We start from the raw sequence: 57,671 nt of genomic DNA, 5'->3' as shown, positions 1-57,671 counted from the left end.
TGCGAAATCGGGATGGCAGGGCGGAATCCTGACCTCGGGCGCTTCCAGCCGCGACGCCCAGTCCGGCTGCGGTTCGCTCCATGTTCCCTGTGAGAACCGTTTCGAATTCTGTTGCGCCCGTCGCGTCCAGTAGCGCTGCAGACTCTCCAACGCCTCCGCGGGATCCGGCGCGATATCGCCGTGGCTCAGGGGGTGCCGGCCGCGGACAAGCAGCGGATGAGGATCATCGGGGTGGACCAGCCTCATCGAGAACCTGTTCCGGTGCTCGATCCGGAATCCAAGCTCTGCCACGATCTCCGGAAACGGCTTGCCGTAAGGATTCGGTGCATCCACAGCATGGTGTGCCGCGATGAGCCTCGCGGCCTGCAGCAAGAAAGGCTTTGGGTCCTTCGCGGGATCGAAGGTCGTTCCATGCCGCTCAGCGGCGGCCAGACGCTTCTCAACCCAGTCAGGCCCCCGGAGCTTTTGGGCGGAAGTACCGTCATTCGGGCTGCGCCAGCCGAAATTGAAATTCAGCACATCGCGCAGTGCATCCCACAGAAACCAGCTGCCCCGCTTCGGGGGGTGCGGATTGAAACTGCGGACTGAACCGCCAGAATTCCTGACAAATCTCGGGGTGGCGATGTTGATTTCCAGCCGGTCAAGATGCGTATGAGTTCCGACGAGTACCGGCGGCCGGGATGGTTCCGGAATTCCTGCAAAGGCGACCTCGAGGAACAGATTGATCGCGGCGGACACCTGTCTCCTGGCGGCTTCATTACCTTCATTGAAAGCGTGGACGTCGATGTCTTCGCAATGAAACGAAAGCGTCGTCACCCGGTATTTCCTCTTGAATCGAAGCGCAAAGACAGCGCTCTGAAACACCGCGGGATGGCCGACCAGAAGTTCCGGCACGGGTACGCGCCTTTCAACGACTTCCGCTGACCCGACAGGCTTTCGAACTTCCGGATCCAGCAGATATGAGGCTGGCTGGCGCAGACTTTCGCTGGACTGGTGTTTCGACCAACCGATCAACATCAGCCGTCCTCCCCGGTGAAACCAACGGGCGCAAACATCAGGATCATACTTTCAATCCGATGCAGCTCCAGAAGGATCAAAGCGTAGTCGGGCGCGTCCGAAGGCGGCAATTCAGCAATGGATTGGATATGGCCCAAGACAAGGTTCAAGACCCAGATGCCGTCGAGTATTTTCTCGGGTGAGACTGCCGCGCGGCGTCCAAGGGCGGCTTCACGCATGAAGTCTGAACGGGTCTGCCCCGAGGCTTTTGCCTTTGCATCAAGCATGTCCCTTTCTTTTGGCGTTACATTCACCTTCAACCGCACGCTGCGTTTGCCCGACTTCTTGCCCATGCTGCTTCCTCTGCTCAATATCTGGGCCCACTCAAGGAGCCTTGATCCTCCGTTCAATTCTGGAACTATGCGAAAGAAAACCGGTCAACAGAGGCAGCCAAAGGGCAGTTGTGGATAACCTATCTTCGGAGGTGCGATCGACCGGTCGCTGGGTGCACTGAACAGGCCGAGGCTTCCTCGCCTGCACCCGCCAGTTTGTCGGCCTGAACCTCCGTCAAAGAAAATGGCGCCAGATCGAAAGGAAATGGCAAACGTTCAAACCTCAGGCAGTTGGTTTCACATACTGTGCTTCACCACTTTCGCTGTTGAAGGCAACTGAACGTGCGGCCGTCGGGCGAGTTCTGCGAATGCGACGACCCGATCCGAAGTTGGGAGAGAAACCGAAATGACCTCTTCACCTTCCGCGAGAACTGGTGTCAATTCGGGACACGAAAAAACTGCAGATTTCAAAACAAAAAGACAGACAGCGAGAAGAAGCCGTGCAATCAGTCCAAGGCAACCTGCAAATCAAGGGGAAAAGGCAGGCGGATGCCACGCCCCATGCCGCATCGCTGATCGAAGGCATGCGGGATTTCGGATATACCCTGGAAACGGCCATGGCCGACATCATCGACAATTCAATCACGGCCGGTGCCGGGCGCGTCGAAATTCTGGCCGAAACGACGACTGACGAGCCTTGGATCGCGGTCATCGATGATGGGTCCGGCATGACCGAGGCGGAACTCATCGAAGCCATGCGACCGGGCTCAAAAAACCCGTTGGCCGAGCGCGAAGGTCACGATCTTGGTCGCTTTGGCCTAGGGTTGAAGAGCGCGAGCTTTTCGCAGTGCCGCCAGCTTACCGTGATTTCCCGCAGGAACGGACAAACATCAGGGGCCACTTGGGATCTGGACAAGGTCGCGAAAACGAATGTCTGGAACGTGGATCTGGAGGATGACCTCCATGGCCTTCCTGCAGTGGACAAGCTGCCCGAGACCGGAACCATAGTCCTCTGGCGCAAGCTGGACCGACTCTCGACCAATTTCCGGCACGACACGGCCAAACGGTCCGCCGAAATCAACAAGGCGCTGTCAGGCGCGGAACGGCATCTTCGCCTTTGCTTCCACCGCTACATGGAGGGAAGCCGACCCAAGTTGAAGCTCCTGCTGAACGGTCGGCTTCTTGCGCCGATCGACCCCTTCGCCACGACCCACAAGGCGACGCAGGTCGATCCGGAAGAAGTTCTGCCCTTGGTCTCAGGCGAGGTCGTTACCCAGTGCTACACACTGCCCCATCACAAGATGATGTCGAGAGCCGAATGGGAGGAGTTGGGCGGGCCCGAGGGGCATCTGCGGTCGCAGGGGTTCTATATCTACCGGGAAAAGCGCCTGATCATCGCAGGCAGCTGGTTGGGCTTGGCCCGGCAGACGGAATTGACAAAACTGTCGCGTGTCAGGGTCGACATTCCCAACACGATGGACGCGGACTGGAAGATCGACGTGCGCAAGGCGTCGGCCCAGATGCCGCCCATCGTCAGGGAGCGCCTTCGCAGGATTGTCGAACGGCTCCAGGGAACTTCCAAGCGCACGTATCAGCGTCGCGGCCGCAAGCTGGTGTCCGAAGAAAACCTGCCGCTCTGGAACCGCATCCAAAAGGACGGCGGGATCGTGTACCGGCCAAACGTCGAACACCCGTCGATCCAAGGCTTTGCGGATCTTTTGCCCGAAGAGTTCCGACACGGTTTCCGGGCCTGCATCACGCTTCTGGGGTCAGGCCTGCCCGTCGCCGCGCTGCATGCCGACATGCTTGGCGGTGCCGAAAGCGTCGAGTCGGACAGGTCGGATTTCGCCGAACTGGCCGAAATGGCCGAGACCGCCATTCGGGAACTCCTGAAGATCGGCATGACAGGTTCTGACATCCTCAAGACCCTATGTTCGACCGAGCCTTTCGTGAATCACAAGGATTCCGTCCGGCAACTGGTTGAAGAAATCGAGCAAGGAGAACATTCGTGAGCGCGCAACTCAAGCATCTGGATGACGTCGTTTCCCAGTCTCTGGCGCACGAGCGCAAGAGCGGCGACGATCTTCGAAGCTTCATCAAGACCATGAACGCTGCTCTCAACGTGAACGCCGCCCCCGAGGTGTTGGAACAGCTTGCCCGCGACATCGAAGAACGGTTCGGCATCACCATGGGACTTGGCGCGACCGTCGACGACGAGAGTTTCCGCCCTTGGTTGGACGAGGCCAAGGCCAGCATCGATCCCTACTACTGGGACCGCTACAAGAAGCTGTTGCACAAGAACGGTCTTCCGCAGGACGTCATCACCGGTCTGGACCAGATCACCGACCGGATCCTCGGTCGGTTGGGCAACCCGGGACTGGCCGAAAAGTGGGATCGCCGGGGCATGGTGGTTGGTCACGTCCAGAGCGGCAAGACGGCGAACTACACCGGGCTCATCTGCAAGGCTGCCGACGCAGGGTATCGACTTGTCGTCGTCATCGCCGGGATCCACAACAACCTGCGCAACCAGACCCAGGAGCGGATCGACGAGGGCTTCATCGGCCGCGACACAGGGCGCCTTGCCACGCAGGGCAAGAAGGGAAACCGGGCCATAGGGGTCGGGCTCTTCGATGACCGCAAGGTTCCGGTGAGCCTCACCAACACCTTGTTCGACTTCAAGAAGGACACCGCATCCACCAACACCAGCCAGATCGACTCCTACAAGGTACCAGTGGTGCTGGTGATCAAAAAGAACCACAACACGTTGAGGAATCTTCTGGACTGGCTACGTGAGAACAGCGCCCGAGGCGACGACCAGATGATCGACCAGCCCATGCTGCTGATCGACGACGAGGCCGACAACGCTTCGATCAACACCAAGTATTCCAAAGAAGAGATCACGAAGATCAACGGTCAGATCCGCGATCTTCTGAACATGTTCCACCGCAGCTGCTACGTCGGGTACACTGCGACGCCCTTCGCCAACATTTTCGTCGACCCCGATCAGTACGACGACGTGCTGAAGGAAGACCTGTTCCCCAAGCACTTCATCGTCGGGCTGGACGCGCCATCGAACTACTTCGGAGCGAAGAAGATCTTCATCGACGGCATCCCGGACGAAGGCGATCCTGTCTGGCTGCGCACCATCCGCGACAACGAAGACATCCTGCCGATCAAGCACAAGATCGACCAGACGGTTGATGAACTGCCTGAAAGCCTCAAGGAGGCCGTCCGGGCATTTCTGATCGCACGCACCATCAGGAACCTGCGCGGTCAAGCAGCTTCTCATTGTTCGATGCTCGTCAACGCCAGCCGGTTCACCGACGTTCAGGGCAGGTTGCGGAATCGTCTGCACGAGTACTTGGGTGCGATTCTCGACTCCCTACGGATCAACGGATCGCGTGGCATGGACGGGCTACGCGACCCTCAGATCGCCGCCCTTCAGAAAACCTGGCAAAGGGAATACGCGGAAGCAGAACCAGATTGGAGCCGGATCCAGGGCGCCATGCTGGACGCCGTGGCATCGGCCAAAGTCGTCGAGGTCAACAGCCGATCCAATGGGCTGGACTATTCGGGTGAATCTTCCGTTGGTCAGACCGTGATCGCAGTCGGGGGGTTCTCTCTGTCTCGGGGGCTTACGCTCGAAGGTCTGACTGTCACCTGGTTCCTTCGCAACACCATGATGTACGACACCCTGATGCAGATGGGCCGTTGGTTCGGCTATCGCGGCGGGTACGAGGACCTGTGTCGGATATGGATGCCGTCAGAGGCGATCGACTGGTACGCCCACATCGCCGAGGCCAGCGAAGAGCTGCATCTGGAACTCAAGAAGATGGAAAAGGCCAAGGCCTCGCCCGCCGATTTCGGCCTCGCCGTACGCAGCCATCCTGCATCACTGCTGGTGACGGCGCGCAACAAGTTGGGATCGGGCCAGAAGCATGTCCTTATCGGGTTGTCCAACGCCTGGGTGGAGACGGCCAAGATCAGCGCCAAACCAGCAGATATTTCAGCCAACGAAGACGCCGCCCGGAAACTCCTGGAGGGTCTTGCCAGCGCAGGCTTCCGCCAGTCGTCCGCCGAAAAGGTGACCGGTGGTTTCTTTCTTCGAGGAGTCTCGGTGAATCTGATCGATGACTTCCTGCTGGGGTGGCGCAACCACGAACAGGCGTTCCTGACGCAGACCGCGCCTATCCGGTCCTACATCGGCGAACGAAAGCATGATGAACTGCTGGAGTGGGACGTGCTGGTCACCAGCGTTTCCAACAACGCAGACCCGTTCGAGTTTGCCGGTTGGACGGTGGGGCCACAGGAGCGCAGCGTCGGCTACAAGGATCTGGCCGATCACCTACTTTCCATGAGCGGCAAACGTGCTCGTATCGCGTCAAGGGGCGTGGAAAAGATTGGTGTCGACCCGGTGAAGGCGAAACAGGCGGAAGAGGAATATCTCCAGAGCTTGAAGGAGCACGGAAAGCCTGAATCCCGCCGGCCCTCATTCCCGGATAGAATATACAGACAGGTTCGCGACAAGCCGCTGTTCGTGCTCCATGTCGTCAAGGTCCGGCCACCGGAGGAAAGCGATCTCCCGCACCTGGACCGTATCCCGGATCGGCCCGTCATCGGCTGGAGCATCAGCTTCCCCCAATCCGCCAAGCCGAGTGATCGAGTGGAGTACATCATCAACACCCAGAAGTTCCGCGAGATCTATGGGTCGGACGAAGAAGATGACGGAGCCTTCGAAGATGACTGAGACGCCGTGGGACGGGCTGCCCCCCAGCGGGGCGCAGCGTGTGAACAGCAAGGGCCGCCATGATTTCTTCTGGGTGCGCATGCCCGACAACGCGCCCGCCCTGCTTCTGCGGATGTCGGATGACATGTCCGAGGTACGCCCTCTGCCCAGGCTGAAGCATATCGGGGTATTCTATCGGGTCGTCGATGGCCGGAACTCATATTGCATCACCTTGCAGGAAAAGGCGCACATCGACCTGTTCGAGACGTTGTGCCGGGACGTCGTGGCCGCGGCCGAACAGGCGAGCGAGCCGCAGCACGCCCTGTCACGCACCGTCAGTCGAACGCTGCGCTGGCATCATCTGCTGCGCAGCGGCGGTAGGCGCGGCCTGTCCCTTGAAGAACAGCGTGGTCTGGTGGCCGAGCTTGCCTTCCTCAGAGAACTGGTTCGGCACATCGGGCCGCTCCAAGCCGTAGATGCCTGGAAGGGTCCCGAGGACAGTGCCAAGGATTTCGAGCTGCCGGGACTGTATTTCGAGATCAAGGCACGGCGCAGCGCCGCCCACCCCAAGGTGCGCATTTCATCGGAAGCGCAATTGTCGGACATCGACAGTGCGAGGTTCTGCCTGCGGGTGCAGGAGGTCGACACCCTGCTGGGAGACGAAGGAAAAAACCTCGCCGATCACGTCCGCTGCACGGCCGAGTTGCTCGATGCGGACATTGAAGCACTGGATCTTTGGGAGCAGAGGCTCGCGGCGACGGGATACCAAGACGAAGCAGTCGAGGAAAACCGCCGCTGGCATCTGGGTGCGGTGCGGACATTCGAAGTCGGAGAAGGTTTCCCCAGGTTGGTGCCACCTCTGCCGCCGGGCGTCGAAGAGGTCAGCTATGCTATCCGCTTGGATGCCTGCGCAGCCTTTGAGCAGTCAGAAGACCTGAACGAGATACTGCGGAGTTGTTGACGAATGTCGGATCTTGAAGAGTTTCACCAGAGTTTCATCGCGGACATCCAAGGCGACGCGGATGCTTTGGGTGTGTACACCCAGGAAGCCTTTTTCGAGAAGGCTGGAGAAATACTGACCGAGGCAGGCGAAATCGATCAGTGCGACTATTCCTATTTTCAGGGGCGTGGTCGACGCGGAGTTTCTCTGCAGGTCAGCGGCTACGGAGGCGATCCGGCCGACGGTGACGGTGTTCTATCACTGATCCTGTGCGATTTTCAGATTACGCAGGAAATTCGTGTGACGCGCGGATCCGACTTGAAAGCCCAGTTCAACAAACTGGTCGAATTCTTACGCAACGCGCGCCGTGAGGAATTCAGGAACGAACTGGAAGAAACCAGCCTCGGTGCGGGTCTGGCCGATCTTATCAGCACCCGCTGGAACGGCATCGAGAAGATCAAGCTGATTTTCGTCACGAACTCGGACAACAGAGCCAAGGTTGACGCTATGCCGGCCGGCACCATCGACGACAAGCCGGTCACCTACAACGTCTGGGATCTCAAGCGCTTGCAGGCTTTTGTCGAGCAGGGCAAGGCGCGGGCCGACCTGACCATCGACTTCGCCCAGGATTTCGGCGGCGGAATACCGGTTCTGAAAGCGTCAGGTTCCGATGCCGCTCTGGAAAGCTACATCGCGGTCATACCGGGCACCCAGCTGGCCGCCATCTATGACAAGTGGGGTGCGCGCCTGCTGGAATCCAACGTCCGCAGCTTTCTGCAGGCCCGGGGCAACGTGAACAAGGGAATCCGAAAGACCATCCTGGAAGAGCCCCACATGTTTTTGGCCTACAACAACGGCCTGGCCGCAACTGCCGAAGCCGTGGAGTTGACCCGGACCGAAGATGGACTGGTCATCACCAAGGCCGACAACCTTCAGATCGTGAATGGCGGCCAGACGACAGCCTCAATACATGCCGCCCGCAAGTTGGCTGGCGAGGGATTGAAGGACATCTTCATCCAGATGAAATTGAGCGTCGTTCCACCGATCCTTTCGGATACGGTCGTTCCGCGCATCTCGGAATTCGCCAACAGTCAGAACAAGGTGAACGCCGCCGATTTCTTCGCCAACCACCCCTTCCACATCAAGATCGAGGAGCTGTCGCGGAAAATCCTGGCTCCCGCTGGCGTCAACGGATACCGCGAAACCAAATGGTTCTACGAACGGGCCCGGGGGCAGTACGCGGACGAACGCAGCAAGAAAACCCCGGCGGAGCGGAAGAAGTGGGACGCCGAGTTTCCCCGGCGCCAGTTCTTCACCAAGACTGACCTTGCCAAATTCGAAAACTCCTGGAGCGGCAGACCGCACATCGTATCGATGGGGGCGCAGAAGAACTTTGCGGACTTTGCCAAGACTATCGAAAAGGCGTGGGGCAAGAACGGCGCGCGCATAAACGAGGCCTGGTATCGGCATCTGATTTCCAAGGCAATCATCTTCCGCAAGCTGGAAAAGCTGGTTTCCGCCCAAGACTGGTACGAAGGCGGCTACCGCGCCAACATCGTGACCTATGCCATCGCCAAGGTCGCACATGACGCGGACGAGCGGGATCTGGTTGTCGACCTGAGCCGGGTCTGGCGGGCGCAGGACGTTCCTGCGGCTCTGGAAGGCGCGCTGCTTGTGGCAGCCGCCGAGGCGCAGGAAGCGATCACCAACCCGCCCGAGGGCATTCGGAACATGAGCGAGTGGGCGAAGAAGCAGGCCTGCTGGGAGGCCCTCCGCAAGCGGGAACTGTCCTACCCGGTCGAGTTTGAGGACATTCTAATCGAGCCGGAAGAGGCCAGGTCCGAAGATGACGACGTGTCGGATGACGAGAACCTGACAAAAAGCGTCGAGGCACAGACCCGTGTCTTTGAACTCGGTGCGCAGTTCTGGGAAGAGGCCAAAACTTGGGGGCGCTCCAACAAGCTACTGTCGCCATCGGAATACGGCGTACTGGACGTCTGTTCGAAGATGCCGACGAGAATACCGACGGAAAAACAGTCTCAATTTGCGATCGAGGTTCTGAACAAACTGGAGGAAAACGGGTTCGGAAAGTCCAAGGCTGCTGCGGCGCAATAGCTTGCCGTCATCCAAGCAGCCGCCGCACCGCCTTTGCGATCTGAAACGCCAAGTAGGGAGGAACTGCATTGCCGACCTGGTGGTACTGCTTGGTGCGTGGACCGCAGAACAGGTAGTTGTCCGGGAAAGTCTGCAGACGCGCGGCTTCGCGGACGGTCAGCGATCGGCACTGCATGGTATCGGGGTGGATGAAATAGTGGCCATCCTTGGAAATGTGGCTTGTGACGGTTGTCGAAGGCCGATCCGCGCATTGTGTCCGGAAGCGGTCGGCAAAATCGCCGGACCCCCGATTTCGGTGCGCCGGCTGCAAAAACTCGGGAAACTCCGCAAGCTTCGGTGACCTGCCGAACGCACGGGTAAAAGCCGACGAAAAAAGATAGCGCCCCAGATCGTCCGGAATGTGCCCCCTGGTCTCGTGCTGGAGAACGACCTCAAGCCGGTCGTCCAACAGCCAATCCGCAAGCTGCGCGGGCAATTCACCGGAGCGTTTTCTCAGGGTGCTGGAGCGGACGCGGGGCAATCTGTTGGCCCCGGCCACGGCGCGAGCGATTTCGCGAACCTCTCGCGGCGCCGCGTCCGAAGCCGCAATAGCGGAAGCCTGGTCCTGCACGGCCGCCAGCCAGGCGTCAGCATCGTCGCCGCGGCTCAGCCCACTTCTCACTCGGGGCAGATCGCGCAGAACTTCAGCCACCGTCACGGGGGTCTGCCGATTCCCGAGGATGGGTCCGTCGAATTCAATGTCCTTGGCGTGGTCGCTTCGGATTCCGAGAATGATTACCCGATGCCGCGCCTGCGGAACGCCGTGGTACTCGGCCTTGATGAGGAAATCCCGGGCTGCGGCTCGGGACCCGTCCGAAGGGGCGGGTTTGGACAAAGGCAGCAGGAGGTAGCCGTCTCCGGCCGCCTCGAGGTCGTCGAGAACCCTGCTGAAGATGCCGCCTCCGTCCACTTGGCTCGACAGCATTCCCTTGACGTTTTCCATGACGAACGCCGCCGGGCGAAGCCTGTCCAGAATGCGCACATATTCCCGGTATAGGAAATGCCTGTGGTCGTCCTCGGGCACGTATCCAGCCTTGCCCTTGTTTCGCGCCCGACCGACCAGTGAATAGGCTTGGCAAGGCGGTCCGCCGATCAGGATCGTGTTGCCGTTGTAGTCTTCGCGGGTGCGGTCAAGCTCGACCGCAAGTTCTTCGAATACCCCGGGCTCCCCCAAAACACGTTGCCTTGCTTCGTCCTTCGCGAGCTTCCAGTTGATCGGGTAGAGGTCGGCCCAGTCGGGCAGCGGCAAACCGCTATTCAGGGCATCACGGTATTCTTGCGGGAACTCGTCGAACGAACGGAGAAAAGCCCGCAGCTGAAGCGTCTGGATCGCGTGGTCGTCCATCTCGATCGACAGCTTGATCTTCATCGGCGCGCCCGGGTCGTGCCCAGCCTGAGAAAATCCCTCGCCCAGCCCTCCAGGACCGGCAAAAAGGTCGATGATGGCAAATTCTTCTGGCATGCTCTTCCTCTGCTTCGGAGGTTCTACCAGGTTTGAGCAGATGTTCCAGGTCGAAAACAGGACCGTGGACATTATGTTGATCACATGACCGATACAGTTGACCGGAAGACTCGCTCACGGATGATGTCACGCATCCGCGGCAACAATACGAAGCCCGAAATTCTGTTGCGCAAGGCCTTGCATGCTCAGGGTTTCCGGTTCCGCTTGAATGTCCGGAGGCTTCCTGGTTCCCCTGACATCGTGCTGCCGAAGTGGCGCACTGCCATTTTCGTTCACGGTTGTTTCTGGCATCGGCATGCCGGATGCCCGAAAGCCGCCACCCCCAAGTCAAATGTTTTGTTCTGGCAAGAAAAGTTTGCAGCCAACGTACGGCGGGACGCCGAGGCCATTCAGCGATTGCATGATCTGGGTTGGCGGACCCTCGTCGTATGGGAGTGTACCGTGGGATCGGGCATCGACGACCAGCTCACACACAGTCTGGCAAATTTCATTCGATGGAGCGGCGAAATTCACGGCGAGTTTTGATCAGACCAACAACTTGCCTTCACGCCAATGTTGTTCATGTAAGACCGGCCCAGAGCTGCCATTTGCTATGCTTTCGCATGCTGCATTTCAGCATCGCCCAAGCGGCCATTCATTCCATGAACGAGCACTCTTCATCTGGTCGTTATCGTTTAGTATCATTGTTCCAACCGACCTGCTGCCATTCAGCGCCGTCGAACCAGGCAGCTCCCTCAGACCTTCTCCAACAGGACTCATCGTTTGCACCCTTAGGCCATGTGTTGCGCTCTGCGATCATTATCCAAACTGGCTCAATTTGGCTCTCATCTGCATACCGACGAAGCGCAGCCTCATCTATGACCACCGCTGTCTGATGACTCACTGGCCGTTGTGATTGCACAACCGTGTTTCCGGCATTGTCAATCCAGTACTGAGGTCCCTCCGAAGACATAGACAGGCCTAGTTCTTCAGCAAACCATTTTTGCGGCATGTAGTTTGTGAAACCTTCAGGCAGGGTTTTGTCGAGGTGGCTTTCCCAATGGTAGTGAGCGACCGGGATGGCAAAATCACAGTCGGGTGGTGCCCTCCAAATGTGCTGGTCGAATTTCGCTGATTTCCAGGTGTCGCGCCAGAATGCTTCGCGCAAGAACGGGCCATCAGTGAATTCTCGGGGTTGAAAGTCGTTAACACTCAGGTTCGCTTCAGCAGCAAGATATTTTGTGAAATCAGTGGCTTTCCCTTTCCTTACAAATACACAGTAAAAGAACCTGAACTCTTCATATCGTTTGCCGTGGTCTCCAGGCCTCGGTTTTGCGTAGTACGCTTCCGCCAGATTAAATTCGTAGAGGACCAACCATCGTCTTTTGTTCTCATCCACTCGAACCAGTTTGTCCGAGATTGCTTGAGTGGGATCTTCTGTGAACGGCCACTCTTTCAACTTTTCTTCGGCTACTTCCGGTAGCACGATCTGAGGTTCGGACATCCAGTCAGTGTCAGCGTCCGGTGCGGAAGGGTAAAGGCTTGCAGTGGGCAGGATGGTGGGCTCGATGTTTCGGCGGTATTCATGATGGCTATACCGATACTGGTGAGGTCGCTCCGGCCAGCCTTCGAGGACCCAAAAGTTGTCTGCTAGTCTGGCTTGCAATTCATCAAGAGCGATGCGTTGGTACTTTTTTCCTATGCGCTCAAGGTCGTTTTCGTGGCGTGAGTAGCTTCTACCTTGCCCATCCTCTGGGAACAATTCTTCTGTCCACCCCAGTTCGTAGGCTCGCTTAGTAATCCAGAGACGGCACTGTTGAACGCTGATTGTCTCGTAGTCACCGTGGCCCGCAGCATCGTTGAAATATTCATCAACTAATCGCTTCTGTTCTTCCGTACCTAACAGTTTATTCAGCTCAGCCAAGGCGTCTTCCTTGCTGATTTCAATGTCTTTTCCCTCTACCTCTAATTCGATGGCTTCCTCTTCCGCCTCATTGCCATCCACATCGATAATCGTCCGCAGGATGATTTCGATTGGAACGATTGATGCCTGTTCGTATACCTCAAGCGCCGCCACTCTTTCTGCATAGGGATCAATGACTTCAGCTTTGAAACGGTCTTTCACTTCTGAAGCTGCGACGGGTTTGGGTTCCGAAAGTCTTGTGGTTAAGAAGCCTCGCACTCGCCCCGGGATACTATACTTGCCGTAGTCGCCCCACTCACTCGACGCCGACCTGAAGATTGACTTGCCGCCACGACTATCTGCGATTTTCTCAACTTGCTCTTTTGTCAGACCAAATTTCGGCTCTTCTGAGCGGAAGGGGTGGTAACATTTTTCGAGATTTGTTCCCACCTCCAGGGCGTTTTTGTGCGATGCGAGTTCGACGATCCCCAGAGCGTAATCCCTGGTCATCAGTGACACTGGCGGCGTACCTTCAGCAAAAGCCTTTGCGAAGACGAGGCTCGAGTACGCCCTGAGTCGCTCCACACTGGGATCGATACAACAGGCTCCAAATGCCGCAGCATAGAGTCTCTCAACCACGTAGGGATCATTGCACGAGTGCATTTCCTCAAAAACAAAGTCGAAAACATCCGACTTGGTTAAGAATAGTGAGGTCAGTGCCTTAGTCGATTGATCTCGCAAAGTTATGTGGGACGATGACAAAGACCATGCGAGGATCAGAGAGGCCAACTCCATGTGCCTAGCGTCGGTTTTCCGGTCTTTTGTCGACATTGCCCAGGAGATGATGCGATCGATCTGACTGAAATCTTCTCTGGACGCCCAGTTGATCCAGCGGGTCCAGTGACTGTCTCGTTCTGCCATCCCAAAGCTTTGCAGGTGCGTGTTCAGAAACTTCGCATTGTACGGATGATCGATTGTGATGGACACTTCCAGCAGCAAGCCTTGAGGGTCAACAGAGTAACCGTCCAGAGCATTCAGGAGTTCTTTGGCGTTATTTGTGAATGCTTCCAGCTTTCTCCATTTGAAGCTATCGGCAAAACCCTGTTGAAGCGTGCCGTCTTCCCAGTGTCTTTCCCAGTCAGGCACCGCGGTGGCGAACTCGGTGCCGAGTTTTTCTGGGTAGATCGTCGACAATGCGCCCACAAGTCCAGCGTACTCGTAGCGAATCTGGCTCGAAAGTTCGCCGTCATAAAAAAGGAAGTTCAGCGGCCCTCCTGGCTGAAATTCCGCCCCCGATTGCGAACGAGCCCTCTGAATGCCGATCCGCTCTAGGAGCTTCCGCCCCAGTTTAGTGATCGACCACGAATTGGCGCTAGCGGATGCCCTAGCCGCAACTATCTTGTCGACCAACGCGTCGGCCATAAGGTAGTCCTGAAAACGTTGAAAGGAGAACCTGATCAGTTCGGAAGGGGGGTTAAGCGGATCGATGTTCTTCGAGTAAGGAGGCGGATCGCGACGGAGCAAGCTCGATTGAACGAAAACATCCAGCCATGATTTACCTTCAGGCGCTTGGCGGCTTCCGAACTGTTGGTGGGCAAGGTCACTGGCGACTTCAATTTCAACGAAATCTCGCCCATCGGCTGCCATGGTAGCCGCTATGCGTTGCACGAACTTCTTTAATGGCGATGACAAATCTTCTGGTCGAACAGAGCGCACACCAGTTCTGGAGGCGATCCCATCGAGGTAAAATGCCATTAATTCTGAAACGCCCTGCAAACCTCTTGGAAATTCTGACTCACCTCGTTCAAGCAGTGCTTCGCTTGTGCTTTTCAAGAAGAGTGGGTTGGTGAACTCCGGGGAGAGCCAGGGCGTGTTTGGGCGAGATATGCCCTTGTTGTCTAGGTATTGGATTGCGGCGCGTTCTCGTTCTTCAAGGCTGAAGAAGCCTTGCATGTTGAAGACGGGCACGGTTTTTAGTAGGTTTTCAGGAATTGCATACCTTGAGTAGACATCTCGGCAAGAAAAGACGGCAGCGATGTACGGATATGGTCGTAACGCATCGATGACTTGAGGTATCCAGTGCATCCAGTAGGTTGCGCCCGCTCCTTCGTTGATTGCGTCAAAAAAGAGAAGAGTTCTTTGCCCTTTTCTCGAACCTGCTGCGTCCAAGACACCTAGAATTTCATCTGGGGTTTTTGCTTCAAGCCCCAAGAGGCCACCAAGTTGCGGCCAAAATGGAGCATCAGACAAGTCTTGACCCAGAACTACAACGGTCGGCAAACCGTCTTGAACACGTTGTGTTGCAGCTTCTCCAAGCGAATGCGATTTGCCTGAACCGGCTTCGCCAAGCACTATCGCAGACTTAGCGGCTTCTGCAGACCAGTCACGTTGCCTGATCGCTTCGTCGAGCGTGGCAAGAGCCGCTTGAAGGTCTCTCAGGCTATCTTTGATAACCGTGAACTTCTGTTTTTCGGCCTCCTCTAGGCTCTTACTATCGGTAGTCGAAAATGGTCGTTCTAACTTCCACGCAAGATTGCGCAGCTCATCCAGCGTTTCTTTGGCCTTTGCCAAGTTCCACTTTATCGTTGGTTCCTGATCGATGAGCGCCTGCATCTCAACAAGCTCAGACCAGAGTGAACGCGCTTCTGCCAAAACCTTGGGATCTGGTTTCAGCGAAGTTGTGGTAAACTCGATTGACGGCACTCTGTTGCTAGCCAAAGCCGCAAAGGCATCACGAAGACGAGCACGCGATTTTGGCCCTCTGACGATAGCGTCGAACATTGCTTCGATTGATACTTCGACATGGTCTTCAGGGTTGAATCGATCGTCTAGTTTTAGTGTTGCCGCCTCGACTTGGCTGCTGAACCACGCATCGTCGAGGACGTCGCCGCCGAACCAAAAACGCTGCAATGCGAGATTATCGTTGACCAGAAGCTTGTCAGTGATGACCGTCGCCCCCCAAAATTCGAACTCAATCGAAATTGAACTCTTGGCAGCCAGAGCTTTCCAGGCCGCAACGCGATCATCCCATTTTTCTTGTTGTGATTTACCCTTCGCCTTTGGCCCCCGCTTAGGAGTGAAGTCGAGCGGCAGTGCAAAAACATACCTTTTTAACTCTGGATGGGTCTTCAGCGCTTGCTGGACAGACTTATCCATTTGCTTCCATTGGGTATCCCCAAGTACTTCAAAGAACTTGGATTGGTAGCCAACCTTGTCACCGTTATTCAGTTTCCAGATGGCTTCAACGCCACCATCACCGCCTCTGCCATCGTTCGGCTGAAATTCGTACGCGTTTTCAGGCGGTTCTCTTCGCGCCAGAATCTTTATCAGTGCCTCAAAAGAGTCGCGCTTGCCCGTTTCAAATCCATGAATTTTTTGAAGATCAATCATTGATGAGGCTGTCCGTAGATCCACATGTTTTAATATCCTGCGTGCCGTCCAAATCAACGTTACAAGACGCGCAAATTCCTGATTTCTGATACATTCTCATCTACACGGCGATGGGCAGTAGCGCCAAGTGGGACTCCGCGCAAAGCCTTCTACTCTTTCATCGTTGACACTTATCCGCCGCAAGAACGTCCGCTCACCACTAATGGTTTGCGCTGTCGCCGTGGCGCAGAAGGCCCGCTCTACGCACGACCTGAAGAACCCTGCGGAGAAAATCTCTTAGGCGCTTTGAATGTCCGCTTCCGCCGGTGGCGCTTAATCGCTTTGCACTTGCGGTGAAGGTCTGTTCTCCGCCGAATGTGACAGCGTGTGGTGTCTTTTGTGGCCGTGATATGACCCCTTCGGATTTTTCGCTCTTATAGCTACTGCCCTTCCCCATACACCTCCCCCCTTGTCCATGCATCGAGGATGCGGCGTATCATCTCCGGCCGGGTAGGTATGTCGTCTTCGCGCCTGCGGGCGTCGTCGAGCAAGGCTATGAGGTCGCGATGGAGGCGGAGGGTGAGGGCTTCGGTATCTGAGCCTCCCCAACTGAACTGGTCCACCGTTATGTTTAGGAAACGGAGAACCACGAATAGCAAACAAGCGACCGAAGCCAGAAGAGGTAGATTCGAAGTTGCGGCAGTTTGAACTTCTGATGGGGCAAGGCATGCCCCGTCTTGATGCGATCGGACAGATCAGAGTTGTTGAAAAATCCTACGACCGTTAGAGCAAGTGAAAAACACAAGGTTCGATGCGAGACGCCACTGCAGCGCTCACCGCAGATTTCTTTGATGCCATGTAGAAAAACTGTGCAGGCATTCCGCTAAATGCGGAAATACGCTGAAATAGTGGGCGAACCGGCAGCCTGGTGAACAGGTTTTTGGCCTTGGAATTGCGGTCAATGAATCTTGGGCTCAGTTGAGTCTCTATGAACCAACATCTGACTGTCGTTGTAGTCGAACAGAACCAAGAGCGTGCTTTTGCGATCGTAGATGCCCTAAAAGAGGCTGGCGACGTAGATGTTTCTGTAATCGGCAATGTCTCCGGTCTGGCACGTAAAATTGCAACGCATAGCCCGGACATTGTCCTGATCGACATCGACAATCCATCGCGGGATATGCTGGAAGAGCTCACCGTTGCTTCGGGCCCATTGGAACGCCCCGTGGCGATGTTTGTCTCAAGCGCCGCGGGCGGGTTGGCGAAAGCCGCAGTTGAGGCCGGGGTATCGGCCTATGTCGTCGACGGTTTGCAAGCCGAGCGCATTAAACCTGTGATCGATACCGCTATTGCCCGGTTTCAGGTGCTACGTCAGATGCGGACCGAACTGGCCGAAACCCGCCGTGCGCTGGAAGAGCGCAAAGTGATTGACCGAGCTAAGGGCTTGTTAATGAAGGCCAAGGGCGTTTCGGAAGATGAAGCCTATGCCCTACTCCGTAAAACCGCGATGAATCAGAATCGCCGGGTTGCCGAGGTGTCCGAAGCCTTGGTCACAGCATCAGGTTTGTTGTCATGAGAACGGTAACCCTGCCTGTCGCCTATATGCCTTTGGTTGATGCCGCTCCACTGATCGTGGCATGCGAGATGGGGTTTGACCACGCCGAAGGCATCTCGTTGGACCTGCGACCGGCTCCATCTTGGTCGTCTCTGCGTGATATGCTGGCCTTTGGGCACGTGGACGCGGCACATCTGCTGTCACCCGTCCCCGTTGCGATGGCTTTGGGTCTTGGAGGCATTGCGACACCGTTGTCCGCCGTGTCTATCCTGTCGCTCAATGGCAATGTCATAGGTGTTGGAACTCAATTGGCTGGGCGGTTGGCCGACCAGGGCTACGGCTTCGATTTCTCCGATGCTGCTGCAGCTGGGGCTGCACTGGCACAGGCCGCCGGCGACGTTTTGGTGTTCGGTGTACCTTTTCCGTTTTCGATGCATGTTGAATTGTTGCGTTATTGGGTCGCTGGAACCGAACTGGCCTCGAAACAGGTCGAAATCCGAACCGTCCCGCCTCCACTCATGGCGCAGGCGCTCGCAGGTGGCGAGATCGATGCCTTCTGTGTGGGTGAGCCCTGGGGCTCATTCGCTGTAGACGACAATGTCGGTGCACTGCTGTTGCCCGGCAAGGCGATCTGGTCCTGTGCACCTGAAAAGGTGCTGGCGGTCAGAAACGACTGGGCCGAAACCGAACCACATTTACTGGGTAGCCTTATGCGGGCCGTTTGGCGCGCAGGGCGCTGGCTTTCGAACACCGACAGCCGCACAACTGCATCCGAGATGCTATCGCGTAAAACCTATCTCAACGTCTCACCCGAGCTAATTGACCGAGCGCTGATGGGCGAATTCACTATATCGGCCCGCGGCGAGCAGCGCCATGTCGATGGGTTTGTCGAGTTTTTTGACGGCGCTGCCACCTTCCCATGGCGCAGTCAGGCGAAATGGGTTGCGCATCAATTGGCGAAACGAAACGGGCTGGACGCCGGAACTGCGGAACGACAATCCGCAAAGGTCTTTCGCAGTGATCTCTATCGTCGCGAATTGCAAGGGCTTGGTGTGGAAACACCCGGCGCGTCCGAGAAACTTGAAGGGGCGTTACCCGAGTCGACGGCGGTTGCCTCGACCAATGGCAGCCTGATTCTGTCTCGGAACGTCTTTTTCGACCGACGCATTTTCGAGCCAGCGGGGTAAGTCTGCACAAAATTTTTGCAGTGCAGCATCTGTTATTGCTGCGACGCAGAATTTTCGAGGTGAAAACGCTGAAAATTGATGACGCGCCGCTGCGTGACTGGCTAAATCGGAACATCGGAAGGCAACGACGCCCACCGACGGAATTCGCCCATAGTCCAGGGCACCTCACAAGAGCAAAGCCGCTCGACCATCCGCCACCTCCTCCCGGCGGACTGTGTCGGCGGCTTTTTTGTTTGCCCAACGGGTTGGGCTGAACCGAAAGGGAACGAGATGAAAAAGCTTCTTTTAGGCCTTGCTGCGACGACGGCGCTTGTGTCACCGGCACTGGCCGAACTGGAACTGGAAAAAGACGAGCTAACGTTTGGCTTTATCAAACTGACTGACATGGCGCCGCTGGCTGTCGCCTATGAGAATGGGTACTTTCTTGACGAAGGCCTGTTCGTGACGCTGGAAGCACAAGCCAACTGGAAAGTGCTGCTGGATGGCGTGATCGACGGGCAGCTGGATGGCGCGCACATGCTGGCCGGGCAGCCTTTGGCCGCGACCATCGGTTACGGCACCGAGGCGCATATCATCACGCCATTTTCGATGGACTTGAACGGCAACGGCATCACCGTCTCGAACGAGATTTGGGAAGAGATGAAACCGAACATTCCGGTGATGGAGGATGGTCGTCCCCAACACCCTATCAGCGCTGAGGCGCTTGCTCCGGTCGTCGAGAAATACAAGTCCGAAGGCAAGCCCTTTAACATGGGCATGGTCTTCCCCGTTTCGACCCATAATTACGAACTGCGCTATTGGCTTGCCGCCGGTGGACTGCACCCCGGCTACTACAGCCCTGACAACGTAACCGGCCAGATCGGCGCAGATGTGTTCCTGTCAGTAACGCCACCACCGCAGATGCCTGCCACGTTGGAGGCCGGCACGATATATGGCTACTGCGTGGGCGAGCCTTGGAACCAACAGGCTGTGTTCAAGGGTATCGGCGTGCCGGTCATCACGGACTATGAGCTGTGGAAGAACAACCCTGAGAAGGTCTTTGGCATCACTGCCGAGTTCGCAGAAGAGTATCCCAACACCACGCTGGCCGTGACCAAGGCCCTGATCCGCGCCGCGATGTGGCTGGATGAGAACGACAACGCCAACCGCCCCGAGGCGGTCGAGATCCTCAGCCGCGCGGAATATGTGGGCGCAGATTATGACGTGATCGCCAACTCGATGACCGGCACATTTGAATACGAAAAAGGAGACAAGCGCGAAGTTCCTGATTTCAACGTGTTCTTCCGCTACAACGCGACATACCCGTTCTATTCGGACGCGATCTGGTATCTGACACAGATGCGCCGCTGGGGTCAGATCCCTGAATCCAAGCCCGACAGCTGGTATGACGAGGTTGCCAAATCTGTCTACAAACCCGAGATCTATCTGGAAGCCGCGCGCCTGCTAGTCGATGAAGGCCTGGCGAATGAGGCCGACTTCCCCTGGGACAGTGATGGTTACAAAGCGCCCACCCCGGCCGAGGATATCATCGACGGCATCACCTATGACGGCCGCACCCCCAACGCCTATCTCGAAAGCCTGTCCATTGGTCTGAAGGGCGATCAGAAGATCGTCGGCTCGGACGTGCAAGGCTAATCCCATGCGTCGCGCCCGGTATCAGTCGGGCGCACACCCCAAAGTGCCCCGCCATCGCAAGGACACATCAGATGACAACGGTCGATCCCGAATTCAACGCAGACGCCGCCAAAGAGGCGCGCCGCACCCGCCTGTTCACTCGCATCAACGCCGCCGACAAATGGTTCCAGGTTCTTGGCCTAAGCTGGGCCACCCCGGTCCTGAAAGCTGCCGCCGGAGACAACCCCCGCGCTCAGATGACCGAAATCTGGCGTCTTCTGGTCGTCCCCCTGCTGTCGATCTGCGCCTTCCTGCTGCTTTGGGGGACGCTCGCCCCGAAAGTGCAAACTTCCCTGGGCGCCGTACCAGGCCCAGCTCAGGTCTGGGCAGAAATGGTCAACCTCAACGAGGACGCACAGGCCAAGGCCGCCAAGCGCGCCAAGTTCGAGGCAATGGTTGAGAAACGGAACCAGAAGCTGATCGATACGGGCCGCGCGGACGAGGTCAAACAAGTCGCCTACACCGGCGCTCCGTCTTACTACCAGCAAATCTGGACCTCTATCAAAACCGTGTTCTTCGGATTTCTGATCGCGACCGTTGTGGCCGTTCCCCTTGGGATCGCTGCCGGACTGTCGCCGACCGCCAATGCGGCGCTGAACCCGCTGATCCAGATCTTCAAACCGGTCTCACCTCTGGCGTGGCTGCCGATCGTGACCATGATCGTCTCGGCCGTCTACGTCACCAACGACGGTTGGTTCGCCAAGTCCTTCCTGATCTCGGCCATCACCGTGACCCTGTGTTCGCTTTGGCCGACTCTGATCAACACCGCGCTGGGTGTGGCGACCATCGACAAGGACTTGGTAAACGTCTCCAAGGTTCTGAAAATGAACACCTATACCAAAGTCACTAAGCTGGTGCTGCCTTCGGCGTTGCCGCTGATTTTCACAGGTTTGCGCCTGTCGCTTGGTGTCGGCTGGATGGTTTTGATCGCGGCTGAAATGCTGGCGCAGAACCCCGGTTTGGGCAAGTTTGTCTGGGATGAGTTCCAGAACGGCTCGTCCAGCTCGCTTGCCAAGATCATGGTTGCGGTCTTCACCATCGGCATCATCGGTTTCCTGTTGGACCGGGTGATGTACGCACTGCAATCCCTCTTCACATTCACGAACAACCGGTGAGCGCGATGAGCATACTGAGCTTCAAAAACGCCACAAAATCCTTCGGTGAAGGCGCCGCGCGCACGGATGTGCTGAAAGGCATCGATCTGGACGTGCAGAAGGGCGAGTTTCTGGTGATCCTCGGCTTTTCCGGCACCGGCAAGACGACCCTGATTAACCTCATGGCCGGTCTGGATACTCCAACTGGTGGAGAGGTCACGTTCAAAGGAACTCCGATCAAGGGGCCGGGTCCGGAACGTGGCGTAGTATTTCAGAACTATTCACTGATGCCTTGGCTGACGGTCAGCGGCAATGTGGGGCTGGCGGTCGATACGGTCTTTCCGGGCCTCGGCAAGACTGAGAAGGCCGAGAAGGTCGCGCATTATGTGCAGATGGTGGGTCTCAGCCATGCTGCCACGCGCCGCCCGGCGGAACTGTCGGGTGGGATGCGTCAGCGGGTCAACGTGGCGCGTGCCTTGTCGATGAACCCCGAGGTTTTGTTGCTGGATGAGCCTCTGTCGGCGCTCGACGCGCTCACCCGTGCCAATCTGGCGGATGAGATCGAACATATCTGGGAGGCCGACAAAAAGACCTGCGTTCTGATCACCAATGACGTGGACGAGGCGATCATTCTGGCCGACCGGATCATCGCCCTGAACCCCGATGGTACGTTGGGCCAGGAATTCCGCGTATCGATCCCGCGCCCTCGCGAACGCGGTGCAATGAACAACGACGAGACGTTCAAGCGCCTGCGCGCCGACGTCACCAAGTACCTGATGGATGTGGGGATCGAAGCCAAAGTCGAAGGCTCGCGCATCCTGCCCGATGTAACACCGATCCATGGAGTGCCAACGGCGGTGGCCGAGGCACAAAAGGGGATGATCGAGAGTCGTTTCCTCGACTTCTCGCAGCTTCATAAAGTCTACCCGACGCCCAAGGGCCCTCTGACCGTTGTTGAGGATTTCGATCTGAAGATCGATAAGGGCGAGTTCATCTCGCTGATCGGCCATTCAGGTTGCGGAAAATCTACGGTTCTGACCATGGCTGCGGGGCTGAACGATATATCGAAGGGCGCGATCAAGCTGGATGGTCGTCATGTCGAGGGGGCTGATCCAGAACGCGCCGTAGTGTTCCAATCCCCCAACCTGTTCCCATGGCTAACTGCCAAGGAAAACGTCGCGATCGGGGTCGACAAAGTCTATCCCAAGGCCAGCATCGCCGAGCGTCAGGATGTCGTTGAATACTATCTGGAACGCGTCGGTCTGGCCGATGCGATGGACAAATCCGCGAGCGACCTGTCGAACGGCATGAAACAACGCGTCGGCATCGCACGCGCCTTTGCCCTATCGCCCAAGCTGCTGCTGTTGGATGAGCCCTTCGGGATGCTCGACAGTCTGACCCGCTGGGAATTGCAGGAAGTGTTGATGGAGGTCTGGTCCCGCACCAAGGTCACCGCAATCTGTGTGACCCATGACGTGGATGAGGCGATCCTGCTGGCCGATCGCGTGGTGATGATGACCAATGGCCCACAAGCGACCATAGGCAAGATCACCAAGGTCGACCTGCCGCGCCCGCGCACCCGCAAAGCGCTGTTGGAGCATCCGGACTACTACGCCTACCGGCAGGAGGTCCTCGATTTCCTCGAAGAATACGAACACGGCGCCAAGCCAAAAACGCCCGCCCCCAAGGCGATTGCAGCGGAGTGAAACCATGAAACAAAGACTTGTTGTCATCGGCGCAGGCATGGCCTCGGGCCGGGTGCTAGAACACCTGACCGACGCCGCGCCGGATGCGTTCGACATCACCCTGTTCAACGCCGAGCCCCGCGGGAACTACAACCGCATCATGCTGAGCCCGGTTCTGTCGGGTGAGAAGACTTATGAAGAGATCGTCACACATGATGACGCCTGGTACGCCGAGCGGGGGATTGCTTGCCGGTTCGGTGAGAAAGTTGCAAAGATCGACTGCGAGATGAAAGTTGTCGAGGGCGAGCACGGACACCGTCCCTACGACAAGCTGGTGATCGCGACTGGGTCGAACCCGTTCATCATCCCCCTGCCCGGTCATGATCTGGACGGTGTCATCGCCTATCGCGACCTGGAAGACACCCAGCAGATGATGGACATGGGCCCCGACAACAAGGTCGTCGTGATCGGTGGCGGCTTGCTGGGGCTTGAAGCTGCGGCGGGCATGGCCGCGCACGGCGTTGACGTCACCGTGGTGCATATCATGGGCCACCTGATGGAGCGTCAGTTGGATGAAGCCGCAGGTTACCTGCTGAAGAAGTCGCTGGAAGACAAAGGAATCAATATCTGCCTACAGGCGAACTCCAAGGAAATCCTTGGGCAAGATGGCAAGGTCCGCGCACTTTTGCTGGACGACGGGACCGAGCTGCCCTGTGATCTGCTGGTCATGGCCGTTGGCATCCGTCCCAATACAGCGCTGGCGCAGGAGGCCGGTCTGGCCACCGGGCGTGGCATTCATGTGGATGACCAAATGTTGACCTCGGATCCGGATATCTTCGCTGTGGGTGAGTGCGTCGAGCATAACGGAGAGGTCTTTGGTCTTGTCGCGCCGCTCTACGATCAGGCGAATGTGGCGGCGCATGCCTTGTTGGATAAAGAGGCCGCGTTTGAGCAAAAAACTCTTTCAACGAAGTTGAAAGTCACCGGCTGCGATCTGTTCAGCGCTGGCGATTTCGCAGATGGACCGGGGCGTGAGGATATCGTGTTCCGCGACCCATCGCGGGGCGTCTACAAGCGTCTTGTGATCGAACAGGACCGTCTGATCGGCGCTGTCATGTACGGTGACACGGCCGACAGCGGCTGGTTTTTCGGCCTGATCAAGGATAGCACCAGCATCGAAGACATGCGTGAGACGCTGATCTTCGGCCCGGCCTACCAGGGGGGCGACACCGCGGACCCTCTCTCAGCCGTTGCAGCATTGCCGCCTGAGGCGGAGATTTGCGGCTGCAACGGCATATGCAAAGGCGACATTGTCGAGGCGATCCATTCAGGGGCTGGCGATCTGGGCGCGGTTCGTGCAAGCACCAAGGCCAGTGCGTCCTGCGGAACATGTTCGGGTCTGGTCGAACAGGTCCTGCAGGTCACTTTGGGCGATGCGTTCCAGATGCCAGCGGCACAACCGATCTGTGGTTGCACCGACCTGACGCATGAAGATGTACGCCGACTGATCAAAGGGCAGGAACTGAAAAGCCAGGCCGCAGTCTGGCAGGAACTCGGCTGGAATACGCCCAACGGCTGTCATGTCTGCCGCCCGGCGATCAACTATTACCTTCTGGCGGATTGGCCACTGGACTATCAGGACGACCCACAAAGCCGCTTCGTTAACGAACGCAAACACGCGAATATTCAGAAAGACGGTACGTTCAGCGTCGTGCCGCGCATGTGGGGCGGGATCACCACCCCCGAAGAACTGCGTGCCATTGCCGACGCCGCCGACAAGTACGACGTGCCAACCGTAAAGGTCACCGGCGGCCAACGCATCGATCTGCTGGGCGTGAAGGGTGAAGACCTGCCTGCGATCTGGTCGGATCTGAACAGGGCCGGTCTGGTCTCGGGTCACGCCTATTCCAAGGGCCTGCGGACAGTCAAAACCTGCGTCGGAACCGATCATTGCCGGTTCGGCACGCAGGACAGCACCGGCCTCGGCATCAAGCTTGAGAAAATCCTGTGGGGGTCTTGGACTCCGCATAAGCTGAAGCTGGCCGTGTCGGGCTGTCCTCGCAACTGCGCTGAGGCGACTTGCAAGGATATCGGCGTTGTCTGCGTGGACTCAGGCTATCAGATCAGTATCGGAGGGGCCGCCGGTATGGACGTGAAAGAGACCGAATTGCTGTGCCAGGTCCAGACCGAAGGCGAAGCGATTGAGGTGGTGATGGCCGTCACGCAAGCCTATCGCGAAGGCGGCAAATATCTGGATCGAATGTATAAATGGCTAGGCAAGGTCGGCATGGACTGGGTCAAAGCTCAGGTCGTGGACGACCTTGAAAACCGCACCGCCTTGGTGGCCAGGTTCGAGCTGTCGCAAAGCATCTACCGTAAAGACCCGTGGGCCGAACACGTCAAAGAAAAAGCGCAGACCTACGCGCCGATTGCAGATTTCACACTGGAGGCAGCGGAATGAGCTGGATCGACATCGGACATATCGACGAGGTTCCCTTACGCGGGGCGCGGTTGGTGAAAACCCATATCGGCTGCATCGCCGTATTCCGTACTGCTGAGGCTGAAGTGTACGCCGCAACCAATAGCTGCCCCCATAAGGGTGGCCCTTTGTCTGAAGGCATCGTCCACGGCCAGTCGGTCACCTGCCCGCTGCACAACTGGGTTTTCGACTTGAATACGGGCGAGGCTCAGGGCGCAGATGATGGTCGCATCACCACCTACCCCGTACGTTTGGAAGATGGGCGCATCCTGCTTGACGACAGCGCCGTCACCCGGCGGAGTGCGGCCTGATGGACGGAACTGGCCTGCCAGAGGTCCGGTCAACCTGTGCCTATTGCGGCGTCGGCTGCGGTGTTCTTTTGCGCCCCGATGGTGCCGGTGGTCTTACCGTGCGAGGCGACCCGGACCACCCGGCGAATTACGGGCGTCTATGCTCGAAAGGGTTGGCTTTGGACGAAACCGTGGGTCTAGACCACCGGTTGTTGGCCCCATGCGCGTTCGGCCAGGACACCAGTTGGGATAACGCACTGCAATTGGTTGCCGATCGCTTTTCGGCCACGATCAGAGAGTTCGGACCGGACAGCGTAGCTTTTTACGTCTCGGGCCAATTGCTGACCGAGGATTACTATGTTGCCAACAAGTTGATGAAAGGCTTCATCGGCTCAGCCAATATCGACACCAACTCGCGGTTGTGTATGGCGTCAACTGTAGCCGGGCATAAACGCGCCTTCGGAACCGATACAGTGCCCGGAACTTATGAAGATCTGGATCACGCTGACTTAGTTGTGCTGGTTGGTTCAAACCTTGCCTGGTGTCATCCCGTTCTCTATCAGCGGGTCATGGCGGCGCGTCAGGCGCATGGCACGAAGATCGTGGTCATTGACCCGCGCCGCACAGCGAGTTGTGATCAGGCGGACCTTCATCTGCCGCTTAAGCCAGGCAGCGACGTAGCGCTTTTCAACCGATTGCTTTGCAGAATTCACCACACCGGCCATGTATCCGCCGAATTCCTGGAACGAAGCAATGGGTTCTCTGAAGCCCTCGAACTGGCGCAGCTTGACGATCCTGACGAGACGGGGCTCAGCCCATCTGAGATTGAGGCGTATTGCGATTTGTGGATCGGTACTGAGCGGGTCGTTACGGTCTTTAGTCAGGGTGTAAACCAGTCTTCCAGCGGTACCGACAAGGTCAATGCGATCTTGAATTGCCATCTGGCCACCGGTCGAATTGGTCGCGAAGGGATGGGGCCGTTCTCGGTCACAGGTCAGCCTAACGCCATGGGCGGTCGAGAGGTGGGTGGTCTGGCCAATACGCTCGCTTGCCATCTGGACATTGAAAACGAGGACCATCGTCAGGCGGTTAAACACTTTTGGAATTCGCCCAACATCCCTCGGAGGCAAGGATTAAAAGCGGTCGATCTGTTCCGATCCATCGAAGACGGTCAGATCAAGGCGCTCTGGATCATCCACACCAACCCTGCGGCTACCATGCCGGACGCGGACAGAGTGAGCGCAGCTATTGAAAACTGCCCATTTACAGTTGTCAGCGACCTGACCGCGCGGACAGATACCGCGCGTATCGCAGACGTGCTGCTGCCAGCGGCGGGATGGGCAGAAAAATCGGGGACTGTAACCAATTCAGATCGCACGATAAGCAGACAACGTGCCGTTTTGAGCCCTCCGGGGCAAGCCCGCTCGGACTGGGATATCTTGGCCGAGGTCGGCCGTAGGATGGGTTGGGAAGAGGCATTTAACTACAATTCTCCGGCGCAGATTTTTAGAGAATACGCGAGCATGACCTCACTTGCGGCGTCTTTTGGCAAGGACTTCAATATTACCGAGTTGTCCGACATTGGGGATGAAGACTATGATGCGCTGAGCCCCACACAATGGCCAACGACACTTGGTGCGACCGACAAGCGGTTCTTTGGCGATGGGCAGTTTTTTCATCCTGATGGCAAAGCGCGTATTGTTCCGGTTTCTCACAAGCCGCCCAAAGTGAAAACCTGTGCACAATTCCCGTTTCTTTTAAACACAGGGCGAAACCGGGATCAGTGGCATACCATGACACGGTCAGGTTTGTCGCCTCGTTTATCAGCCCACCTTTCCGAACCTTATGTTGACATGAATCCAACGGACGTTGATCGGTTGGGCCTTAGCGCCGCAGATTTGGTCCAACTCGACAGCTCAGTTGGAAGCGGTGTCTTTCGCCTTCGAATCTCGGAAGCTGTCGCACCCGGGCAAGCGTTCGCACCAATTCACTGGACGGGTGAAACGGCACCTTCAGCCCGTGTGGATGCGCTTGTTCCAAGTGTGACTGATCCGATATCTGGACAGCCTGAAAGCAAGGCGACGGCTGTTTCTGTGCGGCGTCTGAATGCTTCCTGGTACGGCTTCGCCATTTCCGTCGATGCGGCCTCGCCTACGGCAGAATACTGGGCAAGGAGCAAAACGGACAAAGGCTACAGGATGGAGTTGGCGGGCAAGCAGGACATCGACGATTGGGAACACAAAGCCCGCGAGTGGTTTGGACTACCTGATGCCATGGTGACTTCAATCGAAGACCCCAAGCGCGGCTCCCATAGGATCGCGCTGTCAGACGGACAGCGCCTCTTGGCGGCGCTGTTCATCTCCCGCCAACCTATCATTCTGATGCGAGACTATTTGGCAAGTTTGCCTGAGGTTTCGCTCATTCAGATACTGTCTGGCCGGTCATCTGCTGCTTCTGAAGACTGTGGACCAATTGTCTGTTCGTGTTTCGGGGTCGGACTAAAAACCATCATCGGCGCCATTCGCGACAAACGTTTGATCAATGTGGACGATATCGGAGATGCCCTTCAAGCTGGAACAAACTGCGGTTCATGCCGGCCAGAGTTGGCTGAATTGGTCGCGGAGCATTCGAAGTTGAACCGCAATACACCGAAGAGTTTCCCGGAAAAACATCAAGTATAAACCCGGGTTGTCGAGCTGGACAGAAGTCTGCTTTAGTAGGTTATCTAGGTAGGAGCGGTTTCCGTCCACTCGAGACCCAAAACCTGGTTGAGCGTGATTCAACGGTTCGGGCAATTCGGTGGAAGGATGGCGTCGTCCTGCGCTCCAAGCACCAATATGTGCTTACTGAGCAATTTCGTGTCCTGCGACCTCAGATGAAACCAATACTCCTCCAGTTGATCAGCAGCCTTTCTTGCCTTCGCCGCCACGATGTTCGCCAAATGAGTACGCAAAAAAATGCAATTCGAGAAGACGAATAGTAGCGGCAATACTCTTTGGGAACGCGGCACTATAGTAAAACACACCATCTTTTACGAACTTGTACTTGGGTGAAAGGGTCTCTGACATGGTCAACGGCTCCACCCTGCTGTTTAAAGCTCGATTTAAACCAAGGGTTTACCTGAGGAAGTGGTGCCCGGGGGCGGAATCGAACCACCGACACGAGGATTTTCAATCCACTGCTCTACCCCTGAGCTACCCGGGCACGGGAACGACGTTCGTCGTTGGGTGGGGGCCTTCTATGACTTGCTACAAGCGGTGTCCAGAGGCTTTTTCACATTTTTTCAATGCGGTCGCTTTGGCGTGAAGTCCTGCGTGTCATCCTCGACTTCAAGGTCCTCTTCGCGCTGCGAGGGAACCGAGTAGGACCCGTTCAGCCACTTGGCCAAATCAATGTCCGCACAGCGCCTGGAACAAAACGGACGAAACTTCTGCTCGGTCTCGGCACCGCAAATCGGGCAGCTCATTTCAGGACCTCCATCACAGGAACGCGACCACGCTTTCGCTGCAACTCAAAGTGGCCCAGCGGGGTCCAGCCTGCAAGAATCGTCTCGTCTGGGTCTGATCTGAACGCGGCGCGTAAAGCGGATTCAAACCCGCGACGATCCTTCTTTGGCATGGGCGCGAGGTCCAGCGTAATCTGACCAGCCAGCCCACGTACGCGCAAAGCACGGGGCAGCATCTTGGCGCAGGCGAAATTGGCCTTGGTGCCCGCCGCGAGCGAGGTGTCCGCTCCGGTGTTCACATCCACGGCGACCAATGCGCGTGTGGGTTCGATGTAAAGATGCCCCCCGCCCGGCAAAGGCTCGGACGCTCCACGCACCGTATCCAGCGCATCCAGAACGCCGTGGGTTTCGAACCCGCCCGCCTGTGTCACGACTTCGGCCGGGTCGGTCCAGTCGCGCCAGGCAAGGATATGGGGGCTGTCACCTTCGCTGAGAAGTTCAGGCTCGGTACCGTCGTCATTCATCACCTGCTCGGCCTGCGTCAACATGGCCGAGATGTCTTCCGAGATATCTTCGGCATCCGCACCCGCGCAGCAGGAGCGCAGGATCAATCCATAGGCGCTGTCACCCATCTGCTCGTGCGCGATTTCAAGCAGTTGATCGCGTATGTCCTCGTCTTTGATACTGCGCGAAATGTTCAGGCCCGGAGCGTCCGGCGTAACAATCGCATAGCGGCTTTTGAAAAGGATGCGATTGCTCACCGGTATGGCTTTGCCGGGCTCTGCAAAGCCGGTGACTTGTACCAACAACAGGGCGCCGGGACCCAAGCCTTTGACTTGTCGCAGGAAAGCAGGGCCATCTGGCGTGGTCAGGAACATTCCGCCCTGCCCCTTGACCGGGCGGTCAGCCCGGGCGCGGTAGATCGTGCCGGGCGCGGGTGCGTCTGTGGCGATCAAGAAGTCATCCAACTTGCCGTCGACCATCAGCGCAGCCGCTTCGCGGCCTTGGATGTGGTCCAGAACAATGGTGCGACCTTTCATGATGCCTCTCGATACAGTGGATAGCCGATGCCTTGCAGCAAGGCCGCGGTCTCGGACAGGGGCAGGCCAACGATGCCTGTAAACGACCCCGAAATCCATGGAATGAAAGCCCCTGCAGGTCCCTGAATCGCATAGGCGCCTGCCTTGCCGCGCCAGTCTCCGGTCGCCAGATAGGCGTTGATCTCGACATCCGACAGACGTTTGACCTTGACCTGTGAGACGACATCACGCTGTAGCACACGGTCTCCGCGCCGGACCGCAACCGAGGTGATCACGCGGTGACGACGACCAGACAGGGAATGCAGAAACTCCGCCGCCTGCCCCGCATCCTCGGGCTTTCCCAGAATCCGACGCCCCAAGGCCACGGTGGTATCTGCACAGAGGGTAACGTCACCTCTATCCGCCTGAACAGCCTGCACTTTTTGGCGCGTGATGCGGTGGCAATACGGAACCGGAAGCTCGCCCTTCAAAGGCGTTTCGTCGATGTCAGGAGGGCAAATGGCATCGGGTCGCACGCCAAGCTGGGCCAGCAGGTCCAGCCGTCTTGGGCTGCCCGATCCGAGAATGAACGCCATTGCGGCAGGCGTTACTTGAAGCGATAGTTGATCCGACCCTTGGTCAGATCATATGGGGTCATCTCGACCTGAACCTTGTCGCCGGCCAGAACACGGATGCGGTTCTTGCGCATCTTGCCTGCCGTATGTGCGATGATCTCATGGCCGTTTTCCAGCTCGACCCGAAACGTCGCATTAGGCAGGAGTTCCTTCACGACACCGGGAAATTCGAGCGTATCTTCCTTGGCCATGTTGTCTCCATCATTACGTTGCACCCGCAGAATCTGCGGGGGTGTGCGCTTAAATGAGCCTATTTCGGCCTTATTTCAAGGGCGGAATCACCTAAAGAGCGGATATTGTGACCGATTCGACTCGGGCGGCCTGTTCCTCCCAATGGGTTCGGTTCAGCACGTGACCGTCCGCGCGGACCTCGGCGATGGCTGACAGGTCGACATCCGCATAGGTCCAGCCCGGCTGATTCAAAGTGCCTTCGGCCAGCACACCGGTGGCCGGAAACCCCTTGTCGGGCGGGCCAAAGACGCCTCCGGTCCCGGTATTCATATCCACCGCCTCGGACCATTCGTTGTTCCCGACCAGCGAGGCCATGACTGTAACACATTGATTTTCCAAAGCTCTTGACATTGCGCCAATCCGCACGCGCCAGTAACCCGAAAGCGCTTCGGTACAGGATGGCGCAAGGATCAGGTCTGCCTCGCTTAGCGCGCGGCCCAGCAAGGGAAACTCGCTGTCATAACAGATCAACACACCGATCTTGCCCAGCGCGGTGTCGAACAGCTTGAGCGGACCACCCGGGGCGATGTCCCAATCCTCGCGTTCGAACCGGGTCATAATCTGTTTGTCCTGATGGTCGAAACTGCCATCCGGCGCGTAGAAGGCGGCACGGTTCACCGGACGCCCGGGGCCATCAACAACCGGCGCCGACGCACCCAGAATGTAGGTTTTGTACGTCTTGGCGAGGCGGGTGTGCAGGTTTTGTACATCCTCCATCCGGTCGGACACGGCCCGGATCGAACGTTCCAGATCGCCGGCAACCTCGGCCCCGTCCAGGGTCGACAGCTCCATCGCGCCGTATTCGGGAAAGACCAACAATTCGGCCCCCTGCCCTGCGGCCTGGGACACCCAGCGGTTCAGCTTGTCTTCGTATTGCGCCCAGCTGTCGAGCCAGTCGAGATCATAGGCGGCAGTTGCGACTTTCATGGCAGCGTCCCCGTGCGGTCAAATTCGCATGACCTTAGTCGCGGACGCAGACCGGAGTACAGCCCAATTACCCTGCGGTCGTCGGATCGATGATCGTGGTCACTTCGGTGATCGTGTTGGCCGGGAACCCGCTGAGTTCCGCATGCTTGTGGATCGCGTCCTCGCTCTCGGCCAGATAGATGCAAAAGGTCTTGTCACCAGCAACATAGGAATGCTCCCACTGCACGCCGGGTATTTGCGCCAGCGCTTCGTTCGACTTCGCAGACGCGCCGCACAGTTCGTCACCGGACATGGAACCGACACCCGGAAGATCGCGTTCGATAACATATCGTTTCATGGCAATTCCCCCACAGAAAACCCAGCACTACCATGATTCGGAAATTTTTTCTGCGTTTGGCGCTCAGAGATCCCGGGTCCAGAACTGAAGAGGTTTTTTCGATTCGCCTTCGTCGCCGATATCTTTCCACGAAAACTGTGCGATCGCACCGGGCAAAGGCGTGTATCCCCGCGCGCGCCAGAAGGCATCCAGCGGGCGGTAATTGTCGGGCCGCATCGGATGATCTGCCGGGCGTTGCACGCCGCAGAACGCGCATTTGGTGAAACCCAGGCTGCGGGCGTGGGCTTCGCGGGCGTCGAAGAATCTGTGGCCGACACCCTGCCCGCGATAGTCGGGCAACAGCACCGATTCGGCGCAATAGAAGATGTCATGCAGGTCAAGCCCGGTGCCCTCGAAGGCCGCCGCGAAATCTTCGGCGTGGTCAATCAGAGGGGCGCCGGTTGACGCGCCGATCAGACGGTCGTTGTCGAATGCGCCCACCACGATGGCCTTGTCGCTGTCGCGGTAGGATTGCAGGTATTTCCGTTCATATTCCAGGTCGCCATCGTAAAGATACGGCCAGGCGTGAAATACCTTGATCCGCAGCCGGGCAACGTCATCAAGGGCGGCTTCCAGTGCCGCTCCGGTCAGGGGGCGGACGCCGGTGACCTCAGCCATTCGAAACCTGCTTGGTCCAGTCCGCCAGGTTGTAGAAAGTGGTGACGCGGGTGATCTTGCCATCCTTCAGGTCGAAGAACGAACCGGCAGGCAGGCGGTACGTCTGGCCATGTGCATCCGGCAGGCCGTCATCGGTTTCCAGATAGGTTCCGTTGACGATGAATTCGGCTGCTGCGCGGGTGCCGCCTTCGGCTTCGAACACGACGATGTCGGTCAGGTTTTCTTTGTAGCAGCGATTCATGTGCGCGCAGAACGCGGCGAATTTGTCCTTGCCGATGCGGATATGGCCTTCGTTCACGTGATGGGCCACGTCATCGGACAGGCAAGCCAGCATGGCATCCACGTCACCGGCATTGAAGGCTTCGAAATAGGTTTTGACGGTCTGGTTCATGGTCACTCCGTAGGCTCGCCCCAGCGGTCTTTCAGATGTTTGATGATCTGATCGCGGGTCTGTCGGTAGTGATGTAGCTTTTCTTCGCGGGTCTCGCCCAACCCGGTAGGGTCCATTATTGGCCAATAATCGACATCGAGGTGAAAAACCCGCGTCAGTTCCAGCGCCCGGCGCTGACTGGCGGGCGAAAGCGCCACCACCAGATCGAACGAGCTGAGATCGTCGCCCCATTCCTGCATCTCGTCAAAGGACCGCGAGCGGTGACGGGACAGTTCCACACCCACCTCGTGGCAGGCCGCGATGCAGAACCCGTCGATTTCCAGATCGTTGTGCACGCCAGCGGACTGCACATAGGTGCCCGTGCCGTAAAACTTCTTCATCAGCCCCTCGGCCATCGGAGATCGAACCGAGTTGTGGTCGCAACAGAACAGGACCGACTGCGGCAGAGGCTTCACCCGTCAGCCCCCGAAATGCAGCACGCAGATCAGCGTGAACAGGCGCCGGGCCGTATCGGTATCCACTTCTGCCTTTCCCTCCAGCCGTTCCTGTAGCACGCGGCTGCCTTCGTTGTGGATGCCGCGGCGGGCCATGTCTATGGTCTCGATCTGGCTGGGAGGCAGCGATTTGACCGCGTCGAAATAGCTCTCGCAGATCTGGAAGTAATCCTTGACCACCTGCCGGAACGGGCCAAGCGACAGGTGAAATTCGGCGGCTTTTTCATTCTCTTCGGTCGCGATATCAAAGACCAGCCGTTTGTCGCGGATCGACAGTTGCACGTGGTAAGGCCCATCAGGAATGACTCGGTCATCCCGATTGGGCAGCGAAAAGCTGTTGTCTTCCAGCAGATCATAGATGGCAACCTTGCGTTCCTGCTCGATCTCAGGGGTCGGCGGCGGCAGGTTTCGGTCATCCAGTTCGATATGCGAAATGCGGGTCATCGTTATGGCTACAATCCTTTTGTCAGCACAGACCTATATCAACGGAATCCAGTCGGCAACGCAGAGAAGAGCCATATGTGTCCGGTCATTGCGTCATTTCAGCCATTCAGGCGATTCAGACGCGCCGTGACTGACAGGCCGTGCGCCTCGAGGCTTTCTGATTGCGCCAGCTGTTCAGCGGCGGGCCCGATGGCGCGCAGGGCCTCGGGGGTCATCTGGCTGAGCGTGGTGCGTTTGAGAAAATCCATCACGCTGAGCCCGGACGAGAACCGCGCGGACCGGGCCGTTGGAAGCACGTGGTTGGGTCCACCGACATAGTCGCCGATGGCTTCGGGCGTGTACTGGCCCAGAAAGATGGCCCCGGCGTGGATGGTTTTTTCGCTCAGCGCCACCGGGTCTGCGACGCAAAGCTCCAGATGTTCCGGGGCGATACGGTTCGACAGGATTGCAGCCTGATCCAGATCACGAACGATAATGATGGCGCCGAAGTCGCGCCAGCTGGCCCCGGCGATGGCGCGGCGTTGCAGGGTTTCGAGGCGTTTTTCGACCGCCTTCGCGACGCTTTGGCCAAAAGCGGTATCATCCGTGATCAGGATCGACTGCGCGCTTTCGTCGTGTTCGGCCTGGCTGAGCAGGTCCAGCGCGATCCAGTCGGGGTCGTTGTCCTTGTCAGCGATGACCAGGATTTCCGATGGGCCCGCAATCATGTCGATGCCGACCTTGCCGAACACCCGCCGTTTGGCCGCCGCGACAAAGGCGTTGCCCGGGCCCGTGATCTTGTCGACCGGCGCGATGGTGTCGGTGCCGTAGGCCAGCGCCGCCACGGCCTGCGCGCCGCCGATGCGATAAACCTCGTCCACGCCCGACAGTTGCGCGGCCAGCAGAACCAGTGGATTCACCTGCCCGTCCGGCGTGGGCACAACGATGGCCAACCGTTCAACCCCCGCCACCTTGGCCGGGATGGCATTCATCAGAACCGAAGACGGGTATGAAGCCAACCCGCCCGGCACGTAAAGCCCGGCGGCCGAGACCGCCGACCAGCGCCAGCCCAGTGTGGCCCCGGCCTCATCCGTCCAGCTTTGGTCGCTGGGCATCTGACGTTCGTGATAGGCCCGGATGCGGGCGGCGGCCAGTTCCAGCGCCGCCCGGTCTTCAGCCCCGACTTGCGCCACCGCGTCTGCGATCTCCTGCGCGCTGAAGGCCAGCGTTTCGGGCGTCAGCTTCAGCCGGTCGAATTTCGCGGTCAATTCAATGACTGCCGCGTCGCCCCGGTTGCGGACATCGTCGATGATCTGCGCCACGACCGCGTCCACATCCGGGCTGTCCTCGCGCTTGGCGGACAGAAGGGCCTGAAAGGCGGTTTCGAAATCGGGTGATGTGGCGTCAAGGAAAACAGGCATGATCTGGCACTCCGGGCGTTGCGCCACGGGACATATCGCCCACGGGGCGCGGCCTCAACCCTCAGCCCTCGGGGTGCAGCGATTTGCGCATGGCAAAGCAGGTCAGGTCCCGACTGTCACTGCATTGACCGGTGAACTTCCAGCCGTAGCGCAAATAGAATTCCCGTGCGGTTTGGGTGGCATCCAGATGCACCTCGGTACAGCCGCACGCGGCCAGTTGCCGTTCCAGCCGCTTGAGCAACGCGGCCCCCACCCCGCTGCCGACGTGATCCGGGTCAACATAGAGCAAGGTGATCTTGCCGGTTTCTAACAACCCACCGACCGCGGCCACCTGCCCTTCACGCTGGGCCAGCCAGATCTGTGATCCCGGCTTGAACCAGCCCCGTATGGTCGCCGCGTCTTTGTTTGCGGTCCATTGTTTCAGATGGTCGGGATCATTGTTGTGATCGGCCACACAAAGCTGCGTGATCGACCGGATCAGCACGCGGCTGATGTCGAACACGTCAAACACGGTGGCGGGACGCAGGGCAACACCCTCGGACACATTTGAAAACGCCTGAGAAATGCCGCGCTTGTTCTGCATCTATTCGGGGTGCTGCGGCGCCCGGCCGGATGGGGCCCGATATGGGCGCGTGACGTCCTTGAGCGCGGCATCCAACGCCTCGACCTTCAGGCGGATCGCGCCGTCTCCCGCCAGGGTCAGCAAGACCTGGCCCGCGCCATCCTCGCCGGGTTCGAATTCGACGGACAGCAGTGACATGACCATGTCCTTTTCGCTGCGATCAATGCCCTGACTGGCCACGGACAGAACGGAATCGAAGACCAGCACCGACTGCACCCGTTCAAACGGGCGGTCACGGCGGGCGGCGGCATCCTTGTCTTCCCAGCGAAAGCGGTTCAGCAACAAGCCAAAGCGACGGTGCGACGGTTGCCATTTCATCTCGGTCACGGGAAAAACCGCATCCTGCACGAGGGTCGAGATCACCTTCAGGTCTTCTGCATCCTCAGCCCCCAGATTCAGCGGGGCTTCGCGCCCGTCTTCAAAACTTGCGTCCGTCATTCGCCTTTGATCCGTTCGATTTTTGCGCCCACGCCTTCCAGCTTGCGAACCACATGTTCATATCCGCGGTCCAAATGATAGACCCGGCTTACCGTTGTCTCACCTTCTGCCGCCAATCCGGCAAGGATCAGCGACACCGAAGCCCGCAGATCCGTCGCCATCACCGGGGCGCCTTTCAGGGTTTCGACACCCGTGACGGTGGCGGTGCCGCCGTGCACCTCGATATTTGCACCCATGCGCACAAGTTCCGGGGCATGCATAAAGCGGTTTTCGAAGATACGCTCTTCCAAAACCGAGGTGCCTTCGGCGGTGCACATCAGCGCCATCATCTGCGCCTGAAGATCGGTCGGGAAGCCCGGGAAGGGTTCGGTCACCACATCCACAGCCTGCACACGGCCGTTCTTGCGCGCCACTTTCAAGCCGTTTTGGGTTTCGGTGACACTGACCCCCGCCGCGTCGAGCTTGGCCGCGAAGGATTCAACCAGCGCCATGCGCCCGCCCAGCAGTTCGACCTCGCCGCCGCAAATCGCCGGGGCCAGCATATAGGTGCCCAGTTCGATCCGGTCGGTGACAACCTGATGAGTGGCACCGTGCAGCCGGTCGACACCCTGAATTTCTATGGTCGAGCTGCCCTCGCCCGAAATCTGCGCGCCCATCTTGCGCAAGCATTCGACCAGATCGACGATCTCGGGTTCGCGCGCGGCGTTCTTGAGCACCGTGGTGCCCTTTGCTAGCGTCGCCGCCATTACGATGTTTTCGGTGGCCCCGACCGAGGCAAAGCGCATCTCGTGCACCGCCCCTTTCAGGCCGCCCGGAGCCTTGGCGTGCAGGTAGCCGTCCTTCAGCTCGATCTCGGCGCCCAGCGCCTCGAGCCCTTCCACATGCAAGTCCATCGGACGGGCACCAATCGCGCAGCCACCGGGCAGAGAAACAACCGCCTGCCCGAACCGCGCCAGCAAGGGGCCCAGTACCAGATTCGAGGCACGCATCTTGCGCACAATGTCATAATCCGCCGTTTGGCTGGTCAGGCTGTGGCTCGACATCGCGATCACCTGACCATCTTGCAGCGACGACACCTCAGCCCCCAGCGATTGCAGCAGAGCGGTCATGGTCTTGATGTCGCTTAGGCGTGGCGCGTTGGTCAGCGTCAGCGGTTCTTCGCTCAGCAAGGTTGCAGGCATCAGCGTCAGACATGCGTTTTTGGCCCCCGCAATCGGTATCTGACCATTCAGCGGGCCGTTGCCCGTTACCAGAATCGAATCCATCTGCTCTTATCCCTTGTCCTTGTCGGCCTTGTCCCCAGAGGTCGCCCGCGCCTTGGCCTGCGCCTTGCGCCGGGCCATATTGGCCTTAAGTGCCGCTTTCAGCCGCTCTTCGCGCGCATCCCCGGATTTGCCTTGTTTTTTGGGTGAATTTTTATTCGTCATGATCTTTCTCTACAGGAGGTGAAAAAAACCGTCCAGACACCCTTGCGCCGCGTTTCGTTTGAGTCTAATCACCCGCCCACAGCGCTGCTGTAGCTCAGAGGTAGAGCACTCCCTTGGTAAGGGAGAGGTCGAGAGTTCAATTCTCTCCAGCAGCACCATCTTCTCAGAAAATTGCGAAGCATTTGGTGACAAATTGACTGTGTGGCGACCAAATGGCGACCACTGTGCAAGCTTATTCGCAACAAAATTAATTTGCTCAACGCATTCGGCGCCACGACAATACTATTGAACTATGATTGGTTTCGTACTCGGCGAGGCAGTCGAACCCGTCTTACTCGCCCCCTGGAACCCCTCAAGCAGGCTGAGCGTTTGACCGTGCAACGCCCTTCACTCCAGCCTTGAGCGGCGCTAGTCTATGCCCTGAACAACGCTGAAAGGAGCCACCCGATGTCCCTCTTCTCAAAACTCTTCGGCGGCGTTGAGAAGTCCAAGCCGGATCCGGTTTCTTACAAAGGGTTCGAGATCTTCCCCGACCTGATGGCCGAGGGCAGCAAACTTCGCCTGATGGCCCGTATCGAAAAGACCATCGACGGAGATCGAAAGACACATACGGTGATCAGGGCGGATGTCTTCGACAGTCGGGAACAGGCCGAAAGCTTTAGTATAGCAAAGGCGAAACAGGTCATTGATGAGCAAGGCGACAGCATTTTCAGCTAGGGAAGTCGTAGCTTGAAGCCTGATCTACGAGCGGAACCGATGAGCATGCTTATGCGTACAATTCTGAACGCACTCCAAAGGTTATCATTGGTCAAACTTCGTTCGGCGAAAAAGTCTTCGTGCAGCAGTTTATCTGCCCTGTTGTTGTGTTAGCTGCCATCGCAAAGCGCATAAAGCAGGCAATCGCGTAAAACACTGGAACGCAGGTTTTTCCCCAGAGCGGATGATCGGTCATATTTGTCGGGCTTTAGCTTCGAACCCATAGCCGATGCGTTGGGTGTCACTTTCCAGGAAAAATCGCTTTGCCGGAAATCCGCGCGGCACTTATTCTGGCAAGCCGGCCAAACGCAGAGACGCGCAGTCTTTCTCCAATCGTTCTGCATCAGAGAAAAGCTGAGTTTTTGCCCAGTCCGATATGGAAAACTGAGGACGGTATTTCATCACATTCCGCGCCTCATCGCGAGCGGCCTCAACGTTATCCGTTTCCATATGTACGATAACGAGGTCGAGATGCCCAAAGCCTTCAACTCTTTGACCATATTCGGTGAATGCCTTCTTGGCTTCCTCGTATTGACCGTCGAGCCGAAGTGCCAAACCCAGAACGCCAGCATACCAGCCCGGATAGTGAGGGTTGAGAGTAATGGCTTGCCGCGCCACGCGGATCGCTTCTTTTGCCTGCCCATTGAATGCCAATGTAATCGACAGCCTTGCAGCCACATCAGCGTGGTTGGGATTTAGCTGCAGTGCCTTGTTGAACTTCCCGATAGCCGATTCCAGTTTACCGTCGATTGCATCCGCGAAACCCGCAATTGCGTGAGCCTCTGGGTTGTAGCTGTCTATCTCCAGAGCACGTCGAGCGCAGTCGCGTGCCTCTGCCAGCGCCGCATTTCGGTCTGCTACAAAACCGTGCCTTGCTTCGACAGTACAAATGAACCCCAAAGTGCAATATGGCGCGGAGTAGCCAGGATCCAGGGAAATTGCCTGTTGAGCAAACCGACGAGCGTCAGCCTGTGCTTCCTTAGTTATTCTGCGCGAGGCTTCCACAGCTTGCAGCTGAGCAGTCCAGGCATCCAGATGTTTAGTCCCCGAACCTCTGAAACGGGCCATCTCGCCCGCCAGTAATTCGACTTGAAGTTCAGTCGCAATTCTCAGGGCAATTTCGTCCTGAACCTCGAATACGTCTTCTATCAGGCGATCAAACCGGTCTGCCCAAATGTGCATTCCGGACTTCGCATCGATCAGCTGCGCAGTAATTCGCACACGACTACCACTTTGGCGGACACTTCCCTCGAGAACAAGATCGACTCCTTGTTCCAGTCCGACCTGTTTCACATCCACGGAGCGCCCCTTGTAGACGAACGTAGAGTTGCGCGCGACGACCAGTAAGTTCGGGAGTTTTGACAGAGTGGTGATTATCTCTTCGGTAATGCCATCGGCAAAGAATTCCTGATCGGGGTCAGAAGAAAGATTGTCAAAGGGTAGAACGCCGATCAGCAATGACTTCGAGTGACTGGCTGGCGTCACTCGCGGTGGGGCGGAGCCAGGTGGCGACCATTGGAATACTTCGACAGGTGACAGGGCATTCTTGAACTGCCGTTCGCCAGCGCGGTGAAATTGCTCGGCGAGCCTCTCATCAAGGCTGCGATGGACGACATCGGAAATCAACACAGCCTCTTCGTCGGAAGCCTCTTGTAGCCGCGAGGCTATATTGATCCCATCGCCGAAGATGTCATCTTCGTCAAATACGACATCTCCCAGATGAACGCCCACGCGCAGTTTAAGTGAAGACTGGGCTGACACTTGGCTTTGAAGATCGAGGGCGCATCGCACAGCGTCCGAGACCGAATTGAACTCGACTATCCATCCATCGCCCATTCTCTTTACGATATTGCCGCGATGATCGCTAACCAATGGATCGAACAACTCTCGACGCAGGACACGGAGTTCGCTGAGAGTCCTGTTCTCATCCGCCTTTATCTGACCCGAGTAGTTTACTACATCGGCCGAGAGTACTGCGGAAAGTCTGCGGTTTCCGTTCATGTCTATTCGTAACGCATAACGCGTTGCATGGAAAAGACATCTTGTTTTTAGAGACTCTGCACAAACGCCAACCGGCCACTTTGTGGGCAAACCTGTTCCAATCCATAATTTTCTGAACGGCCTCTGTTTGAAAGAGTTTGTCGTAGTTGACTGAGCCTACCCAACTGATCTGGTCCATGGTTGCATTGAGGAATCTGGGGCATGGCATGTCCCGTCTTGATGCAATCAGGCAGATAGTCGGCGCTTAACAGCCCCACCACCCCTGAAGTAACAAGAACGGTGGAATGGGTGTTGATCAATAGAAGGAACCGGAGCCGCTTAAGAATGAAAGCGAACGGCTGAAACGCGCAGTTTCAAATCAGACCTTGGACAAACTGATCCTGACGGTGACGGCCATCCGTTGCTCGACGAGCGAAGAGAGAGGCTCCTGCAAAAACAATGGGAAGGTTTGCGTCGACAAGATCGGGCGCGCCCTGCCAGGGGAACGAGGAAAAGAGTTGTCAAAGCCAACCTGCATCGATGGGTTCATCCGCGCCTGCAATCGAGACCCTCGCGAACTCAACGCATCTGGCAAGCCGGTCGGGAAGGAGTTTGAATTCGCAGCAGCAGAAGCCACCAAGCCGTTCAAGCGGCGTACTGGAGGATTCATCAATCATTTTTTAGGTGTTTGAAGGAAATTCAAATCTGGAGTTAAACGGATTTTCGTTTCTCTGGCTCGAAAAACCGCAAACAGTTTGAAACCGCAGCAAAAGCCTGCCTCTAATGCCTGCTCCTTGGATCCGGATCGTACAGAAAATACCATTATCACGCTCCACGCGTTGTGCCTGCTACAAAGGCCTGTCTTTCGGGAAGTTTTCGTTTTGGCTTATTTTTCATTGCGTTAAACTTGCCAAACAAACGAATTATACCTGCAAGTACATTTCTCGACCAACCAGATTCGTCTCTTTTTTGGTTTTCGTGCTAGAGTAATTTTCTGAACAAGTTCTACTCAACACTAACCTCCTCAGGTGGCCGCATGTCTGCGCATTGTCAAAGTATTCGGGATGAAATTGAGACGCTTGAGCAAAGTATTGAACTTCTCGATATTCAGATTCAAAACACTGTTGACCCAATACAAAAGTCTGCGCTTTTTCGATTTAGAAAGCAGTCGCTGTCACTGCTTCAGCGAAAAAGGGGGGCTCTTAAGGCGTGTGAAGAGAGCGGGCCCCCATTGCCGCAAGTTCCGGCGGATATGTCAGATTTCGGTTCTGAGGTGACTCAAGGTGTCCCCGGTTACGAGCTTGTCGCGGGTAAAGATACTCTTGCACGAATATTTGTTGGTCGCCGCCCACCCGTAGTTGTTATGGCATCAGAACTTTTGGATAACGCGGATTCTGACTATTCGTCTAAAGCCCTCGGATTTGATCTGAATTCCCTTCCAATCCATTCGTTGCCCTTCAATCCAGCCCGGATTGATTATGCCGAACTTGAGATTTCCGGCCCATCTGGAACAACAGTTATTCCAGGTGATATTGGTGATGGCGTATTCTCAAATGATACCAAGAGTTTCTCCGAAGACGACAATATCAACTTCTATATCCGCGGTCGGGAAATCTCAAAGCCTGGACGGTATCGTTTTACTGCACGGCTTTATCGCAACGGTACTCTTGTCGGCGAAAAGTCTCTTGGGCAACCACAGTTTCATCCGACGAAGGATCTGCGAATTCTTGTTGTCGTTGAGATCTTTCCCTTTCCTGCAGAGAAATGGGAAATTCTATTTCAGGCTCTGGAGGACTTGTCTCGAATTTTTCCCATTCGATCAGGTTTGGCGCCTCTGGATGGGGATCAGGAAGCCGGGCTGCGCTACCGAATTGAGCCGATACCAATTGATTTCGCGTGGCCTGATCGGACTCCCGTTGCGCAGCGCCTGGCCGAATTCAACCAGGAGCAGTCTGCTGCTGGCAGGCCGGATCGGGCCGAGCATGTCCTGACAATACGCACTCAACAACCCGGAGAAATGCCGCTTGGCGGAAGTGCCCAATCTGGACCAAACGGGAGCATCGCGGGTGTTACTCTGAATGTGGACCCTCCTATGGACAATTCGTTCGGCACCTTAGTTTCCCACGAAATTGCGCACAACTTCTTGACTGTGCCTCACGTTGGTGACGAGGGCGTAGCGCTCAATGAACCAGCTGCATTCGATTTAGTCGCTCGCAAATCAGTAGGGAATCCCAGGGCGTTAATGTACCGGATTTACAATTTAACTCCCAACGGAACTGCGTTTCTTGTTCCAGACTCTTGGCGCACCATCCGAGAACGCCTGCTTACTAGGTCCAGCACAGGCAATGACGAGTGATTTGACTTCGGGTATTTGGCGACCGTGAGTTTGATGTGATTTCCTTGTGTGCTGGTGGTTTGCCGAAGGATGAACTGCGTAGTTCTGCTATTCAAAACTGGGGTCTTTCGCTTTGAACCGAAAACCGGCCAAGAGATTTGGAGACTGCTTAACCGAAATCGAGAAAATCTGGGTCACGCCGGAGGCATACCGGACCCAGAGAGTTTGGGCGATAGAGACCTTGGTGATTAATGGAGAGGGCCTGAGCGACAGGCTGGCTGTCTAAACAATTCAATACTTCAAGTTCACATCACGCCTGAAATAGACCCGCGCTGCAAGCAAGCTAGAGGGGACAAGAGCAACGCGGGCCCCCCGAAGGTTGGTAGTAAAACGGATGTAGCGTTGTGGCCTGCACCGGCCCCGTGTCGTAGCGCCGCAGGCAAGAAAAAACCCGCGCTGCTGAGGGATAGGAGCAAGCGCGGGGCAAGTGTTCGGGGTGACAGGTGTACGCCGCTGCTGGCCGATCGGATCAATCTTGCAAACACTTTGCGCAGCACGACAGACCGGATCATCGGCATAGTACTTCCGTTTGCAAAGAATTGGAGCAACTTAGATGCAGGATCTACTTGATGTTTTTTGGGTGGCCGCGTTTGTTTGTCTGCTCGCATTCGCCTTCATCGCGGTTTTTTGTTCGGCTGTCCCTGAAACGCACAGGTTGCGAGCAATTGGTTGTGTTGGGTGTTGTTGACCTATGCTGCTGCACCGGTTCTTTCGAAAAGACTAACGGAGCGGAACGGCTTGAGCTTAATAGTTGAAACAGGTCGCAGCTGTTAACGTTGTTTGGATTCACGGTAACGTTGATAGCGGCAGGTAGAGCGGCTTATTCGCTGTACACGCAGCGGCCCAAGCGACCGAAGACAACGCAGATAGATTAGTGTCGAACGATAAGGCGGACTGGAAAACACTAGGAAGGCGCAAAACGATGTCTAGGAGTATGCAACAGCGATGGATGGATTGCCTTGGTCGCAGTTGGCACCTTTCTTCAGGCTATCCCTACAGCGTTAGCGCTGCTTTAATGAGTTCATAATAAGGAGCAAAACATGATTGAGTTTAGCATTATTGCGTTGTCAGGACTTTGCCTTCTTTTTGCGGTTCGTCAACTTGGTCTCGCAGAAGGCAAATGTGAAGCCGCACGCCGCCTTCGCCATACCTTAGTTGTCTTGATACTCTGGCCACCCGCGACCACCCTGGCCCAATCACCGGAAGAAATCAGCGTAGCGAAAGCGACACTGTCTAGCCTACAGGGTATTTCTTTCAACAATGACACAGAGTATTGCGGCTACCTTGCATATGACCCAGCCGGGAAACTTGTTGCTACTCCTGCTCAACGCGGCGACAACAAAAGCTGCGTTTGGGATCAAGCAGAAAATGGTTTGGTGCTTGTTTTATCTTACCACACGCACGGGAGGTTCGACCCGGAATATAGTTCGGAAGTTCCAAGCGTTGCAGACATTGAGGCCGATGAAGACGAGGGCATCGACGGCTTTGTGTCAACTCCGGGTGGACGTTTGTGGTACGTCGATACGGAGCGAATGGAAGTGAGACAAATCTGCGATATCGGGTGTTTGCCAAAAGACCCTAGTTTCGTTCCGGGTTTGGAAGGGGAAATCTCATCGGTTTACTCTTATGAAGATCTTCTCGAATACGAGAGTGACTAGTTGGGGCAAAGAGCCCACGAAACCGTTACCTTGCTACGATACTGAAGACTACAAGTAAGAGGATCCGAGGAAGAGAGCGGTTGACACTCGCGTGAACGGTTCTTTTCCCCTCGGATTTTCCTGTGCTGATAACACTCAGTCTTCTTGCTCTTGCGAAGACTGAAGGCCAATCACCATCGTTGTGGAAACAGAAACTATGTTGGCGTCCCACCCATCCGAAGTGCTGTGTGCAAGGCGGGATGAGCCACTAGCTGCCTTTGCGACATTTTCTTCGATCCTCGCGCAGCAAGTCGCAGACGGCACAGTTCGGACGTTCAGTTCCGCTGGGTGAAAAGGGAAAGCGCCGACAAAGTGAAATTTCGCAGCGGCTGGGTCAATCTCAGCAATGGTAATCTTCCATAAGTCCTGCCGCACGGATAATGGGCCGACAAAACTTGTGCTCATTCATAGATCGCCGCGAGTTATCCTTGGCTCTGTCCGGGCTCTTTCTTCTATCCGTTCTTCAACAGTTGTGGACGTTCATCAGTTGTCATTGCCCAATAGATTGCCAGATCGAAAGATCATATCTGGTCGAGGAGCACGTCCGTGGACCTGTACAACGCTTTTTCTATGCCGTCCAAGGCCTCTAAAGCTTGGAGGTGTACGTCTTGCAGCTTGCAGTTGTCGAGGAAAATCGCGTTGTCCAGCGCTACCGCCAAACCAGCAGCTTGATAATCCACACCGAGCACTGCGCTACTGGATTCCTTAAATGATCCATTTTGAATCATTTTTCCTTCCAATTGGTTTTGAAAACCCAAGTGGTGGTAATGATGGCAGGGCAACCTAAAGACAGAACACGAATTGCTTCTGAAATCAGATGTTGGACTTGAGAGATTTGGTAGCGGAGGAGGGACTTGAACCCCCGACACGCGGATTATGATTCCGCTGCTCTAACCAACTGAGCTACTCCGCCTTGAGTGAGAGGCGATTTAAGCGAGGGGCCCGGGAGGGTCAAGAGGGAAATCAACCAACCTCAAGATTTCTTTCACGCCTGCTCTGATGGCTTGTCCTGCAAGGATGTCTGGGGGGATGTGGCCGCTTCGGTCATCCTGCGGATGAAGGCGTCGCAGATTTCGGGCTCTGTGATCGGAATCATGTGGCCGAACCCGTCCAGCTCTTCGTAACTCAGCCCGAATTCGGTCATTGTCGGCCCGTGCAGCGGCGGCGACAGTATCGCGTCCTGGCGGCCATACAAGATGCCCCCTGGGACGGTCAGATTCGGATAGCGCGCGACCTGCGCGTTGATACTGGCATCGACGCCGGCAACGTCCTGAGAGGCCGTGACAAAGGCGGAAGGTCGCAGGCCAAGCGCGCCACCTGCCCGGTCCAGAAAGTCATCAGGCGGGGTTTCCGGGTCAAACGCGGCACTTAACGTGTGCGGCGCGGTTTTGGACGCAAGGGGAACGGCAAGCGTGTTGCCGATCAGGCTGCGCATCCATTCGGAGCGGATCTCGAGCGGTTTGAAGATCGCCGGGGTTTCGGGCAGTTTATGCGTCAGCGGCGCCAGCAGCGCCAGACCAGCGACCCGGGCCGGGTGGTCAAGTACTATCGCCAGTGAAACCGCGCCCCCCAGTGAATGGCCGACCAGAACGGCGCGGTCCACGCCTTTTTTGTCCAGAAACTCGGCAATCATGCCAGCCTGGTGGGGCAATTGCGCCAGCTCGGCCGTATCGCGCGTTGAATACCCGCATCCCGGCCGGTCCAGTGCGATAACGTGGTAGTCGTCGGCCAGAAGATCCACCAGCGCATAGGTAAAGTGCTGTAACTGCCCGGCCAGGCCGTGGATCATAACGATGGTCTGCGCCTCGGGGTTTCCCTTTTCCACATAGTGGATGCTGCCGCCATGAACGGGTGTGATCTGACCCAGCTGCGGCACGGTTTCAAGACCGCGGCGCGTAATCTTCCGTGTCCACAGGTTCATGACAAACAGGAAGGCGACAAAAACGGCGATTACGATCAGAACGGTTGTCATTCAGTTTTCTCCATTGCCAAGGGCGGCGGGTCTGTATTGCTCCAACCCTGATTGTGCCATGCGTTTCTGAAACTCGGCAACGGTGCCGGGCCACAAGGTCGTGTTTCGGCCTTCCGCATCCATATACCAGGATGTACAACCCCCGGCCTGCCAGACGCCGTCCGCGTGGCGGCTGTGCATTTCCCGCGTGAACGCCGCCTGTTTTGCGGCGTCAGGAGTGATTGCGGACAACCCTTCGCGCTGCATCTCGCTCAGGACCCGGCCGATATGGCCAACCTGGGCCTCGATCATCAGCACGACCGAGTTGTGCCCCAGCCCGGTATGCGGCCCCAGAAGCAGGAAGAAATTTGGAAAACCCGCAACTGCGGTACCCAGATGCGCGCACATGCCATCCGACCAGGCAGAGCGCAGCGTCAGCCCGCCTGTTCCGGTAATGTCGAGACGCTCGACAACGTCGGTTACGTGAAACCCGGTGCCCCAGATCAAGACATCCGCCTTGGTCCGGGTGCCATCCGCCGCGATGACCGTGTCGCCTTCGATACGGGCGACGCCCTTCGGAACAACACTGACATCGTCGCGGGCCAGGGTCGGGTACCAATCGTTCGAACTCAGGATACGTTTGCAGCCGATCCGGTAGTCGGGGGTCAGACTCCGCCGTTCGGCCGGATCGGTGATGGCGCGCTCCAATGTCTTTCGCCACATTTTCAAGGCAAAATTCACCGCGCGTTCCTCACCGCGAAACACGCGGTGGCGAAATTCGAAGATCATAAATATCAGCTTGCGCCGAATGCGGGGCAAAATGGGAAACCGGGCGTAAAGGCTGCGCACCCAGGGCGCAATCGGACCATCCGGACGCGGCATCACGTAAGGCGCACTGCGTTGAAAGATCATGACGTGGTCTGCAATCTTGGCGATCTCGGGTACAAACTGAACGGCGGATGCGCCGGTTCCAACGACCGCCACGCGCTTGCCGGTCAGATCGACATCGTGATTCCATTCGGCCGAGTGGAAACTGGGCCCCGAAAAACTGTCGGCGCCGGGGATATCCGGGATGCTGGGATAATGAAGTGCACCAATGGCCGAGACCAGAAACCGCGCCGACCAGTACTGGCCATCCATCGTTTCAACTTGCCATCGCGTTCCATCCCACCTGGCCGATTTCAGCTCCTGCCGGAAATGGCACAGGTCATACAACCCTTCCTGACGCGCGACATTTTGCAGATAAGCTTGGATTTCCGCGCCACCGGCATACGCGCGGCTCCAATGCGGGTTGAGATGGGTCGCCATGGAATACAGATGCGACGGCACATCACAGGCGACACCGGGATAGGTATTTTCGCGCCATGTCCCCCCGATATCATCGGCCTTTTCCAAAATCGCGATATCCTTGATGCCGCGCTTGCGTGCCTCAAGCGCCATCGTCAGTCCGGCAAACCCGGCGCCGACGATCAGCATCTGTGTTCTGTGGTGCATGAGTGAGTGCCTTCTGAAACAACCCTGCGTTTATCTGTTGCAGATGTATGCACTTGCCTGGCTGTGAAGTAGGTCACACAGGTAACAATGACCCGGCGTCTTTTCGTTACGCAGGGACAAAACTATTTGGAATGACCCGTGTCGCTTATTGCAAGCACATATCGCAATCAGAGAGGTGGTTGCGCCGCGAATCCGTCAGTTTGTTTCAAAATTGGAGGATTGCCCCTTGACCACTCGCACTGCCACGCGTTCCGGCGGACGTTCTGCCCGCCGAGCCCAACGCACCGCTCCAAATTTCGACATGCTGCCGGGCCTGACCCGAGGCATTCCCGTTTGCGAAGTCATGGACGCAACCCAGGTTGAGCGCATCGACAATGCGGCGATGGACATTCTGGAAAATGTCGGCGTTCAGTTCCGCGACACCATCGCGCTGGAAGACTGGAAAAAAGCCGGAGCCAAGGTTGACGGCGAACTGGTCTATCTGGACCGCAATATGGTGCGCGAGCTGATCTCGACCATTCCGGCGCAGTTCACCTATCATGCGCGCGATCCGAAAAAGAACCTGGCGCTGGGGGGCAAGCACGCGATTTTCGTGCCGATGACCGGCGCGCCATTCCTGCGCGATCTGGACGATGTACGCCGCAACCCGACGCTGGATGATCTGGCGATGTTCCACAAGCTGTCGCACATGATGCCGGCGCTGCACAGCTCGGCCCATCACATTGTCGAACCCTACGACCACCCGATCAGCCAGCGGCACCTGCGCATCACCTATTCGTCGATGAAATACTCGGACAAGACCTTCATGGGCATGACCACCTCGCCCAGGAATGCCGAGGATGTGATGGATATGTGCGATATCCTGTTCGGCGAAGGGTTCATTGACGATCATCCGGTTACCACCGGCAACTGTAACGGCAACAGCCCTCTGGTGTGGGACGAAACCATGCTGGGTGCGATGCGGGCCTTCTGCCGCCGCAATCAGCCGGTTCTGTGCTCGCCCTTCGTTCTGGGTGGCGCGAACACCCCGGCATCGGTGCCCGCGACCGTGGCGCAGCTGACCGCCGAGGCGCTTTCGGCACTGGCCTATACGCAGGTGATCCGCAAGGGCTGCCCGGCGATCTGGGGACATTACCTGTCGACCGTATCGATGAAATCCGGCGCGCCGATGGCGGGCACGCCCGAGATTAGCCTGATGAACTTCATGATCGGCCAGATGGCGCGCTTTTACGACGTACCGTGGCGCACTTCGAACACTCTGGGTGGGGCCAAGACCTTTGATGCACAGGCCGGGTACGAATCCGCCACGACGCTCAGCGCGGTCATTCACGCTGGGGCCAACTATATCTGGCATTCGGCAGGCTGGAACGAGGCGGGCATGCATTGTTCGGTCGCCAAGTTCATCGTCGACGCCGAACAGTGCGCGATGGCTTACCGGATGGCGGAAGGTCCAAAGTGGCATGATTTCGACCAGGCCTTGGCAGCGGTTCCGGATGTGGGGCCCGGCGGGCATTATCTGGGTCATCCGCACACGCAGGACAACTTTCAGACCGCGTTCTTCATGCCGGAGCTGTTCGACAACAACTCGATCGAACAATGGGTCGCCGAAGGCGAAGTTGAGATCACCGAACGCGCCCTGAAACATGCGCGGAAACTATTGGCCGAATATGAAGAACCAAAGCTGGACGAGGCCAAGAACGAGGCCCTTCTGGACTATATCGCGCGTCGCGAAAGGGAAATCCCGGCGGTGGACGAGTTGAACCAAACATACTGATCCACACTCCCCGTACTTGCCCACCCGTCATCCGGGTGGGCCCTTTTTTCCGGTCAGGACGCGCAAACCAAGATGAAGATCGCCGAACTGCATATCTACAGCCACGACCTGCCGGTCAAAAACGGGCCCTATACCATGGCCAACGCTCGGGTCTGGGCGCTGGACACCACGCTGGTCAAAATCGTGTCGGACAACGGTCTGATCGGCTGGGGCGAGACCTGCCCGGTTGGCCCGACCTATGCCGAGGCGCACGCCGCCGGGGCGCGCGCCGCTCTGGTCGAAATGGCCCCGGGCCTGATCGGAACAGAGGTCCTGCCTCTGGCGTTGCATCGCCGGATGGATGGGCTGTTGAACGGTCATGGCTATGCCAAGGCCGCCATCGACATTGCGGCGCACGACCTGCTTGGCAATCACTTGGGTGTTCCGGTTTCCGATTTGCTGGGTGGAGCGGTCTCGGAAAAGGTGCCGTCCTATTATGCCACGGGCGTCGGCGCACCCGACGACATCGCGAAACTGGCTGCCGAGAAAATGGCCGAAGGCTACCCGCGTCTGCAAATCAAGGTCGGAGGCCGCCCGGTCGAGATCGACATCGAAACCATCCGAAAGGTTTGGGACGTGGTCAAAGGATCGGGTATGCGTCTGGCCGTCGACGGCAACCGGGGCTGGACAACACGAGACGCCCTGCGGGTCAGCCGCGAATGCCCCGAAATCCCCTTCATCATGGAACAGCCCTGCAACACAATCGAAGATCTCAGGAAGATCCGGCCTCAGGTCACGCATGGCATCTATATGGATGAAAACAGCACCAGCCTGAACACCGTGATCTCGGCGGCGGGCACCGGTCTGGTCGACGGGTTCAGTATGAAAGTCACCCGCATCGGCGGCCTGCATCCGATGCGCGCCTTCCGCGATATCTGCGAGGCGCGCAACCTGCCCCATACCTGCGATGACAGCTGGGGCGGGGATATCATCGCCGCTGCATGTACCCATATCGGTGCAACCGTTCGGCCCGACCTGCTGGAAGGCGTCTGGCTGGCTGCGCCATATATCGAAGGCAACTACGATCCCGAAAACGGCATCCAGGTCGAGGCCGGGCATATCGCGCTGCCAACCGGGCCGGGGCTGGGCGTGGTTCCTGAAGAAAGCCTTCTCGGCACACCTGTCGCATCGTTCTAAGAAATGGATGACGTTATGAACCTGAAAGGAAAAACGGCTCTGGTCACTGGCGCGGCTGGCGGAATCGGGGCGTCAATCGTTCAACGCCTGCGGAACGCCGGGGCGCGGGTCGCCGTCGCCGACCGGGCTGTCGATGCCATCGAGGCCGAGGCATATCTGCCCGGTGATCTGCTTGTTCCCGAATACGCAGACCAGCTGCCCGGCGCAGCCGCGTCCGCATTGGGCGGGCTTGACATCGTGATCAACAATGCGGGCGTCATCACGCGCGGGTCGGTCACGGATACGTCTGATGCGGATTGGTCCTTGTCGCAGGGTGTCAATGTCGAAGCCCCTTTCCGCATTTGCCGTGCGGCAATTCCGATCATGGCGGACGCCGGCGGCGGGGCCATCGTCAACACCGCGTCCTGCTGGGGGCTGCGCCCCGGCCCCAATCATGCGGTCTATTGCATGACCAAGGCGGCCATCGCATCCCTGACCCAGTGCATGGGCATGGATCACGCCCATCAGGGTATCCGGATCAACGCGGTATGCCCGAATGAGGTGAATACACCGATGCTGCGGTCAGGCTTTGAAAAGCGGGGCTTTGACCCCGATACAGCCGTGGCCGAGTTGGGCCAGACCGTGCCGCTGGGCCGGATCGCCGAGCCCGACGACATCGCCGATGTCATCATGTTCCTGGTCTCGGACGCGTCGCGCTATGTTTGCGGCACGCTCGTCGAGGTGAACGGAGGAAAACCGGTATCATGAGGCGGTTCGATGGAAAGGTGGCACTGGTCACCGGCGGGCGAAGCGGCATCGGCAAGGCCATTGCCCGGCGTTTGCACGACGAAGGCGCACGGGTTTTTACCGCCCAACGTGGTGAGGACACCGAATTCCACGGCATCGCTGCGGATTTCACCCGTCCCGACAGCCCGGCACAGGTGGTCGGCGAAGTGATCGCGAAAGCCGGGCGTCTGGACGTGCTGGTCAACAACGCCGGCATGATGCAGGAAGCCTCGGTCGAGGAAATGAGCCTTGAGGACTGGCATCTCAACCTGACGGTGAACCTGACCGCCCCGTTCCTGATGATCAAGGCCGCGCTGCCGCATCTGCGCGACACCAAGGGCGCCATCGTCAACACCGGATCCATCGAAGGCCTGGGCAGCAATCCCGGTCACGCCGCCTATTGCGCATCAAAGGCAGGCTTGCACGGCCTGACCCGCGCCGTTGCCGTGGATCACGGGGGCGAAGGTATCCGCTGCAACGCCGTCGCGCCCGGTTGGATCGATACCGAGTTGAACGAGGATTTCATCGAATCGATGCCCGACCCGTCCGCATTCCGTCGCGACATTGCCAAGATCCACCCGGTGGCCCGAACGGGACGGCCTGAAGAAGTTGCCGCGCTCGTCGCGTTTCTGGCGTCCGGGGATGCGGGTTACATCACCGGGCAGGTCTATACGGTGGACGGTGGGCGCATGGCGAAGCTGAGCTTGCCCTGACGCCCACGCGTCATTCCTTGCCGGACCGCCATTCTTTCCAGATCAGATAGCTGTTCGCGCCAAGCGAGGCGAAGGGCTCGGGCGGCAATCGCGGAAGGTCCGGCTGCGCCAGAAAGTGATCCGCGATCTCTGATCCGCCTTGCAGCGCCAGCTCTGCGATGCCCATGCCTTGCAGGGTGCCACGGGCGATGCCCAGGCCGTTCTGGCAGCAGGCCGAGAACACGCCATCCTCCAATTCACCGAACGCTGCGGATCCGTTGCGGCTGAGGCACAGCATCCCGGCCCAGCGATGCTCCATCCGAACATCCGACAGATGCGGAAAGCGTTCCCGGAACTTCCGGTCATGCACCCAGCCGGCATTGCGCAGCCGCATCCGGCTGGTTTCGATCGTCGGGTGAAAACTGGATCCGGTGCGGATCAGAATGCGATCCCCGTAGCTGCCCGAAATACGCCGGACCGAGGTGCCCATCGGATCCGCCGGGGTCACCGACCAGCGCGGTTGCCCGCCCAGTGTCTTGATCTGTGCCTCGGTCAGTGGGGCCGTGATCGAGGCGTAGAGGCAGATATGCATCAATTGCCGTTGGTAGAATCCAAAGCTTTCCAGATGGCCATTGTTGGCCAGAACGATCCGCCCAGTGCTGACTTTGGCCTTGGCGGAGTTGACCACCCAGCCTGCGCCCTGCTTTTCAAAGCTGACGACTGGTGAGTTCTCGAATATGTTGATTTGGCCAGCCAGTTGACCCGACAACGCCCGTACATAGGCTGCGGGCTGGATCATCACCGTCCCCGGTGCAAACAGCCCCGAAACATAATGCGGGCTGCCCGTGATCTCTTGCATCTGCTTTTGGTCATACAGCGTGTGCGGCTCACCCAGTTTGGTCAGATGCTCGGCGAAGGCGCGGTTATGGGCGTCTCCTGCCCGTGTGGCGGCAGCATTGTATTTTCCGCAAGGGTCGAACATTTCCTGCGGCAGGTCGCAATCGGCGGCGACCTCGGTCGCGAAGGCGATGGCCTTGCGGTTCAGGGCAATGGCGGCGCGGTCCGCTTCCAGCCCATCGCCTGCGTAATTGTCCGAGGCCAGATCATGCGGCAGGTCGATCATGAACCCCGAATTCCGCCCCGCCGAGCCATCCGCAAATCGGCCCGCTTCCAGCAGGGCGATCCTCAGCGAGGGGTCCAGTTGGTGCAATCGCCGCGCCGCCGTCAGCCCGGCAAACCCTCCGCCGACAATGGTGATGTCGGCGGTCAGGTCCTGTTCGAGCACCGGCAGAGGGTCCTGGGGCGGCAGGATGGCATTCCACCCTGCCGGACCGGTCTGCCGCGGCAGTCTTTTGGCCTCGTATCGTGTCAATCCACGGCCTCGTCGGCATCGTCTGCAAGATCGATCCAGATGGTTTTCAACTGGGTGTACTGATCATGCGCATGGATCGAGTTGTCGCGCCCGCCAAAGCCCGATTGCTTGAACCCGCCAAACGGCGTGGTGATGTCGCCTTCGCCAAAGCTGTTGACGGTCACGGTGCCCGCCCGGATCGCCCGCCCGCCGCGAATGGCCCGTTTGGCGTTGGCGGTGAAGATCGAGGCACACAAGCCATAGTCGGTGTCATTGGCGATCTTGATGGCCTCATCAAAGCCCGACACTTCGATCACCGACAGGACCGGGCCAAAGATCTCCTCGCGCGCCAATGTCGAGTCGTTGCCGGGCACTTCGACGACGGTGGCCTCGACAAAGCCTTTATCGGCCTTGCCGCCGATCACCACGTTTTCAGCCTGATCGAGATATCCGCAGACCTTGTTGTAATGCCCTTCGCTGACCAGCGCGCCCATGCGGGTTTCAGGATCCAACGGGTCGCCGATGTTCCACTGTTTGGCGTGATGCGCGATGCGGTCCAGCAGTTCAGCTTTCACGTTTTTGTGCACTATCAGGCGCGACGAGGCCGAGCAGTTCTCGCCCATGTTCCAGAACGCACCGTTCACCACATGCGCCGCCACCCGGTCGAGGTTTTCGGCGTCGTCCATGACTATGGCAGGGTTCTTACCGCCCATCTCAAGCACCACTTCCTTGGCGTTGCTTTCCGCCGAATAGGTCAGGAACCGCTTGCCCGTCACCGTCGAGCCGGTGAAGGACACCATGTCGATATCCATGTGCCGCCCGATGGGTTCGCCCACGTCGGCACCGCCACCCGGTACGATGTTCAGCACGCCGCGGGGAAGGCCAGCCTCCATCGCCAGTTCGGCCATACGCAGCGCGGTCAGTGTGGTTTCAGCCGCGGGTTTCACAACCACTGAACATCCCGCCGCCAAGGCAGGCCCGATCTTCCACGCCAGCATCAGCAGGGGAAAGTTCCACGGCAGCACCAGCCCCACGACGCCGATCGGTTCACGCAGGACCATGGCGATATGGTCGTCGCTGGCAGGCGAGACCTGATCGTAGATCTTGTCGATCGCCTCGGCATGCCATTTCAGGCAGTGGATGGTTTCCGGCACGTCCACGGTTTCGCAGTCATAGATGGTCTTGCCACTGTCGAGGCTTTCCATCACAGCCAGTTCGCGGGCATTGCGGGTCATCAGCTTGGCCAGCCGGATCAGCACGTCCTTGCGCTCGGACGGGTGCAGTTTCGACCAGCGGCCATCGTCGAAGGCCTCACGCGCCTTTTCGACCGCAAAATCCACATCCGCTGCGCCGCAGGATGCGATATCGACAAGCTTGTCGCCGGTGGCCGGATTCACGCTTGCAAACGTCTCACCCGAGATCGCCGGGCGGAATGCCCCGTCGATGAACGCCCCGGTCGGCAGGGTCAGGCCTGCGGCGATGGATTTGTATTCGTCCTGTGTCAGCAGATCCATGTCTCTTACCCTTCAGCCACGATGTCGGCGATTGTCTTTTTCAGCACGCGCGTGACCTGTTCCAGCGCGCGTTTGTCGTCCTTGTTCAGGCCCTTCAGCGGAGGCCGCATAGCGCCGGCATCAATTCCATTCATGGTGACGCCATGCTTGATGGTCTGGATGAACTTGCCACCCTGTTCCAGCACCCGCATCAGCGGCATCATCGCGGACATGATCCGGCGGCCTTTGGTGAAATTCCCTTCGACCACGCAGGCCTGATACAGAGCCACATGTTCCGCAGGCAGGAAGTTCGACCCGCCGCACACCCAGAACGGCGCACCCCAGGCAAAGAATTCGAGCGCCTGATCGTCCATTCCGCAACCAAGCTGGATATGCGGATAGTCGCGGGCCAGCAAATGCACCCGGTTGATATCGCCCGAGCTTTCCTTGATGCCGCAGAAGTTGCGGCTGCGGCCCACACGGTCAAGGAACTCTTCGCCCATCATCGTACCGGTGCGGTGCGGGTAGTTGTACAGCATAACAGGCAGATCGGCGGCCTTGTCGATGGCCAGCGCATTCAGCGCGTTTTCCCGATCAGTCGGCACCGAATACGGCGGGCTGGCCAGCAGGATCGCATCGGCGCCGATTTCGCGCGCGCCGGCGGCAAGGGCAATCGAATCCGGCGTCAGCATCGCGCCTGTGCCAACCACCAATGGCAACCGGCCCTTCAACTGCTCATGCGTGAACCGGGCCAGTTCGACACGTTCGTGGACGGTCTGGGCATAGTTCTCGCCGGTCGAACCACCCGAGATCAGGCCATGCACGCCATTCTCGATCAGGTATTCGATCACGTCGGACAAGGCGTCCCAATTCACGCTGCCATCGTCGTGATAAGGCGTGACCACAGGGGTATAGATCCCCTCAAACTTGAAAATCGGGTTCATTCCGTCCTCATGCAGGTTTCGAAAGGGGCGGGATTCCCATTGGGACATCCAGCGCGTCAGGCATCACGAACATCTCGATCTGATCGCGTGACAGGTTCCAGTGATCTTCCGCCAGCCTGGCCGCCGTCGCCTCATCGCGCGCCTCGATGGCTGCGATGATCGCATCATGCTGTTGGCTGGCCAGCGACAGGTTTTCCGACATTTCACCGGTCTGTGGCCGATAGAACGTCATGCCGATCCGAGCGTGATCGATCAGCAACCGGTTGAACGACGGCAGCAGGTAGACATTGCCGGACATTTCGCCGGTCACGTCATGAAAGCGGTTGTTGGCCAAGGCTCGGTCCTCGCCGGACCCGGACCGAAGGGCCGCCTTGAACGCCTGCTGGGCCTCTTTCAAATCATTGATCTGGGCGTTCGACGCATTCAAAGCCGCCAAACGCAGGATCGCTCCGTATACCATCGGCGCAGCAAGGAAGAAGTCGCGCAGGGTGGTATAGGACATCTCGGAAACCCGGGCGCTGCGGTTTGTCCGCAGATCCAGATAGCCTTCGCCAGCCAACTGTCGAAACACTTCGCGCAGCGGCGTGCGCGACAAGCCGAATTCCTCTGACAAATGCGCCTCGTCCAGATCGGCGCCCGGGCGCAGGCGCAGCGTAAGGATGGACACTCTCAGGTGCTCTCTCAGCGCGCTTTTACGAGACTTGGCTTCGTCTTTCATGCTTTGGCCTCATCCTTCTGTTCGGCGAACGCGGTCGAATCGCGTGCGGTCACGGTTTTGTATTCCATAGAAATACAACTTGTATACAATAAAAATTCGTGCAGCATAGGAGCTTGCGAAATAGACTCATGTTCTGGGCTTTGTCCCAACTTGCAAACGGTACTGCTCATGCCTCAGACGCGGCACATCACTTTCA

At 57.7% G+C, this 57,671-nt stretch carries 49 protein-coding genes and 3 tRNA genes (2 of these 52 only partly in view); 23 read left to right on the top strand and 29 right to left on the bottom strand.

Annotation, left to right across the window (positions count from 1 at the left end):
• Positions 1 to 1,017: the 5' portion of a hypothetical protein gene (locus GS612_RS02815; RefSeq protein ID WP_171639021.1), read on the bottom strand. The gene continues 744 nt to the left of window position 1, outside the view; 1,017 of the gene's 1,761 nt are visible here — the first part of the coding sequence; the start codon lies at positions 1,015 to 1,017; its stop codon lies off the left edge, out of view.
• Positions 1,017 to 1,349 (bottom strand): ribbon-helix-helix protein, CopG family, encoded by a 333-nt coding sequence (locus tag GS612_RS02810; protein ID WP_171639020.1) that lies wholly within the window; start codon positions 1,347 to 1,349, stop codon positions 1,017 to 1,019. The genes GS612_RS02815 and GS612_RS02810 overlap by 1 nt, the downstream gene beginning before the upstream one ends.
• A gap of 479 nt (positions 1,350 to 1,828) precedes the next feature.
• Here GS612_RS02810 and GS612_RS02805 point away from each other — a divergent pair, with 479 nt between their 5' ends.
• The 4 genes from GS612_RS02805 to GS612_RS02790 are packed head-to-tail and all read left to right on the top strand — an operon-like array spanning position 1,829 to position 9,109.
• Positions 1,829 to 3,340 carry an ATP-binding protein gene (locus GS612_RS02805; protein WP_216603499.1) on the top strand — a complete coding sequence of 504 codons (1,512 nt, stop codon included), beginning with the start codon at positions 1,829 to 1,831 and terminating at the stop codon, positions 3,338 to 3,340.
• Positions 3,337 to 6,075, top strand: coding sequence for a Z1 domain-containing protein (locus GS612_RS02800; RefSeq protein WP_171639019.1), 2,739 nt, complete (start codon positions 3,337 to 3,339; stop codon positions 6,073 to 6,075). The genes GS612_RS02805 and GS612_RS02800 overlap by 4 nt, the downstream gene beginning before the upstream one ends.
• Positions 6,068 to 7,015 (top strand): PD-(D/E)XK motif protein, encoded by a 948-nt coding sequence (locus tag GS612_RS02795; RefSeq protein ID WP_171639018.1) that lies wholly within the window; start codon positions 6,068 to 6,070, stop codon positions 7,013 to 7,015. Before GS612_RS02800 ends, GS612_RS02795 begins: the two co-directional genes overlap by 8 nt.
• A gap of 3 nt (positions 7,016 to 7,018) precedes the next feature.
• On the top strand, positions 7,019 to 9,109 hold the full coding sequence (locus tag GS612_RS02790) for an AIPR family protein (RefSeq protein ID WP_171639017.1): 2,091 nt from the start codon (positions 7,019 to 7,021) through the stop codon (positions 9,107 to 9,109).
• A 7-nt stretch (positions 9,110 to 9,116) separates the two neighbouring features.
• Here the strand turns inward: GS612_RS02790 and GS612_RS02785 are convergent, their stop codons facing one another.
• Entirely contained in the window at positions 9,117 to 10,610 is a 1,494-nt protein-coding gene (locus GS612_RS02785) for a DNA cytosine methyltransferase (RefSeq protein ID WP_171639016.1), read from the bottom strand.
• A gap of 84 nt (positions 10,611 to 10,694) precedes the next feature.
• Between GS612_RS02785 and GS612_RS02780 the strand changes: the two genes are divergently transcribed.
• On the top strand, positions 10,695 to 11,135 hold the full coding sequence (locus tag GS612_RS02780; RefSeq protein WP_171639015.1) for a very short patch repair endonuclease: 441 nt from the start codon (positions 10,695 to 10,697) through the stop codon (positions 11,133 to 11,135).
• Positions 11,136 to 11,277: 142 nt separating this feature from the next.
• Here the strand turns inward: GS612_RS02780 and GS612_RS02775 are convergent, their stop codons facing one another.
• On the bottom strand, positions 11,278 to 15,882 hold the full coding sequence (locus tag GS612_RS02775; protein ID WP_171639014.1) for a hypothetical protein: 4,605 nt from the start codon (positions 15,880 to 15,882) through the stop codon (positions 11,278 to 11,280).
• Between the two features lie 967 nt (positions 15,883 to 16,849).
• On the opposite strand from GS612_RS02775, the gene GS612_RS02770 reads away from it, so the two are divergent.
• The 8 genes from GS612_RS02770 to GS612_RS02735 all read left to right on the top strand — a co-directional run bounded on the left by GS612_RS02770 (position 16,850) and on the right by GS612_RS02735 (position 28,503).
• Positions 16,850 to 17,434, top strand: coding sequence for an ANTAR domain-containing response regulator (locus tag GS612_RS02770; RefSeq protein WP_171227792.1), 585 nt, complete (start codon positions 16,850 to 16,852; stop codon positions 17,432 to 17,434).
• Positions 17,431 to 18,600 carry an ABC transporter substrate-binding protein gene (locus GS612_RS02765; RefSeq protein ID WP_171639013.1) on the top strand — a complete coding sequence of 390 codons (1,170 nt, stop codon included), beginning with the start codon at positions 17,431 to 17,433 and terminating at the stop codon, positions 18,598 to 18,600. Before GS612_RS02770 ends, GS612_RS02765 begins: the two co-directional genes overlap by 4 nt.
• Positions 18,601 to 18,870: 270 nt before the next feature.
• Entirely contained in the window at positions 18,871 to 20,235 is a 1,365-nt protein-coding gene (locus tag GS612_RS02760; RefSeq protein WP_171232772.1) for a CmpA/NrtA family ABC transporter substrate-binding protein, read from the top strand.
• A 71-nt stretch (positions 20,236 to 20,306) separates the two neighbouring features.
• Complete coding sequence (locus tag GS612_RS02755; RefSeq protein WP_171172770.1) at positions 20,307 to 21,389, top strand: ABC transporter permease; 1,083 nt, start codon at positions 20,307 to 20,309, stop codon at positions 21,387 to 21,389.
• Between the two features lie 5 nt (positions 21,390 to 21,394).
• A complete protein-coding gene (locus GS612_RS02750; protein WP_171639012.1) occupies positions 21,395 to 23,074 on the top strand; it encodes an ABC transporter ATP-binding protein in 1,680 nt (559 codons plus the stop codon).
• 4 nt (positions 23,075 to 23,078) lie between these two features.
• On the top strand, positions 23,079 to 25,514 hold the full coding sequence (gene nirB, locus GS612_RS02745; RefSeq protein ID WP_171639011.1) for a nitrite reductase large subunit NirB: 2,436 nt from the start codon (positions 23,079 to 23,081) through the stop codon (positions 25,512 to 25,514).
• A complete protein-coding gene (nirD, locus tag GS612_RS02740; protein WP_170713628.1) occupies positions 25,511 to 25,843 on the top strand; it encodes a nitrite reductase small subunit NirD in 333 nt (110 codons plus the stop codon). The genes nirB and nirD overlap by 4 nt, the downstream gene beginning before the upstream one ends.
• Positions 25,843 to 28,503, top strand: coding sequence for a nitrate reductase (locus GS612_RS02735; RefSeq protein WP_171639010.1), 2,661 nt, complete (start codon positions 25,843 to 25,845; stop codon positions 28,501 to 28,503). Before nirD ends, GS612_RS02735 begins: the two co-directional genes overlap by 1 nt.
• 448 nt (positions 28,504 to 28,951) lie before the next feature.
• Here the strand turns inward: GS612_RS02735 and GS612_RS02730 are convergent.
• The 16 genes from GS612_RS02730 to GS612_RS02655 all read right to left on the bottom strand — a co-directional run bounded on the left by GS612_RS02730 (position 28,952) and on the right by GS612_RS02655 (position 38,289).
• Positions 28,952 to 29,026, bottom strand: a tRNA-Phe gene (locus GS612_RS02730).
• Positions 29,027 to 29,105: 79 nt separating this feature from the next.
• Positions 29,106 to 29,288 (bottom strand): DNA gyrase inhibitor YacG, encoded by a 183-nt coding sequence (locus tag GS612_RS02725; protein ID WP_152458850.1) that lies wholly within the window; start codon positions 29,286 to 29,288, stop codon positions 29,106 to 29,108.
• Positions 29,285 to 30,307 (bottom strand): ribonuclease E/G, encoded by a 1,023-nt coding sequence (locus GS612_RS02720; RefSeq protein ID WP_171639009.1) that lies wholly within the window; start codon positions 30,305 to 30,307, stop codon positions 29,285 to 29,287. The genes GS612_RS02725 and GS612_RS02720 overlap by 4 nt, the downstream gene beginning before the upstream one ends.
• Positions 30,304 to 30,882 carry a nucleoside triphosphate pyrophosphatase gene (locus tag GS612_RS02715; protein ID WP_171634104.1) on the bottom strand — a complete coding sequence of 193 codons (579 nt, stop codon included), beginning with the start codon at positions 30,880 to 30,882 and terminating at the stop codon, positions 30,304 to 30,306. The genes GS612_RS02720 and GS612_RS02715 overlap by 4 nt, the downstream gene beginning before the upstream one ends.
• 11 nt (positions 30,883 to 30,893) lie before the next feature.
• A complete protein-coding gene (gene infA, locus GS612_RS02710; RefSeq protein ID WP_005978431.1) occupies positions 30,894 to 31,112 on the bottom strand; it encodes a translation initiation factor IF-1 in 219 nt (72 codons plus the stop codon).
• A 91-nt stretch (positions 31,113 to 31,203) separates the two neighbouring features.
• Positions 31,204 to 32,079: a carbon-nitrogen hydrolase family protein gene (locus GS612_RS02705; protein ID WP_171639008.1), complete on the bottom strand. Its 876-nt coding sequence runs from the start codon at positions 32,077 to 32,079 to the stop codon at positions 31,204 to 31,206.
• Positions 32,080 to 32,146: 67 nt separating this feature from the next.
• A complete protein-coding gene (locus GS612_RS02700) occupies positions 32,147 to 32,416 on the bottom strand; it encodes a DUF4242 domain-containing protein (protein WP_152458857.1) in 270 nt (89 codons plus the stop codon).
• Between the two features lie 63 nt (positions 32,417 to 32,479).
• Positions 32,480 to 33,073: a GNAT family N-acetyltransferase gene (locus GS612_RS02695; RefSeq protein WP_171639007.1), complete on the bottom strand. Its 594-nt coding sequence runs from the start codon at positions 33,071 to 33,073 to the stop codon at positions 32,480 to 32,482.
• On the bottom strand, positions 33,066 to 33,464 hold the full coding sequence (locus tag GS612_RS02690) for a ketosteroid isomerase-related protein (RefSeq protein ID WP_171639006.1): 399 nt from the start codon (positions 33,462 to 33,464) through the stop codon (positions 33,066 to 33,068). Before GS612_RS02690 ends, GS612_RS02695 begins: the two co-directional genes overlap by 8 nt.
• 2 nt (positions 33,465 to 33,466) lie before the next feature.
• Positions 33,467 to 33,919: a low molecular weight phosphatase family protein gene (locus tag GS612_RS02685; RefSeq protein ID WP_171118521.1), complete on the bottom strand. Its 453-nt coding sequence runs from the start codon at positions 33,917 to 33,919 to the stop codon at positions 33,467 to 33,469.
• A gap of 3 nt (positions 33,920 to 33,922) precedes the next feature.
• On the bottom strand, positions 33,923 to 34,402 hold the full coding sequence (locus GS612_RS02680; RefSeq protein WP_152458863.1) for a UPF0262 family protein: 480 nt from the start codon (positions 34,400 to 34,402) through the stop codon (positions 33,923 to 33,925).
• A gap of 98 nt (positions 34,403 to 34,500) precedes the next feature.
• Positions 34,501 to 35,802: a histidinol dehydrogenase gene (hisD, locus tag GS612_RS02675; protein ID WP_171639005.1), complete on the bottom strand. Its 1,302-nt coding sequence runs from the start codon at positions 35,800 to 35,802 to the stop codon at positions 34,501 to 34,503.
• A 61-nt stretch (positions 35,803 to 35,863) separates the two neighbouring features.
• Positions 35,864 to 36,385, bottom strand: a complete 522-nt coding sequence (locus tag GS612_RS02670) for a GNAT family N-acetyltransferase (protein ID WP_171639004.1) — start codon at positions 36,383 to 36,385, stop codon at positions 35,864 to 35,866.
• Positions 36,386 to 36,862 (bottom strand): DUF2948 family protein, encoded by a 477-nt coding sequence (locus GS612_RS02665; protein WP_171118527.1) that lies wholly within the window; start codon positions 36,860 to 36,862, stop codon positions 36,386 to 36,388. It lies immediately after the preceding gene.
• The gene (murA, locus tag GS612_RS02660) at positions 36,859 to 38,127 is read right to left on the bottom strand and encodes a UDP-N-acetylglucosamine 1-carboxyvinyltransferase (protein WP_152458871.1); all 1,269 of its coding nucleotides are present in this window, start codon (positions 38,125 to 38,127) and stop codon (positions 36,859 to 36,861) included. Before murA ends, GS612_RS02665 begins: the two co-directional genes overlap by 4 nt.
• A gap of 6 nt (positions 38,128 to 38,133) precedes the next feature.
• Entirely contained in the window at positions 38,134 to 38,289 is a 156-nt protein-coding gene (locus GS612_RS02655) for a hypothetical protein (protein WP_171118532.1), read from the bottom strand.
• Positions 38,290 to 38,372: 83 nt separating this feature from the next.
• On the opposite strand from GS612_RS02655, the gene GS612_RS02650 reads away from it, so the two are divergent.
• Together GS612_RS02650 and GS612_RS02645 are read left to right on the top strand one after the other, a co-directional pair.
• A tRNA-Thr gene (locus tag GS612_RS02650) sits at positions 38,373 to 38,447 on the top strand.
• 289 nt (positions 38,448 to 38,736) lie between these two features.
• Positions 38,737 to 39,006 carry an HlyU family transcriptional regulator gene (locus GS612_RS02645; protein WP_171639003.1) on the top strand — a complete coding sequence of 90 codons (270 nt, stop codon included), beginning with the start codon at positions 38,737 to 38,739 and terminating at the stop codon, positions 39,004 to 39,006.
• A gap of 324 nt (positions 39,007 to 39,330) precedes the next feature.
• Here the strand turns inward: GS612_RS02645 and GS612_RS02640 are convergent, their stop codons facing one another.
• On the bottom strand, positions 39,331 to 41,046 hold the full coding sequence (locus tag GS612_RS02640) for an adenylate/guanylate cyclase domain-containing protein (RefSeq protein ID WP_253286090.1): 1,716 nt from the start codon (positions 41,044 to 41,046) through the stop codon (positions 39,331 to 39,333).
• A 365-nt stretch (positions 41,047 to 41,411) separates the two neighbouring features.
• Between GS612_RS02640 and GS612_RS02635 the strand changes: the two genes are divergently transcribed.
• From GS612_RS02635 to GS612_RS02625, 3 genes are all read left to right on the top strand, one after another.
• Positions 41,412 to 41,717: a hypothetical protein gene (locus GS612_RS02635; RefSeq protein WP_171639002.1), complete on the top strand. Its 306-nt coding sequence runs from the start codon at positions 41,412 to 41,414 to the stop codon at positions 41,715 to 41,717.
• 344 nt (positions 41,718 to 42,061) lie between these two features.
• The gene (locus GS612_RS02630) at positions 42,062 to 43,381 is read left to right on the top strand and encodes a hypothetical protein (RefSeq protein ID WP_171639001.1); all 1,320 of its coding nucleotides are present in this window, start codon (positions 42,062 to 42,064) and stop codon (positions 43,379 to 43,381) included.
• A 1,079-nt stretch (positions 43,382 to 44,460) separates the two neighbouring features.
• Positions 44,461 to 45,078, top strand: coding sequence for a DUF4329 domain-containing protein (locus GS612_RS02625; protein WP_171639000.1), 618 nt, complete (start codon positions 44,461 to 44,463; stop codon positions 45,076 to 45,078).
• A gap of 560 nt (positions 45,079 to 45,638) precedes the next feature.
• Here GS612_RS02625 and GS612_RS02620 read toward each other — a convergent pair.
• The 4 genes from GS612_RS02620 to GS612_RS02605 form a co-directional block, all read right to left on the bottom strand.
• Positions 45,639 to 45,845, bottom strand: a complete 207-nt coding sequence (locus GS612_RS02620) for a hypothetical protein (protein ID WP_216603498.1) — start codon at positions 45,843 to 45,845, stop codon at positions 45,639 to 45,641.
• A 108-nt stretch (positions 45,846 to 45,953) separates the two neighbouring features.
• Positions 45,954 to 46,030, bottom strand: a tRNA-Met gene (locus tag GS612_RS02615).
• 72 nt (positions 46,031 to 46,102) lie between these two features.
• On the bottom strand, positions 46,103 to 47,089 hold the full coding sequence (locus GS612_RS02610; RefSeq protein ID WP_171638998.1) for an alpha/beta fold hydrolase: 987 nt from the start codon (positions 47,087 to 47,089) through the stop codon (positions 46,103 to 46,105).
• Complete coding sequence (locus tag GS612_RS02605; RefSeq protein WP_171638997.1) at positions 47,090 to 48,562, bottom strand: NAD(P)/FAD-dependent oxidoreductase; 1,473 nt, start codon at positions 48,560 to 48,562, stop codon at positions 47,090 to 47,092. It lies immediately after the preceding gene.
• Between the two features lie 226 nt (positions 48,563 to 48,788).
• On the opposite strand from GS612_RS02605, the gene GS612_RS02600 reads away from it, so the two are divergent.
• From GS612_RS02600 to GS612_RS02585, 4 genes are all read left to right on the top strand, one after another.
• Positions 48,789 to 50,336, top strand: a complete 1,548-nt coding sequence (locus GS612_RS02600) for a trimethylamine methyltransferase family protein (protein ID WP_171638996.1) — start codon at positions 48,789 to 48,791, stop codon at positions 50,334 to 50,336.
• A gap of 72 nt (positions 50,337 to 50,408) precedes the next feature.
• Entirely contained in the window at positions 50,409 to 51,512 is a 1,104-nt protein-coding gene (locus tag GS612_RS02595; RefSeq protein ID WP_171638995.1) for a mandelate racemase/muconate lactonizing enzyme family protein, read from the top strand.
• 15 nt (positions 51,513 to 51,527) lie between these two features.
• Positions 51,528 to 52,259: an SDR family NAD(P)-dependent oxidoreductase gene (locus tag GS612_RS02590; RefSeq protein ID WP_171639922.1), complete on the top strand. Its 732-nt coding sequence runs from the start codon at positions 51,528 to 51,530 to the stop codon at positions 52,257 to 52,259.
• Positions 52,256 to 52,990, top strand: coding sequence for an SDR family NAD(P)-dependent oxidoreductase (locus GS612_RS02585; RefSeq protein ID WP_171638994.1), 735 nt, complete (start codon positions 52,256 to 52,258; stop codon positions 52,988 to 52,990). Before GS612_RS02590 ends, GS612_RS02585 begins: the two co-directional genes overlap by 4 nt.
• Before the next feature lie 10 nt (positions 52,991 to 53,000).
• Here GS612_RS02585 and GS612_RS02580 read toward each other — a convergent pair whose 3' ends face one another.
• From GS612_RS02580 to GS612_RS02565, 4 genes are read right to left on the bottom strand one after another with little or no spacing between them, the layout of a single operon-like run.
• Positions 53,001 to 54,341 carry an FAD-binding oxidoreductase gene (locus tag GS612_RS02580; protein WP_171638993.1) on the bottom strand — a complete coding sequence of 447 codons (1,341 nt, stop codon included), beginning with the start codon at positions 54,339 to 54,341 and terminating at the stop codon, positions 53,001 to 53,003.
• The gene (locus GS612_RS02575) at positions 54,338 to 55,834 is read right to left on the bottom strand and encodes an aldehyde dehydrogenase (protein ID WP_171638992.1); all 1,497 of its coding nucleotides are present in this window, start codon (positions 55,832 to 55,834) and stop codon (positions 54,338 to 54,340) included. The genes GS612_RS02580 and GS612_RS02575 overlap by 4 nt, the downstream gene beginning before the upstream one ends.
• Before the next feature lie 5 nt (positions 55,835 to 55,839).
• Positions 55,840 to 56,757 carry a dihydrodipicolinate synthase family protein gene (locus tag GS612_RS02570; RefSeq protein ID WP_152458886.1) on the bottom strand — a complete coding sequence of 306 codons (918 nt, stop codon included), beginning with the start codon at positions 56,755 to 56,757 and terminating at the stop codon, positions 55,840 to 55,842.
• Positions 56,758 to 56,764: 7 nt separating this feature from the next.
• On the bottom strand, positions 56,765 to 57,475 hold the full coding sequence (locus tag GS612_RS02565) for a GntR family transcriptional regulator (RefSeq protein ID WP_171118563.1): 711 nt from the start codon (positions 57,473 to 57,475) through the stop codon (positions 56,765 to 56,767).
• 168 nt (positions 57,476 to 57,643) lie between these two features.
• Here GS612_RS02565 and GS612_RS02560 point away from each other — a divergent pair, with 168 nt between their 5' ends.
• Positions 57,644 to 57,671 carry the 5' portion of a GlxA family transcriptional regulator gene (locus GS612_RS02560; RefSeq protein WP_171206193.1) on the top strand. 923 nt of this gene lie beyond the right edge of the window, so only the first 28 of its 951 coding nucleotides appear in the window; it begins with the start codon at positions 57,644 to 57,646; the stop codon falls past the right edge of the window.

This window comes from Ruegeria sp. HKCCD6157, assembly GCF_013110685.1.
In the GTDB taxonomy this organism is placed as follows: Bacteria; Pseudomonadota; Alphaproteobacteria; order Rhodobacterales; family Rhodobacteraceae; genus Ruegeria.
Note: the sequence above shows the minus strand (reverse complement) of the source record. Positions and strands in the feature narration are given on the sequence as shown.

Bases quoted from the DNA above. Each gene is read 5' to 3' on its own strand.
- GS612_RS02625 (WP_171639000.1), top strand. From the start codon at position 44,461: ATGATTGAGTTTAGCATTATTGCGTTGTCAGGACTTTGCCTTCTTTTT.
- GS612_RS02790 (WP_171639017.1), top strand. From the start codon at position 7,019: ATGTCGGATCTTGAAGAGTTTCACCAGAGTTTCATCGCGGACATCCAA.
- infA (WP_005978431.1), bottom strand. From the start codon at position 31,112: ATGGCCAAGGAAGATACGCTCGAATTTCCCGGTGTCGTGAAGGAACTC.
- nirB (WP_171639011.1), top strand. From the start codon at position 23,079: ATGAAACAAAGACTTGTTGTCATCGGCGCAGGCATGGCCTCGGGCCGG.
- GS612_RS02715 (WP_171634104.1), bottom strand. From the start codon at position 30,882: ATGGCGTTCATTCTCGGATCGGGCAGCCCAAGACGGCTGGACCTGCTG.
- nirD (WP_170713628.1), top strand. From the start codon at position 25,511: ATGAGCTGGATCGACATCGGACATATCGACGAGGTTCCCTTACGCGGG.
- GS612_RS02640 (WP_253286090.1), bottom strand. From the start codon at position 41,046: ATGAACGGAAACCGCAGACTTTCCGCAGTACTCTCGGCCGATGTAGTA.
- GS612_RS02695 (WP_171639007.1), bottom strand. From the start codon at position 33,073: ATGGCTGAGGTCACCGGCGTCCGCCCCCTGACCGGAGCGGCACTGGAA.
- GS612_RS02605 (WP_171638997.1), bottom strand. From the start codon at position 48,562: ATGCACCACAGAACACAGATGCTGATCGTCGGCGCCGGGTTTGCCGGA.
- GS612_RS02680 (WP_152458863.1), bottom strand. From the start codon at position 34,402: ATGACCCGCATTTCGCATATCGAACTGGATGACCGAAACCTGCCGCCG.
- GS612_RS02665 (WP_171118527.1), bottom strand. From the start codon at position 36,862: ATGACGGACGCAAGTTTTGAAGACGGGCGCGAAGCCCCGCTGAATCTG.
- GS612_RS02750 (WP_171639012.1), top strand. From the start codon at position 21,395: ATGAGCATACTGAGCTTCAAAAACGCCACAAAATCCTTCGGTGAAGGC.
- murA (WP_152458871.1), bottom strand. From the start codon at position 38,127: ATGGATTCGATTCTGGTAACGGGCAACGGCCCGCTGAATGGTCAGATA.
- GS612_RS02765 (WP_171639013.1), top strand. From the start codon at position 17,431: ATGAGAACGGTAACCCTGCCTGTCGCCTATATGCCTTTGGTTGATGCC.
- GS612_RS02655 (WP_171118532.1), bottom strand. From the start codon at position 38,289: ATGACGAATAAAAATTCACCCAAAAAACAAGGCAAATCCGGGGATGCG.
- GS612_RS02810 (WP_171639020.1), bottom strand. From the start codon at position 1,349: ATGGGCAAGAAGTCGGGCAAACGCAGCGTGCGGTTGAAGGTGAATGTA.
- GS612_RS02575 (WP_171638992.1), bottom strand. From the start codon at position 55,834: ATGGATCTGCTGACACAGGACGAATACAAATCCATCGCCGCAGGCCTG.
- GS612_RS02735 (WP_171639010.1), top strand. From the start codon at position 25,843: ATGGACGGAACTGGCCTGCCAGAGGTCCGGTCAACCTGTGCCTATTGC.
- GS612_RS02645 (WP_171639003.1), top strand. From the start codon at position 38,737: ATGTCCCTCTTCTCAAAACTCTTCGGCGGCGTTGAGAAGTCCAAGCCG.
- GS612_RS02775 (WP_171639014.1), bottom strand. From the start codon at position 15,882: ATGATTGATCTTCAAAAAATTCATGGATTTGAAACGGGCAAGCGCGAC.
- GS612_RS02630 (WP_171639001.1), top strand. From the start codon at position 42,062: ATGTCTGCGCATTGTCAAAGTATTCGGGATGAAATTGAGACGCTTGAG.
- GS612_RS02705 (WP_171639008.1), bottom strand. From the start codon at position 32,079: ATGAAAGTCGCAACTGCCGCCTATGATCTCGACTGGCTCGACAGCTGG.
- GS612_RS02785 (WP_171639016.1), bottom strand. From the start codon at position 10,610: ATGCCAGAAGAATTTGCCATCATCGACCTTTTTGCCGGTCCTGGAGGG.
- GS612_RS02690 (WP_171639006.1), bottom strand. From the start codon at position 33,464: ATGAACCAGACCGTCAAAACCTATTTCGAAGCCTTCAATGCCGGTGAC.
- GS612_RS02760 (WP_171232772.1), top strand. From the start codon at position 18,871: ATGAAAAAGCTTCTTTTAGGCCTTGCTGCGACGACGGCGCTTGTGTCA.
- GS612_RS02590 (WP_171639922.1), top strand. From the start codon at position 51,528: ATGAACCTGAAAGGAAAAACGGCTCTGGTCACTGGCGCGGCTGGCGGA.
- GS612_RS02670 (WP_171639004.1), bottom strand. From the start codon at position 36,385: ATGCAGAACAAGCGCGGCATTTCTCAGGCGTTTTCAAATGTGTCCGAG.
- GS612_RS02755 (WP_171172770.1), top strand. From the start codon at position 20,307: ATGACAACGGTCGATCCCGAATTCAACGCAGACGCCGCCAAAGAGGCG.
- GS612_RS02585 (WP_171638994.1), top strand. From the start codon at position 52,256: ATGAGGCGGTTCGATGGAAAGGTGGCACTGGTCACCGGCGGGCGAAGC.
- GS612_RS02725 (WP_152458850.1), bottom strand. From the start codon at position 29,288: ATGAGCTGCCCGATTTGCGGTGCCGAGACCGAGCAGAAGTTTCGTCCG.
- hisD (WP_171639005.1), bottom strand. From the start codon at position 35,802: ATGCCTGTTTTCCTTGACGCCACATCACCCGATTTCGAAACCGCCTTT.
- GS612_RS02780 (WP_171639015.1), top strand. From the start codon at position 10,695: ATGACCGATACAGTTGACCGGAAGACTCGCTCACGGATGATGTCACGC.
- GS612_RS02795 (WP_171639018.1), top strand. From the start codon at position 6,068: ATGACTGAGACGCCGTGGGACGGGCTGCCCCCCAGCGGGGCGCAGCGT.
- GS612_RS02595 (WP_171638995.1), top strand. From the start codon at position 50,409: ATGAAGATCGCCGAACTGCATATCTACAGCCACGACCTGCCGGTCAAA.
- GS612_RS02570 (WP_152458886.1), bottom strand. From the start codon at position 56,757: ATGAACCCGATTTTCAAGTTTGAGGGGATCTATACCCCTGTGGTCACG.
- GS612_RS02770 (WP_171227792.1), top strand. From the start codon at position 16,850: ATGAACCAACATCTGACTGTCGTTGTAGTCGAACAGAACCAAGAGCGT.
- GS612_RS02565 (WP_171118563.1), bottom strand. From the start codon at position 57,475: ATGAAAGACGAAGCCAAGTCTCGTAAAAGCGCGCTGAGAGAGCACCTG.
- GS612_RS02720 (WP_171639009.1), bottom strand. From the start codon at position 30,307: ATGAAAGGTCGCACCATTGTTCTGGACCACATCCAAGGCCGCGAAGCG.
- GS612_RS02620 (WP_216603498.1), bottom strand. From the start codon at position 45,845: ATGATTCAAAATGGATCATTTAAGGAATCCAGTAGCGCAGTGCTCGGT.
- GS612_RS02700 (WP_152458857.1), bottom strand. From the start codon at position 32,416: ATGAAACGATATGTTATCGAACGCGATCTTCCGGGTGTCGGTTCCATG.
- GS612_RS02610 (WP_171638998.1), bottom strand. From the start codon at position 47,089: ATGACAACCGTTCTGATCGTAATCGCCGTTTTTGTCGCCTTCCTGTTT.